General features: G+C 35.2%; 48 protein-coding genes and 1 pseudogene. 31 read left to right on the top strand and 18 right to left on the bottom strand.

The window, feature by feature from the left end:
- The coding region (locus A37Q_RS0105925; protein WP_026196548.1) for a phosphopantetheine-binding protein at positions 1 to 1596 on the top strand (1596 nt) is incomplete at its 5' end.
- Positions 1597 to 1662: 66 nt separating this feature from the next.
- On the top strand, positions 1663 to 2838 hold the full coding sequence (locus tag A37Q_RS0105920) for a PAS domain-containing sensor histidine kinase (RefSeq protein WP_018299364.1): 1176 nt from the start codon (positions 1663 to 1665) through the stop codon (positions 2836 to 2838).
- 152 nt (positions 2839 to 2990) lie between these two features.
- Here the strand turns inward: A37Q_RS0105920 and A37Q_RS0105915 are convergent, their stop codons facing one another.
- The 5 genes from A37Q_RS0105915 to A37Q_RS0105895 all read right to left on the bottom strand — a co-directional run bounded on the left by A37Q_RS0105915 (position 2991) and on the right by A37Q_RS0105895 (position 8873).
- Complete coding sequence (locus tag A37Q_RS0105915) at positions 2991 to 4346, bottom strand: SGNH/GDSL hydrolase family protein (protein ID WP_018299363.1); 1356 nt, start codon at positions 4344 to 4346, stop codon at positions 2991 to 2993.
- A gap of 582 nt (positions 4347 to 4928) precedes the next feature.
- Positions 4929 to 5147: a hypothetical protein gene (locus tag A37Q_RS0105910; RefSeq protein WP_018299362.1), complete on the bottom strand. Its 219-nt coding sequence runs from the start codon at positions 5145 to 5147 to the stop codon at positions 4929 to 4931.
- Between the two features lie 245 nt (positions 5148 to 5392).
- The gene (locus tag A37Q_RS0105905; protein WP_018299361.1) at positions 5393 to 7486 is read right to left on the bottom strand and encodes a peptidase domain-containing ABC transporter; all 2094 of its coding nucleotides are present in this window, start codon (positions 7484 to 7486) and stop codon (positions 5393 to 5395) included.
- Positions 7483 to 8499 (bottom strand): HlyD family secretion protein, encoded by a 1017-nt coding sequence (locus tag A37Q_RS0105900; protein ID WP_018299360.1) that lies wholly within the window; start codon positions 8497 to 8499, stop codon positions 7483 to 7485. Before A37Q_RS0105900 ends, A37Q_RS0105905 begins: the two co-directional genes overlap by 4 nt.
- A 107-nt stretch (positions 8500 to 8606) precedes the next feature.
- On the bottom strand, positions 8607 to 8873 hold the full coding sequence (locus A37Q_RS0105895; RefSeq protein ID WP_018299359.1) for a hypothetical protein: 267 nt from the start codon (positions 8871 to 8873) through the stop codon (positions 8607 to 8609).
- A 453-nt stretch (positions 8874 to 9326) separates the two neighbouring features.
- On the opposite strand from A37Q_RS0105895, the gene A37Q_RS0105890 reads away from it, so the two are divergent.
- From A37Q_RS0105890 to A37Q_RS0105840, 11 genes are all read left to right on the top strand, one after another.
- Positions 9327 to 9875: a hypothetical protein gene (locus A37Q_RS0105890; protein ID WP_018299358.1), complete on the top strand. Its 549-nt coding sequence runs from the start codon at positions 9327 to 9329 to the stop codon at positions 9873 to 9875.
- 39 nt (positions 9876 to 9914) lie between these two features.
- Positions 9915 to 10325, top strand: a complete 411-nt coding sequence (locus A37Q_RS0105885) for a hypothetical protein (RefSeq protein ID WP_018299357.1) — start codon at positions 9915 to 9917, stop codon at positions 10323 to 10325.
- Positions 10326 to 10350: 25 nt separating this feature from the next.
- Positions 10351 to 10854: a DotD/TraH family lipoprotein gene (locus A37Q_RS14750; protein WP_018299356.1), complete on the top strand. Its 504-nt coding sequence runs from the start codon at positions 10351 to 10353 to the stop codon at positions 10852 to 10854.
- Positions 10854 to 11600, top strand: coding sequence for a type IV secretory system conjugative DNA transfer family protein (locus A37Q_RS0105875; protein WP_018299355.1), 747 nt, complete (start codon positions 10854 to 10856; stop codon positions 11598 to 11600). Before A37Q_RS14750 ends, A37Q_RS0105875 begins: the two co-directional genes overlap by 1 nt.
- Complete coding sequence (locus tag A37Q_RS14745) at positions 11597 to 12709, top strand: type IV pilus twitching motility protein PilT (RefSeq protein ID WP_018299354.1); 1113 nt, start codon at positions 11597 to 11599, stop codon at positions 12707 to 12709. The genes A37Q_RS0105875 and A37Q_RS14745 overlap by 4 nt, the downstream gene beginning before the upstream one ends.
- Before the next feature lie 10 nt (positions 12710 to 12719).
- Complete coding sequence (gene icmT, locus A37Q_RS0105865; RefSeq protein WP_018299353.1) at positions 12720 to 12965, top strand: IcmT/TraK family protein; 246 nt, start codon at positions 12720 to 12722, stop codon at positions 12963 to 12965.
- Positions 12962 to 15361, top strand: a complete 2400-nt coding sequence (locus A37Q_RS14740) for a type IV secretory system conjugative DNA transfer family protein (protein WP_018299352.1) — start codon at positions 12962 to 12964, stop codon at positions 15359 to 15361. The genes icmT and A37Q_RS14740 overlap by 4 nt, the downstream gene beginning before the upstream one ends.
- On the top strand, positions 15345 to 15653 hold the full coding sequence (locus A37Q_RS0105855; protein WP_018299351.1) for a hypothetical protein: 309 nt from the start codon (positions 15345 to 15347) through the stop codon (positions 15651 to 15653). Before A37Q_RS14740 ends, A37Q_RS0105855 begins: the two co-directional genes overlap by 17 nt.
- A complete protein-coding gene (locus A37Q_RS0105850; protein WP_018299350.1) occupies positions 15631 to 16692 on the top strand; it encodes a secretion/conjugation apparatus DotM-related subunit in 1062 nt (353 codons plus the stop codon). The genes A37Q_RS0105855 and A37Q_RS0105850 overlap by 23 nt, the downstream gene beginning before the upstream one ends.
- A 63-nt stretch (positions 16693 to 16755) precedes the next feature.
- Entirely contained in the window at positions 16756 to 17313 is a 558-nt protein-coding gene (locus A37Q_RS0105845; protein ID WP_018299349.1) for a tellurite resistance TerB family protein, read from the top strand.
- A 171-nt stretch (positions 17314 to 17484) separates the two neighbouring features.
- Positions 17485 to 20079, top strand: a complete 2595-nt coding sequence (locus tag A37Q_RS0105840; protein ID WP_018299348.1) for a hypothetical protein — start codon at positions 17485 to 17487, stop codon at positions 20077 to 20079.
- 158 nt (positions 20080 to 20237) lie between these two features.
- Here the strand turns inward: A37Q_RS0105840 and A37Q_RS0105835 are convergent, their stop codons facing one another.
- From A37Q_RS0105835 to A37Q_RS0105825, 3 genes are all read right to left on the bottom strand, one after another.
- Complete coding sequence (locus tag A37Q_RS0105835; RefSeq protein WP_018299347.1) at positions 20238 to 20555, bottom strand: helix-turn-helix domain-containing protein; 318 nt, start codon at positions 20553 to 20555, stop codon at positions 20238 to 20240.
- A complete protein-coding gene (locus A37Q_RS0105830) occupies positions 20552 to 20911 on the bottom strand; it encodes a type II toxin-antitoxin system RelE/ParE family toxin (protein WP_234393843.1) in 360 nt (119 codons plus the stop codon). The genes A37Q_RS0105835 and A37Q_RS0105830 overlap by 4 nt, the downstream gene beginning before the upstream one ends.
- A gap of 86 nt (positions 20912 to 20997) precedes the next feature.
- Positions 20998 to 21288 carry a hypothetical protein gene (locus tag A37Q_RS0105825; RefSeq protein ID WP_018299345.1) on the bottom strand — a complete coding sequence of 97 codons (291 nt, stop codon included), beginning with the start codon at positions 21286 to 21288 and terminating at the stop codon, positions 20998 to 21000.
- Between the two features lie 166 nt (positions 21289 to 21454).
- Between A37Q_RS0105825 and A37Q_RS0105820 the strand changes: the two genes are divergently transcribed.
- From A37Q_RS0105820 to A37Q_RS0105785, 8 genes are all read left to right on the top strand, one after another.
- Positions 21455 to 21769, top strand: a complete 315-nt coding sequence (locus A37Q_RS0105820) for a hypothetical protein (protein ID WP_018299344.1) — start codon at positions 21455 to 21457, stop codon at positions 21767 to 21769.
- Positions 21770 to 22117: 348 nt separating this feature from the next.
- Positions 22118 to 23149, top strand: coding sequence for a Fic family protein (locus A37Q_RS0105815; protein WP_018299343.1), 1032 nt, complete (start codon positions 22118 to 22120; stop codon positions 23147 to 23149).
- On the top strand, positions 23142 to 24029 hold the full coding sequence (locus tag A37Q_RS16100; RefSeq protein ID WP_018299342.1) for a recombinase family protein: 888 nt from the start codon (positions 23142 to 23144) through the stop codon (positions 24027 to 24029). The genes A37Q_RS0105815 and A37Q_RS16100 overlap by 8 nt, the downstream gene beginning before the upstream one ends.
- 33 nt (positions 24030 to 24062) lie before the next feature.
- The gene (locus A37Q_RS0105805) at positions 24063 to 24626 is read left to right on the top strand and encodes a GNAT family N-acetyltransferase (protein WP_018299341.1); all 564 of its coding nucleotides are present in this window, start codon (positions 24063 to 24065) and stop codon (positions 24624 to 24626) included.
- Positions 24623 to 24940 (top strand): hypothetical protein, encoded by a 318-nt coding sequence (locus A37Q_RS0105800; protein WP_018299340.1) that lies wholly within the window; start codon positions 24623 to 24625, stop codon positions 24938 to 24940. The genes A37Q_RS0105805 and A37Q_RS0105800 overlap by 4 nt, the downstream gene beginning before the upstream one ends.
- Positions 24941 to 25338: 398 nt before the next feature.
- Positions 25339 to 26580: an MFS transporter gene (locus A37Q_RS0105795; protein ID WP_018299339.1), complete on the top strand. Its 1242-nt coding sequence runs from the start codon at positions 25339 to 25341 to the stop codon at positions 26578 to 26580.
- 17 nt (positions 26581 to 26597) lie between these two features.
- Complete coding sequence (locus A37Q_RS0105790) at positions 26598 to 27416, top strand: response regulator transcription factor (RefSeq protein WP_018299338.1); 819 nt, start codon at positions 26598 to 26600, stop codon at positions 27414 to 27416.
- A 271-nt stretch (positions 27417 to 27687) separates the two neighbouring features.
- Positions 27688 to 28086, top strand: coding sequence for a hypothetical protein (locus A37Q_RS0105785; protein ID WP_018299337.1), 399 nt, complete (start codon positions 27688 to 27690; stop codon positions 28084 to 28086).
- A gap of 393 nt (positions 28087 to 28479) precedes the next feature.
- Here the strand turns inward: A37Q_RS0105785 and A37Q_RS0105780 are convergent, their stop codons facing one another.
- The gene (locus tag A37Q_RS0105780; protein WP_018299336.1) at positions 28480 to 29085 is read right to left on the bottom strand and encodes a recombinase family protein; all 606 of its coding nucleotides are present in this window, start codon (positions 29083 to 29085) and stop codon (positions 28480 to 28482) included.
- Positions 29075 to 29761: a Fic family protein gene (locus tag A37Q_RS0105775; RefSeq protein WP_018299335.1), complete on the bottom strand. Its 687-nt coding sequence runs from the start codon at positions 29759 to 29761 to the stop codon at positions 29075 to 29077. Before A37Q_RS0105775 ends, A37Q_RS0105780 begins: the two co-directional genes overlap by 11 nt.
- 643 nt (positions 29762 to 30404) lie before the next feature.
- Between A37Q_RS0105775 and A37Q_RS0105770 the strand changes: the two genes are divergently transcribed.
- Entirely contained in the window at positions 30405 to 32495 is a 2091-nt protein-coding gene (locus A37Q_RS0105770; RefSeq protein WP_018299334.1) for a glycosyl hydrolase family 18 protein, read from the top strand.
- 177 nt (positions 32496 to 32672) lie between these two features.
- Here A37Q_RS0105770 and A37Q_RS0105765 read toward each other — a convergent pair whose 3' ends face one another.
- On the bottom strand, positions 32673 to 33212 hold the full coding sequence (locus A37Q_RS0105765; RefSeq protein ID WP_018299333.1) for a hypothetical protein: 540 nt from the start codon (positions 33210 to 33212) through the stop codon (positions 32673 to 32675).
- 269 nt (positions 33213 to 33481) lie between these two features.
- Between A37Q_RS0105765 and parS the strand changes: the two genes are divergently transcribed.
- Positions 33482 to 33904, top strand: a complete 423-nt coding sequence (gene parS / locus A37Q_RS0105760; RefSeq protein WP_018299332.1) for a type II RES/Xre toxin-antitoxin system antitoxin — start codon at positions 33482 to 33484, stop codon at positions 33902 to 33904.
- Positions 33901 to 34371 (top strand): RES family NAD+ phosphorylase, encoded by a 471-nt coding sequence (locus A37Q_RS0105755; protein ID WP_018299331.1) that lies wholly within the window; start codon positions 33901 to 33903, stop codon positions 34369 to 34371. The genes parS and A37Q_RS0105755 overlap by 4 nt, the downstream gene beginning before the upstream one ends.
- Before the next feature lie 259 nt (positions 34372 to 34630).
- On the opposite strand, the gene A37Q_RS14730 is transcribed toward A37Q_RS0105755, so the two are convergent.
- Positions 34631 to 36112, bottom strand: a complete 1482-nt coding sequence (locus A37Q_RS14730; protein ID WP_018299330.1) for a YfjI family protein — start codon at positions 36110 to 36112, stop codon at positions 34631 to 34633.
- A gap of 241 nt (positions 36113 to 36353) precedes the next feature.
- Here A37Q_RS14730 and A37Q_RS0105745 point away from each other — a divergent pair, with 241 nt between their 5' ends.
- Positions 36354 to 36860, top strand: coding sequence for a hypothetical protein (locus tag A37Q_RS0105745; RefSeq protein ID WP_018299329.1), 507 nt, complete (start codon positions 36354 to 36356; stop codon positions 36858 to 36860).
- Positions 36861 to 37061: 201 nt separating this feature from the next.
- Here the strand turns inward: A37Q_RS0105745 and A37Q_RS0105735 are convergent, their stop codons facing one another.
- The 6 genes from A37Q_RS0105735 to A37Q_RS0105710 all read right to left on the bottom strand — a co-directional run bounded on the left by A37Q_RS0105735 (position 37062) and on the right by A37Q_RS0105710 (position 41502).
- Complete coding sequence (locus tag A37Q_RS0105735) at positions 37062 to 37790, bottom strand: hypothetical protein (RefSeq protein WP_018299327.1); 729 nt, start codon at positions 37788 to 37790, stop codon at positions 37062 to 37064.
- A gap of 21 nt (positions 37791 to 37811) precedes the next feature.
- A complete protein-coding gene (locus tag A37Q_RS0105730) occupies positions 37812 to 38327 on the bottom strand; it encodes a hypothetical protein (RefSeq protein ID WP_018299326.1) in 516 nt (171 codons plus the stop codon).
- A 71-nt stretch (positions 38328 to 38398) separates the two neighbouring features.
- Positions 38399 to 39289 carry a hypothetical protein gene (locus A37Q_RS0105725; protein ID WP_018299325.1) on the bottom strand — a complete coding sequence of 297 codons (891 nt, stop codon included), beginning with the start codon at positions 39287 to 39289 and terminating at the stop codon, positions 38399 to 38401.
- Positions 39290 to 39326: 37 nt separating this feature from the next.
- Positions 39327 to 40481, bottom strand: a complete 1155-nt coding sequence (locus tag A37Q_RS0105720; protein ID WP_018299324.1) for an N-6 DNA methylase — start codon at positions 40479 to 40481, stop codon at positions 39327 to 39329.
- Positions 40482 to 40607: 126 nt separating this feature from the next.
- The gene (locus A37Q_RS14725; protein WP_018299323.1) at positions 40608 to 41105 is read right to left on the bottom strand and encodes a J domain-containing protein; all 498 of its coding nucleotides are present in this window, start codon (positions 41103 to 41105) and stop codon (positions 40608 to 40610) included.
- 175 nt (positions 41106 to 41280) lie between these two features.
- The gene (locus tag A37Q_RS0105710) at positions 41281 to 41502 is read right to left on the bottom strand and encodes a hypothetical protein (protein ID WP_018299322.1); all 222 of its coding nucleotides are present in this window, start codon (positions 41500 to 41502) and stop codon (positions 41281 to 41283) included.
- Between the two features lie 117 nt (positions 41503 to 41619).
- On the opposite strand from A37Q_RS0105710, the gene A37Q_RS14720 reads away from it, so the two are divergent.
- The 6 genes and pseudogenes from A37Q_RS14720 to A37Q_RS14710 all read left to right on the top strand — a co-directional run.
- Entirely contained in the window at positions 41620 to 41946 is a 327-nt protein-coding gene (locus A37Q_RS14720; RefSeq protein ID WP_018299321.1) for a type II toxin-antitoxin system RelE/ParE family toxin, read from the top strand.
- The gene (locus A37Q_RS0105700) at positions 41943 to 42239 is read left to right on the top strand and encodes a helix-turn-helix domain-containing protein (protein WP_018299320.1); all 297 of its coding nucleotides are present in this window, start codon (positions 41943 to 41945) and stop codon (positions 42237 to 42239) included. Before A37Q_RS14720 ends, A37Q_RS0105700 begins: the two co-directional genes overlap by 4 nt.
- A gap of 865 nt (positions 42240 to 43104) precedes the next feature.
- On the top strand, positions 43105 to 43440 hold the full coding sequence (locus tag A37Q_RS0105695) for a hypothetical protein (RefSeq protein ID WP_018299319.1): 336 nt from the start codon (positions 43105 to 43107) through the stop codon (positions 43438 to 43440).
- A gap of 8 nt (positions 43441 to 43448) precedes the next feature.
- The gene (locus tag A37Q_RS0105690) at positions 43449 to 43808 is read left to right on the top strand and encodes a hypothetical protein (protein ID WP_018299318.1); all 360 of its coding nucleotides are present in this window, start codon (positions 43449 to 43451) and stop codon (positions 43806 to 43808) included.
- Between the two features lie 6 nt (positions 43809 to 43814).
- The gene (locus A37Q_RS14715; RefSeq protein WP_018299317.1) at positions 43815 to 44435 is read left to right on the top strand and encodes a P-loop NTPase fold protein; all 621 of its coding nucleotides are present in this window, start codon (positions 43815 to 43817) and stop codon (positions 44433 to 44435) included.
- Positions 44436 to 44513: 78 nt separating this feature from the next.
- Positions 44514 to 44693: pseudogene (locus tag A37Q_RS14710) on the top strand (hypothetical protein); the annotation flags it as partial.

The raw sequence follows: 44693 nt of genomic DNA, 5'->3' as shown, positions 1-44693 counted from the left end.
GGCGAGCTTTACATAGGAGGCGTCGGTCTTGCTAGAGGCTATTTAAATCTGCCTGAACTCACTAAAAAGGCCTTTATTGACAATCCATTTTCTACAGAGGACGATGTCCTTAAGGGGTATACGCGCCTTTATAAAACGGGAGATTTATGCCGTTATCTTGAGGATGGCAATATTGAATATGTAGGGCGTAGCGATTTTCAAGTTAAAATCAGAGGGTTTAGAGTTGAACTTGGTGAAGTTGAAGATAAGCTATCGAGGATTGAAGGAATCAAGCAAAGTTGTGTGATTATAAAGAAGGGGCAATCTCAAGCATATCTTGTCGGGTATTACGTTCAAGCAAACGATAGTGATCTAACAACAGATAAAATTAGAGTCCAACTAGAGACTTTTTTGCCTGAGTATATGGTTCCCTCGCACCTAGTGAGGATAGAGAGTTTACCGTTGACGGTGAATGGGAAGCTAGATCGTAGTGCTCTACCTGATCACCATCATAGCTCAGTGAGAAGTTATGTTAAGCCTGTGTCAGAGACGCAGAAGCGGCTTTGTAGAATATGGGAAAATGTGTTAGACACTCGACCTATTGGTATAGAAGATAACTTCTTTGAAATCGGTGGAAATTCAATCTTATCAATTACAGTAGCCCATCAGATGTCTCAATTTTTGGGCTGTAGCATTTATGTATCAGATATTTTTAGGCTCAAGACTATCAACTCGATCATAAAAAAGTGTTCAAATGTCACATTTAACCTTATAAAACCTTTATCACCCGAGCAAAATAAAAAGGACATTATCTACTTTATTCATCCCGCCTTTTCTGGTTGTGAAGTTTATCAAGGGTTGGTTGATAAACTATCAGATTTTTACTGCTGTATAGGCGTTGATAACTACAACCTTCACCATGATCAGAAAATTAATGTATTATCAGAACTTGCATTTCATTATCTGTCATATTTAGATTTTGACAATACTGAAGGGAAAAAAATTCTTCTGCTAGGGTGGTCACTGGGAGGCTTAATTGCATTAGAAATGGCCTATATGTTAGAGCAATTTTATCCTGAGAAAGTTGCAACCAGATTGATACTGCTTGATTCACATTTACCTAGAGGAAAGACTTTAACCTATCACCCTCATTTTGATCCTCAAAAAGGAGAACAGACTATTGATGAGTTTGTGGATACGCTTATTAAGGGTTTAGACAAAACTTATGCCGAAAAAGTACTAATGAATAAAGGTACTGAAATACTTTTGGGTCAAACTAAGCCTTCTGGGAAATTAGGCCTAACACGTGTCACACTATTTAAAGCATTAAAAAATTCTGGATACAAATGGAAAGATAATAATCTTAAGCATTATGCAAACAGTTTTGATGTTGTGGAAGTAAACTCCGATCATATGCAAATGATCACAACAATATTGAATGAGTGGGATCGATATTCTCCCATTTTTCTAGGGGAAACAAATTTTAACTCTCAGATATCTCGATCATTTAACTTTTTAAAAAGAATAGTAGAAGTATTAAAAAGTCGAGAGATGGTGACATCAATTATCGCTTTGATTGGTTTTGTGGTTTATTTTATGATATCTAGCGGAGATTAGATACTTGCTTTGATATTTTGTAATACATTATGTAGTTTGTTGGCTGAATTTGTTAGGAGTGACTAAATGAACAAGTTGGAAAAAGAACTGATACAGTTAAAGGAGAAATGTATTTACTATGAAAACAAGTTCTCACAATATGAGTACATTTTGGATCAAATTCCCGCAAATATTTATTGGAAAAATCTCGAAGGAGTCTATGATGGCTGTAATGCTGGTATGGCCAAAGTTTTAGACATAGAAAAAAGTGATATCATTGGATATTCAGACATGGACGTTAACTGGGGGAAAACGGAATATAAAAATTTACTAATGAAACACGACTATGCAATTGTTTCAGGTAATAAAAGTGAAATAGAAGTCGAAGAGATAGTTGAAATAGGAGGAGAATCTCAAACCTATCTATCTGCCAAAAAAGCACTCAATGATATTGATGGTAATGTTGTTGGAGTTGTTGGAGTTTCTATTAACATCAGTGAGCGGAAACAACTTGAGAGTCAGGTTATGAGACAAAAAGAGCAATTAGAGGATAAAGATCGTGTACAAAGAGACTTTGTTGAAAATTTTCATCATGATGTTAGTCTGCCATTGACTGCTATGTCAGAAAATATCAAATTTTTACAACTTTTTCTCACAAATCCAAAAATGAGGGAGGTTGCAGCACTTCTAGAAAAAGAGTGCTGGAGTATATCAAGAATGCTCAGACAATTGAAAGATGCCTTTTTGAGTAATGAATTTAGCAGGAAAATCTATTTGAGTCAGTTTAATTTACGTCACGTAATAGAAAGTGAAATAGCGATCGCAAAATCATCAATACCCACTACAAAAGACCTTCATATCTATCAGCAGATAGATAAGCATCTACCAGAGGATATTGTTAGCGACCGTGCTAAACTAGCTCAGATACTCCGAAATATCCTTGCAAACGCCGTTAAGTTTACCGAAGAGGGAAGTGTTGTTTTTGGTGCTAAAGTATTAGAAGATCTTGATTCTAGTTATAGAATACGATTTTTTATTCAAGATACTGGGATTGGTATTCACAAAATTGACTTTGGAAGAATATTTAAATTAGGTGAGCGTGTTAGACCTTCCTACCGAGGAATACATGGAATGGGGCTTGGGCTCTATATTGTTAAAAATAATTTGGATTGCTTAAACGGAAAAATTGAAGTACAAAGTCAAGTAGAGCAGGGTAGCTGTTTTATTCTTGAGTTTTTCTTTGATAAGCCAAGAATTTTATAGTGTGAGTTGTATAAACTTCCTGAAAAAATTATCAATATGTGCAATAATGATGGAGGTGTAATGAGCATAATGTATTCACTTAACAGTCCCCTTAAGTCAAACTGACATAGTTCAATGAGGACTACCAGAAATGAACATGATCTATCTTTTACCTAGCAAACTTCAATTTTATCTGTGCTTTTTTGTATTTTAATATCAAGTTGATTCAGAATGTAGCGATAGAGCAAATCATGTATAATTTGGGTAGGGTGCATTTCATCCCAGAATAAATAATGATCAGGATGTAAGCAAATTTCACTGGTTAAAACCTCAACCTGTTTATCCTTAGGAGATCGAACTGAATAATCCGTATAACCTCTCTTCCAACATGGGTCACTGAAATTTGAAATTGCTAGTCTATACTGTTTATTAATGCGACTATGCTTTTTAAGCAACTCATGTAACATAGTAAACACGTCAATGTAATGAAAATGATAATCAAGTTGAGTATACTGTAGACGATACCTTTCAACCATCGTATGAAGTTTCCGGTTATGCGCTAGACTTATACTGTTCATATCCTGACTTACCCCTGATTTCTTAGCCTTTGGTGTCAACCCTAAATCTGGCAAGCCTATTATTACAAATCGTCTGACACCTGACCGTAGTAGCCTGTCAACCTCTGTCTGAATTGTAGCAATGGTTTCTGTTGTGATCTCATCAACTTGCGAGCGTGTATATTTCCCCATCAAATAATCATTTGCCCCTAGTAGTATAAAAACAACATGACGACCGTGATCGTGCATTTCCGTATGATTAAGAAGATAGGCATCAATTTGAAAATTCAAGGAATATGGTAAAGTAGGCCACAGTCGCCAGCGTACTGTGGCACCACCAACAGCATAATTTTCAGCATAAATCCGATGTGGATGCAAGGCTTCTGCTAGTCGTACTGTCCATGGACGACCGTTAGAAAAGACACCATTATAATAGGGAGGAGATTTAGGTACACGACCGAATGTATATTTATGTAGTGTTCCCTTATCACTAAGGCTGTCTCCTAAAAAAATTACCCGATCCATTCCGTAGAACAATCTACTCTTCTGAAGCTCAATCCATTCAGGACAGAATAACAGGGTGAAGGATGGAAAGGGGTTCCACCAATGCCAATCAATATAAGTTTTTGGTTGCAGCGTCACACCAAACACTGACATCCAATCGGCTCCTATGTAACGATGATGAGGTTTTAAATGCAGTTGATGCCAATGACCATGAAGATTAACCCATATGTGATAAGGCTGCAACTCAAATAATCCTATGGTTTTTGATGAATTTGATTCAACAACATACATCTTATACTTTGCAACATGATCTGTGTGTGCTTTGATATACAGTCTGGTCAACATTTGACAACGATTTTCCAGCACAATATAAAATGCTTCAGAGGCAGTACTCACTGATAATGAGAATTGACTTAGGATGAATAAAGCAAGGCAACGCCAGTATAGTCTGAGTGATAGAATTTCCACTAATCAATCTCCATAATCACCTAGTTTATGGGTTTATGGCATCGATAACGCAGTTACTTAAGAGAGCATTGCATTACGCGAAGCCGGTACCTTTAACCGCATACACAACTGCATAATTTAGTATGACAAAAGTCGCCACCGGAATGATGATATCAAAACAACCTGATTAAATATGTACATAAAATGTATTAAAAAATATAACAATATATTTCCTTTGTCATCTAATATCAACCATCAAACCATTTGTGTTTGGGTTATCGTATATACATTCATTACGATATATTTTTATATTGATCAGGATCTGTTGATATTTCACATCCTTTGCAGTTTGTCGTACCGATAGTAATAGCCCTACAGTGTTTAGGTCTAGTTTACACAATTACCAAGTCCATGCCTTCATTCTTAATCACCGAGTTACAGTTCCTTGGAGGTAACTCTTTGAGAGGTAGCCTAGAGGTTTGACCAATGAAGTTTTGAAGGATTGGCCTTTATTTTTAAAATATACCTCGAAGAGGGAATTTTGGCTCAGATTTATATGGAGACCCAATAGTACAATATCCAGCCATAATCCATCATAATTCCCTAAATATCGATTATATTATTATTGCCCAAAGTGTTATCTGGATTCAATGTATTATGAAATTCATGACTCTTAAAGTTTAGTGTTGGAGACAGATTCTTAAGTTCATTGCTTGATCTTGTATTTATCTCATTAATAATTGCTATTTTCTGATCGCATGCAAAAAAATCATCCATACAAGCAATAAGCTGTTGTTCTGAGACTATTGTGGTTCTTCTCATAATGCATTTCTCCTATTGGGCAGTATTTTTATTTATCCTAAGACACTGTATATAATTTAACTTTTATATATTTGATTTAATCAAAGATAACGTTAGAGTGGTTGTAGCCAACACAATATATAATTTCATTTTGGCCACCAGTTCTTGAATAAAGCGTAAAGGTTTTAAGCCATTAGAAAAGATTTATTCTTAAAATCAAGCAGATCGCTTATAATCTTTTTCCTCAAAGGAGGCTTAGGCCCTGTTTATACAGACTGTAATTTTCCTAGATCAATAATTCTATCTGCCATATTAATGGTTTCTTGTCTATGTGCAATCATAACAATAGTAATGCCTAGCTTTTTTATATTCTGATTAATATAAGATTCATTTTCTGAATCAAGATGGCTAGAAGCCTCATCTAAGAACAAAATTTTTGGTTTAGCATATAATGCTCTTGCTAGCAGTAATCTTTGTTTTTGCCCACCAGATAAAATGTTTCCCATATCGCCAATAACTGTTTGATACTCCATAGACATTTGTAAAATTTCTTCATGTATACAGGCAGATTGTGCGCATTTTTGCGCAAATTTAAGATCAGGGTTTTTGCTAAAAAAAGTTATATTTTCAAAAATACTTCCACTAAGTAATGCATCGTTTTGCATGACGGCTGCACTTTGTGCTCTAAAATTCTTTAATCCTATCTTATGAATATCTTTGCCATCATATAGTATCTCACCACTAGATGGGCGGACGAGTTGCAACAGCAACTTTATCAATGTAGTCTTACCCATACCAGAAGCACCAATAAGAGCAACGACTTCGCCAGAATAAATTTCAAAAGAAAGATCATTAAATAAATGTCTTTCATAGCTAGAATAAGAGAAGCTAATATTTTTTACAGTGATACCTCCTTGCAACTCTATATTTGAAATACTTGTTTGATTGATATCAATTTCTGCTTTTTCTAATGCTATATCAGACACCCTGTCTAAGTGTAGATATATCATTCGATAGTCAAGTATTTTATCAACTAAGCTCTTCATTCGCGCGACAAACTGTGTTCGATAGGAAATATAGGCAATGAGCATACCAATGGAAAAAGTATTATTCATGACAGAAATAGCGCTCAGATAAATGACAATAATATATTCAATACCACTTATTAATTGATTAAACGAGCCATAATATAGTGATATCTGAGTGATTTTAATACCGGTATTAATGGTATCTACATAACTGGCTTGCCATTGTGATTGTCGCTCAAGCTCTTTTCCAAATAGTTTAACAGGTAGAATTGATCGAATAGACTCCATAAAAATAGAGCTTTGTTTTGCGGATAGGTGCAAAGATCTTTCATTCATTTGTCGAAAATAGGGATACGATATAGATCTTAATGTTGCATACATCAGTAGTCCAATGCAAACAACTGAAGTTAATAATTTGCTATAAATAAACATGATAGTAAATGTGCCAATCACCATGATTGCATCAAGTATTCCTTCGATAATATCTGTACTTATTTTAGATTGAATTGTTTTCATTGACCCAAAACGTGAGATAATATCGCCCAAATGACGTTTTTCAAAAAATTGAATTGGTAGCTTAAGTAAGTGTTGAAATAAATTATTACTTAATTGTAAATTTAAGCGTGTTGACAGATATTGAATTGCAATACTCCTAGCATATCCTGCGAAAACCTGCATAATTAATAATAATGAAAATCCGATACACAGCAGCTCAAGTAACTGATAGTCTCTTGTAACCAATACGTCATCAGTAACAAACTGTAGAAACAATGGAGATAATATCCCAAATATTTCAAGTGCAGTTGATACAATAAAAATTTGGAATATCACCCCTGTTAGTCCGGGAAGAGCATTAAAAAAGTGTCTTAATCTTAATTTACTTTCATCTAAAAGATGAAGTTCTGTTTGAGGTGTTATTTCTAGAGCGACACCTGTAAAATGTTGAGATGCCTCATCAAGATTCATTGTAACGACACCCACGGCAGGATCATGGATAAAGATCTTGTTTTTTCTTACTTTTTTTAACACAACAAAGTGATTTAAATCCCAATGTAATAGTGTGGGTTTACATAATAACTTGAGCTCATTAATTTCGCATTTTAATGGTCGAGTCATAAAACCCATATTGGCACTAATATCGATCAAGTTTTGAAAGTTTAAACCAGTGGATGAGCTATAAAATTTACTTTTTAAACCTCTTAAATTCACTGGCTTTTTATGAAATTGCGCGATCATTGCTATACATGCCAAACCACACTCAGCAGTCTCTGTTTGCAAAATCACAGGCAAAGAGCCTCGCAGGCTAAACTGTATATTGTTTAATAATCTCATGTTGTTAAGCTTCCTCTTAGACTATATATCGGATCCAAAATCCATTGTAAAATAGTACGTTTTTCACCTATTATTTGTGCATCAAGCAACATCCCTGATTGAAGCAAATGTAACTCATTATAAACGGAGACATATTGTGAGCATAATCTGGCAGTGACAATATAAAATGGCTGACTTAATTTAATAGGTGCTGAGATTTGATCTGATGTCATAATTGTCTTACTAACTTGTGTAATAATGGCGTCATATACGCCAAATTGTTGATAAGGGTAGGCTTGATATTTTAACAATACTTTTTGTCCAGTATGCACGAAGCCCGCTGCCTGTGATGTTACAAACAGTTCCGCGGTTAGTTTACTATTTTGAGGGAGGATACTTAACAATGGCTTTTGTAAATTGACACTATCACCAGGCAAGGCATTCAAGGAGGCAATAATTCCACTGCTTGGCGCTGTTATGGTGTATCCTTTGCTTCTTGATGTATCTATTTGTTGGCGTTTCAGTTGATCCAGCTCATTTTTTGCATCTAGTAGCTGAGTATATTTTTTTTGGTAGTCGCTAAAAGAGATATAATTGCTATTCAATAGTGTTTGCATGCGATCGAGTTCTGATTCAAGATTTTTTACAATATTTTGTTGTAAATCAACTTGGTCTTGGATTTCTTTTTCAGAAGCTTGAGTTAAATCGACACCGTCAATACCATTATTGTTTGACTCTATGGTAAGTAATGGTTGATTTTTATTAACACTTTGCCCTTGGTTAACCATAATACTCTTAACTGTGCCAGTCGTATGAGGGTAAAGCAGCAATATACCTTTATTAGGTTTTAAAAAGCCAATAACCTCTTCTTTTTTTGAATATACACCTAAGCAAACAAAAAGAGCCAACCCCACACCAATTAAGGAAAAAAAATACAGCCAAAATGTTAAAGATATAGGAATTATATTTGTTGTTTTTCCAAAGGTTTTTTGTCTTTTGGCATCAAGAGCTTCTTTGCGAAATAGTTTACTCATGGTATATATAATAACCTAAAGATATATCCTCACCATAGCCATAAATTTACACCATGGCTCGTGATGAGTATGAAAGTAACTAACTAACTAACTAACTAACTAACTAACTAAAAGGCACTGCTTGAGTTGTTACCATTGGTGCTAGGTATTTTATCACCACTGCCCCATAGTTTTTGCCATCCATCAGCAAACTCAGATAAGCCATTATGAAATTCTTTTGCATAAGCATTGGCTGCTTTACTATCATGCTTTTTTGAATCTATAAGCCAATTACAGCCTCCCTCTGCAATATCTATAATGCCATCATATAACTCTTTCAACACCCCAGTTCCACCAGCAACAGCTTGCAATTCAACAGTATTTAAATCTCTCATGGTCATTCTCCTTTATTGCTATTGAAATGTATAAACATGATCGCTTTTAAGCTAACATCATATTATGCTAAATATCGTGATATCACGCATGGATATAAAATCATATCTTAATGAACATATAGACGATAAATTAAATATCTTGTCAAAACGCTGCTTTCTATCCATTTTAATGTGGGAACTGCTGTAAGATATGGGTTCAGTCAAAATATCAGAGCTTTCCCTATTTAATGCTCAAAAATTCACCTTTCAGCAAACAATTTTTGGCTTCATATCTATATGCAAAAGTTGTCTTCATGAAAGATAAACATTCGAGTGATTGACATGTATGGTTACCGTGTTCCCCGCGGGAATTAATATCTAGTTTAAACGTTTTCACATGAAGTTAAGTATATACTTGATGCAAGAATTTTTAGTCGTAATCTAGTGCCCATCTAAATCAACGCGAAAATCAAGATGGATTCACAGTTAAAAGGCACTGATATCATTGCAATTAAGTATATTGTAATTGCTATTGCTCAGTCGGTTTATCCTTTTGTGATTTACGTTTCTGGTGGAATTGGTTTTATTGTACTATTGATTGGATGTTTTCGATTAACAAAACATGGTAAAGCGCAACAGATGTTTCGCTATTATGCACCATCAACGACATTTTTCATGATTTTCTCTGGTGTTATTTTGGTGTCGATTACAAATTTCTTTCAAATGTTAACAGCCAGTTTGTTTCCAATCACCTCGCTGAATCCTCAAAATACGCTGTTACGTTATATGAATGATTTTTCAAATATCAGTACCAATCAGCAAACCGTCTATGTGCTTTACAGTGTATTGATGATTGTTGGACTTGTGTCCTTAATTAGGTCAATGATTTTGTTAACAAAAGTATCAGAAGGTCAAGAGGGGCACCTTGGACGAACAATATCACACATGTTAGCAGGCATAATTGCTATGAATGCAGAGTTTGTTGTGAACGCAATTCAGAATATTAAAATCTTTTTATTATAAGTTGTGGTGAATAGGCGATAAAAAAAGAAGGATGAGTAGATGATTAGTAACAGAGGAATAAAAACTGGCCTGAGTGTTGCAGTTTTTGCTATTGCAATAACAGGGGCTTATGCAGCGAGTACTAATGGCTATAGTCAGAATGATTTTAAAGAATGGGCGAAGCATTTAATTGGTTTTATTTCTCAGATTGAATATTTTGTACAAGTCGTTGCAACACTTTCTGGAATGTGGTTTGTTTATAGTGGACTGCAGTTATTTAGAAAGCACCATACCACGCAGGGAGCACAAGGAGAGCATCTTAAAAACGGATCGGGTCATTTGTTGATAGGTGTGCTTTTGATGTGCCTTGTTCCAGGGATACAGATGATTCAAGGATCAATTATGAGTGGAGCTGGTGAAAAAAATGCACAGACAATGTTCACAGTAAATGAAAATGCACTTAATCAATAAATTTGATGATGGATAACAAATAAAAATGTATATCGTAGATAAATTATTTGCCATCATGGCTTTACCAGCTTGTTTATGGTTATCAGGTTGTGCTGGTACGAGCAATTTAAAAACTGCGCAGCAAGATGAGTATTTGAACAAAGTGATTTTAAATCAAATCAAGGTATCAACCTCATCGATACAACATTCATTAGAAAACTTAAATGCAATTGAACTTAGTAAATATGGGCAGCCAAAAATGCCATTTAAGCAAGTAAAATCTGAGGATTTAAGCAAAGATTTATCCATTACTTGGTATGGACCTATTGAGCCGCTATTAAAACAAATTGCCGATTCCGTTGGCTACAAAGTTGAGACCTTTGGTAAACAGCCATTGTTTCCAATTGTGATTTTATTGGGTAATTTAAATACCCCTTTGAATAACTCAGCATTAAATATTTTGACAAATATTGCTGTGCAAGCGAAAGCAAAAGCAGTACTTTCAATCAACACTAAAGTGCGCGTAATCAGTATAAGGTATCTTAACTAATGATAGCAGACTCACTTGTAAATATAGAGAATTTAAATAAATCAAATGGCACGACGGCAATATACGCTAAAGATGATCTAACCATCAGACAGCAAGCACTAAAAGAAGCTGCCTTGGCGTTAAGTTCACAAATGGCACTGTATCGGGTATCTCAAACAGTTAATGCCAGATTACAAACGCTATCTGGTATTTTATATCAGGCATATAACTTCAATGATTTGTTATTGCCTAATCATGTACTGCCACCAGTTATCCAATCTGCTTATAATGTTTCGCAGTTGTCACCAGATAGGTTGTCGATTAAAGCGGGTGCTGAAGTCTATCAAATTGTCAAACAATCAAAGTTTGTGACCGTGGTGCCAACGTGGCGCGATTACTTATGGATGAATTATGCAAAACCTGAGATGCCGGACAAATCAGTTTTACCAGGCAATCAAAAGGAGCAGGATTTTTGGAAAAAGATCATTCAAATTGGTTGGCAAAGAGGGTATGAGCAAGGCATTGATATCTTTAAACAAGATATCAGCAAACTCAATCGTGATTTTAATGGAATGCTGCTTTACCGTCGTTTGGTACTAGAGCACAAGATATCACAACCCTATGTTAAGAAGCATGATTATGGGATTACAGGGAACAATAATAAACTGGTGATTAATAACCAAAGCTACCAGCTAAAATTATTACCTCAATTTCAGATCAATAGCAGTCTATGGCAACCCGTACTCCAAGGGACACATAAATCATGACACTTAGTATATTTCACCAAGAGCCATCTTATCTAATAGAGCAGGATTATTACCACATATTGGAGCAGTGTTATTTGGCAAATTGTTCTGATATTACTTTACAAACAGGTGCGCGTGTTATTGCAAATAAAGATGGTTTGGCGATGTCATTGACCAAACGTACATTAACCTATAACGAAGTTGAGAATGTAGCCAACTTGCTTTATGGCAGTAATGCTGTAGCAAAAGTGTTAAGTGGTAGTGATCTGGATTTTAGCTATACATTACTGATGAAACAAAGGCAAAGGGTAAGATTTCGCGTCAATATTACGGCTTGTCACAGTGCCAATGCTTCGGGCTTGCAATTATCACTACGTATTTTGCCTGCTTGTCCGCCACCCTTAAATAAATTAAGTGTCACAGATGATCTGTATGATTTAAGTTTAGTGCATGATGGTATTGTGATCGTATGTGGTGCAACAGGCTCAGGTAAATCAACCTTATTATCTTCGATGTTGCAACATCGACTATCTAGGAATTTATATGGTGAAAAGTTAATTACCATGGAGTCACCCATTGAATACCTTTACTTTGTTGATGAGGAGATGCCAGTGCCTGCCAGTGTCAGTCAATCGGAATTGCCGCGGCAGTTACCCAATTATGCTTATGCCGTAAGAAATGCCATGCGTAGAACGCCAACGGCGATTATGGTTGGAGAGTCTCGCGATCAAGATACGTTTTCAGCGGTGATCGAGGCAGCTCTAACAGGGCATGCAGTGTATACAACTTTACATAGCAAAAGTGTTGCAGAAGCGTTCCAGCGAGGCTTGATGCTTTTTCCAAAAGAACACCAAAGGACAATCAAATATGATTTATTGTGTACGCTGAAAGCCATTATCTGGCAGAACTTAATACCAAGTCAAAAAGGTGGGCGAGTGGCATTAAGAGAGTATTTGTTATTCTCAGATGACAAAGTAAAAACATTGCTTGAGACGCCAGAGCATCAATTTGCGCAAGTAATAAACGAAATGATGCGGCAAGATAAAACCAATATAGATGAACATCTTAAACAGTTATACCAACAGGACCATTTATTGAGTCCTAATTTATCAAAACATAGTATACATTAGGTAAGTAGTAATGAGCAATTTAGATGCACATTGGCGTGATTCAGCACGAACACCAAAATTTTTTGTGATAGATGCGCAAGTTTTTATTCCAATTGTATTATGTCTATTTCATTTTCGGCTATGGACGGTGTGTCTATGTGCTGTGGTTGCCATGATTTTGATTGTTTTAAATTACTTTAAACTCAACATAAAGGACTTTTTACAGTTGCTTAGAGAGCTTATCGTAGGTAGAGAAAAAATAGTACATAGAAGATGAAAACAATGAGATACAGAGGATTGTCAAGGGAGCAAGAATCAACGCCGAGCATGTCTATTCGTGACACAAGACCCTTTTTGCGCAGAACCTATGATTTTTGTACCTCACTCATGGGGAGTGTGACACTGATCGGCGTATGCAGTATTTTGATCTTATGTTTTCCACTGATTAATGATTTACTGTTCTTGCTGGTTTTGCTCATCTTTTGGAATGCGTTTTGGCAATTACCACGCCTGCCAGTTCGATTGCCGATGGGTGCCAAGCATTTAGATGTCTCTAACAAAGATCCTAAGAATCATAAGCCGCAAAAAGCCAATGGTCTGTATTTTTTTGCTAATGAAAAAGGCACGAAACACGAGGTGTGGTTTTCAAGTCAGGATATGCAGACACACGCATTAATTTTAGGCACAACAGGAAGTGGTAAGACGCAATCGTTATTATCGATTGCATATAATGCTTTGATACAAGGCAGTGGATTTATCTATGTTGATGGCAAGGGGGATAATAGCCTTTTTGCACAGGTTTTTTCAATGGCCAGATCAATGGGGCGTGAAGACGATCTTTTAGTGGTTAACTATATGACCGGCGCTGAAGATATTATCGGTCCACAGCAAGAAGCACTTTCAAATACATTGAACCCCTTTGCCATTGGCTCATCGAGTATGTTGTCACAATTGGTGGTGAGTATGATGGGGTCATCAAAACAAGGGGGGGATGGTGATATGTGGAAAGGGCGTGCGATTTCTTTTGTTGAGGCATTAATGCGTGTTTTAGTCTATTTGCGTGATCAGGCATATTTTAATCTAGATTCAGAATTAATTCGCAAATATTTTAGTTTGGATGTATTGGAAAACCTACTGCAAAATAAGGTTGCGATTGATCAGGATGAGCATGAGATTTACATTCAAGAAACTTTACCAAAAGAGGTATTGTCACCGCTTTATAACTATCTAGGGACATTACCAGGTTACCAGAAAAAAAATGTCGGCAAACAGTCAGACAAGACTTATGAGCAACATGGCTATATTACGATGCAGTTAACGCGAATATTTGGTTCGCTTGCCGATGTTTATGCACATATTATGCGTACCAACTTGGCTGAAGTTAACTTCAAGGATGTAGTGCTCAATCGGCGTATATTGGTTGTGTTATTGCCGGCTTTGGAGAAATCCCCAGATGAATTAGCAAACTTAGGAAAGCTAATTATTGCTTCATTAAAGGCAATGCTTGCTTCAGGCTTAGGCAGTAGAATTCAAGGTGATTACAAGGAGGTCATTGAGTCAAAACCATCTAATGCAGAAACACCATTTTTGTGCATTTTAGACGAGTATGGTTACTATGCGGTTGAAGGTTTTGCGGTGGTTCCAGCACAGGCAAGATCCTTAGGGTTTTCGGTTGTTTTTGCCGGACAAGATATCCCTGCCTTTCAAAAAGCATCCAAAGAAGAAGCGGCATCGATCTTTGCTAATACAAATATCAAAGTATGCATGAAGTTGGAGGACCCAACAGAGACCTGGGAGTTTTTCAATAAAACAGCAGGAGAGGCTTATGTTTCTGTTGCCAAAAGTTACAACATGGGCAGTAATGGACAGGCATATGGTTATCAAGATACCAAGGAAGCAACGATTGAGAAAAGATCAAGATTGGATCTAATGGATTTAAAAGATCAACTGCCGGGTGAGGCACATGTGTTCTTCCAATCGGGTATCTACCGCACTAAAATGTTTTATGCCGCACCGCCTAAAACCAGTGCGATACGCTTAAATAGGTTTTTAAAGTTGGAGTCACTCACTAATGGTTTTCTGCAATGTTATCAATTTGCCAATAAGCATGACCAATATCCGATAATTCAAGACTCAGTACCAATCAGTTCAAGACGCTTATCACAGGCTTTATTGCAAAACAGTAATAGCGATGAAGAAATAGCAGAAATTCGGCATGAAAATCTTGAAAATGTTCAAAGAGAGGATCAGGTGAGCTATACACAGCTTGATGCGATATCGACTAATTTGATAACGTCTACTGTTGACGAAGAGTTAGCCGAAGGGAATACACTAGAAACTAGGACAAAAATGCAGATTGATTCATCCTTTATAAGTACTGAGAAATCAGAGGATAAAAACATCTTAACTTCCTTAGTTTCCTCTGATGATAAGGGTGAGGGATCTCATAGATTGTTAGATATACAAAGGCTATCTAGCTTGATTTATACCCTCAATATTATGCATGGTAGAAATATGCGTTTGGCGAAAGCGAAAGCGCAGGAAAAGGAGCAAAAAGTGTTAAAACTGGGACAGTATTATTTGAAAATAAAAAAAAGCACGGGTCGTAAAAGACTACATGAAAAATTAACCCGTTCGCTTAATGGGGTATTTGGCAATGATACCCTTAAGTAATCTTTTAGATAAAATGCTGATAGAAAAAGGAGTTACTTGCATTGAAAGTGGACACGAGAAAGCATTTGATAAGTTAAATTGTAAGACCACGTTGCTTAATCTACTAATTACGCAGGCGGAAGACCTTTATCACTATATTTTTGAGGAGTCGATAGTTGGAGTCAATGAGGAGAACTATGATCTAATTCAATTACTGTTCATTTTTGATCAGGCTTTAAGTTTATGTGATGGAAACATATTAGCGGTTGATAGTGTGCTTGGGGGAGTTTATGAGTCAGCAGCAAACAAGTGATCATTCTGAAATGGGCGTTTTTTATGTGATTGCACTATGTTTGGGAGTAACCCTAATCGTATATTTTGTATTTCATCAATATATTGTCAATATCGTGTTTGCCATCAAAAAGTTTGAGCTAAGTTTAATTATTTTATTCAATCACAAATATCAATTACTAATGAATTGGTGCAATCACATATCACAGTACAGAGTATCGTTAGAAGATATGAAATATCTGGCATTGATTACTGGAGAAATAAGCAAGAAATTATTGTGTACCTTAAGTGTTGTAATAGGGCTTTTTTTATTACTGTGTCATCCCGTTCGTAGGTATAAAAGCAGTTATTCTATGCGAACACTATCTCAACAGATGCAAAAATCTTTTCCTGATGTCTATTTGCCAGAAACTCAACACAAAGATTTGATGAAGGGTGATTTCAGCATGGCGTTGTCACCCATTGATTTTATTAAAAAACATAATTTGCTAAGTCATGATAAACAGCTAGATATTCATAAAAGTTATGGTGTGTTATGTCGTCAGCTTGGTAAGGTTGGCAGTGGTGAACTCGTCAGTTCAAAAGCTTTATATATCTTATATGCAAGTTTAATCGCTTTTGTCGCAGATAATCGCAAATTGGGACGACGTATTTTGCAGTGTGCGACACAATGGCATATGAGTAATCGTTGGCTAGATAAATATCATGTCAAAAAAAAATTATTGAGTGCAGTAGAATCAAGTATTAGACGGTATGAGCATGTAGAAAAGGTCAGATCAATAGTAACAAAGCACCACTATAATAGCACGTTGTTATGCGGATTACTGGAGTATGCACGTAAAGGTGGTATTGTCCCAAATGCATCTTTTTTGTGGTTAAAAAAGGAGGATAGAACCCTGTGGTATGCTCTAAATAATGTTGGCAGAGAAGCGGTTTTTACTGAAGCTGCAGCAATCACCGCACATTGGCAGGCGGAAAAAATGCTCAATATCAAAATCCCCAACCCGATGGTTAAAACAGCAATAGAGGCATTACAACAAGAGATATATGTATATAAATAGGTTATTCAGAGCATTCCAAAAGTTAAAAATCAGAAAAACAGCAAGAGGAAAATAAATAAAACAATGGAATCACACGTTCTTTTGCCACTAAAATTAAGCGCTAAAAGTGGTAACTTCATTGAATTTTACGCGCGTCAAAATCATGAAAACTATATTACAATCAAAGAGGAATTATGCAGCGAAACGACATATTGTCAATTTTGTGGCTCAACTGAAACAAAGAATTTGCATATTGTGAATAAGGATCTTGATTACAATGTTAACACACTCAAGAACTTAGCATTAGCCTGTCATTTATGCGCGCACATTCAAATGCTAGATGATCCGGCTTGGAGCTTTGATGAGCAAGGGATTATTTATCTACCAAGTATTTCACAGGTAACACTTAATGGTTTGTATCAAGGATGGGCAAATGAGTTAAAGCAAAAAAAAAATGTTTTTGAAATCACTGAGGCAATTTCTGAGTTGATGAGTTTTACCCAGCAGATCAAAGAAGTATTGAATATCGAGCCAAAATTTAGCGATTTACTTGGGCTTTTTGCGGTGTCCTATAATGACGGTGAATTTGTTGATTCATTACGGTGGGTGCCAAGTATTCAATTGTTGAAGTGTTTAGCATAGAAAAATCAAAAATAGTTTATTTGCTGAGAATGGTCGAAAAAATTGGTTAGTTCTTGCATGTGTGCATTATAAATATGTCAATACAATTTGAATTAAGTTAATGAATATTTATTGAACCATGTTTATAGTATCTTTTTTGTAATACATATCAAAATTTTTACAGGAAATACGATGTTAAAAACAGTTGATGAGCTTTTGAAAGATGTTGAAACTTATTATGCACAGCAGACTAAAAACACAATGACTATTCAGTTTAATGCAGCAGATGTATTACCTCAAACCGAAGTGGAAACAGAGTCAATTAATTTCCATTTAGGTAAGTTATATCAAGACTTTAGCACTCTGTTTGAAGATACTACACAATCTCCTTCTATTATCGATAGATTTAAAAATGTCGCACTTGCTACGGGTGCTGGCATAGGTGCTGGTATTGCGACCAATTATGCAATAAATAATATATTACCAATTCCTGACGCTATAGTGTCTGGCAAAAGCATCGTTGCAACTGGTCTAAGTTTAGCAGTTGGTGCTGCTGTGACTAAAGTGTTTTATACTATATGGCCGGGTATTTCAGGGCAACAAAGTAAGCCAGCAATCGATTCAGATGCGTTTCAAAAAGCATTGCAAGAGAGTGGTGTGCTTAACATCAATAAGGAGCTTAGTAATGAATTGGTTAAGTTATTTTATTTTCGTGAAGCATTACTTTATGGCGCACATCATAGAGTTAATGGAAATATGCGAAAAATCTTTAAAAAAAAATTGAAAAACGATGAAATAAACCTTAGCTCTAATTTACTTAATACCAATATTGAAAGCTATTTTTTACAAAATCTTAGTTATTGGTTCAATAATGTATTTCAGTCTATTTATCACCAAAACAATCAAGAGATTGATGCTGCAAAAAAGGCTAACCTATTAATTCGTGGGTTTAAGCAATGGTTTAGACCTGGGGATCAGCAGTCTTTCACACAACAGCTTCAGATAGAGGTTTTGAAAGGTTATAGCCAATTTCTCATTAGTCAGTCAAATAAAACTGGCATATTGGCAACGCACCCTTATCTAACAGCAAGTGTTGCAGGACTACTTGCTGGAGCCATTGCATTAAGTGCGGTTGCGACAATGGGGATTTCAGCTGGCTTTAGTCTATTAGCGATTGCAGTGACATTAGCAGTTTCTACGGTAAGCAGTTATTTTGCAGTCACACGTATTGAACAGCTTAGATATGTACGTAAGGACAAAGCTCGAGAATCATTACAGCGCATTAGTGAGAATATTAACAATGAAGCGGCAAGGCTTAAAGAAAATATAAGTAACGTCATTGATACTCCAAAACAAGATATTGAGAGACTAAATGAACATTATAACCATTGTGACGGTTTTGGTCATGACTGGTTTGATAGACAAAAGGCAAATATTTTGGTGGGCTCATGTAAGTCATGGATTAATGAATATGCTGCGCGATATCGTCACAACCAGCAGATTGAAATAGATCTAGGAGAAAAGCTAATTAAGCCAATTGCTGAAACTGCTCAACGTCAAACAGCAGATATAGTTAAGATGCTAGATAACAAAAATGTATGGAAATTGAAAAAACTCATTGAAAATACTAAAAACTATTTGGAGCAAAACATACATTTAAATAAGCAATTTTATTTGCAAGATAAAATTAAAGATCAATTATTAGAAATTTCGTCATTATCAGCAGTAGGCTATCAGTTTCCCAAGTTACTAACTTCTTTTTACCAAGAGCTGGGAGGAAATGTCAATGATTTATTACAAATTCGGGAATTATCTGCCGATAAGCTACAACAAGAAGCTGAAAAAATAAATGCTGCATATGAACAGCAGAATAAAGAAAGTCAAACCAATTATATTTTAAGGGGTGATGACAGCTATCGTTCTTTATTAAATTTGTCAGCATACAATAAAGATTTATCTCTAAATTCACAGAATATTAATCGCTACCTCAATGACTCCATTGCCTTTTTGTTTTCATTACAAGACCAATCTGATTGGGTTAAAAATAGTGATAATAAAGGTCTTGATCAACCTCTTATTTATTCTCCGCAATTCGTAATTTATCACATGCTACTACTAAAACAGTTAATTGGGCTTATTCAGCCCAATAATAAAGTAATAGACAATCAGACGAAATCAAAAATCCGCATTTTTATCAAAGAGAAATTGTTAATAGACAATAATATTCTTTTAAGAAACTGTATAACAGATGCATTTGTTACTAAAGTCTCTAGTTCACTGGAGAATGTGACAGAATCAATTCGTAGCCATATGGCAAATATGTCAATGCTTTACACTCCAGAAGCACTATTGCTTAAGGCTTTTGGAAAGGAAAATAAAAATAGGGTTTTTGGGCTACATGATCAAACAGTCAATTGTGTGCCAGAAGCGACACAAACCTACCTTGAAGCCTTAAATATGATGATTAAGTCAACGCGACAGTTTATTAGAAAAATAAATGATGATGTAAGTATTCAAAGTACAGGATTATTCAATCGTTATTTGCATAAAGTTAAGAATGAAGTACAAGTCATAAGTGATACGCTTCGTAATCGATCGCATGATCAGAAATTAGTTAATGCTCAATATAAACTTGAGCAATTTAATAACGAGCTCGATAATATGCTGGTGACCCCAAGTCAAAAATCTTCTAATACTTCATATTTAAGCTTTAAAACCTATATGGATAGTGACTTCCATAATTTGAGCTTACATTCTGAATATTCAGACTTTAAAAGTCTTAATTAAGAGAGTATAAAATTCCACAATCCCTTTAATAGGCCAATAAGCTCCATGAACCTCGCAAGTCAGACAGCACTGTTTTGATATAATGTGTAGGTTTCTGATAACTTGCCATTTTACGTTAAACCACTACACTTATTCACTTAATCTGAGTTAGGTAGAGTTTAACTATAATTATAAAGTATGGCTACACCATTTTGTTTAATGATATTGAGAAGCTTCAATGAAATGCCTTTTGGTTTTTTTTCACCCGTTTCCCATTTTTGAATGGTTGAGTTACTAGCATTAAGAAGCTTTGCAAAAACACTTTGGCTTATTTTGTTTTCAATTCGTATGGCTTTTATTTCTTGAGGGCTTAGAGTTTGCACTTCAGGAAGACAGGCCTGATCAAAGTTGCGCATTGTTTTTCCATCAATAATATTTAGATCATGCATACTTTTAGCTGAGTTATGTAAAACTTCTAGTAATGTATGATTGTTCATATGACTACCTCTATTAACTGTCGTTCATTTATTAACCTTTTTATGCTGTCAGCTGATAACTTCATAAGCACCTCTTTAGAGTATAGCTTTAATGCTTTTTGCTCTTTTGGTGAAAGGTTACTTTTTTGATTTTTAGCATAAGCATAGACGTATATCAAAAAATCATTAATGCGATAAGATACTATTGTTCTAGCACCTGAACGCTTTCCCTTACCTTTAATGGCAAGTCGTTTCTTATAGCAGTGAGCTCCCAAGTCTCCATCATGTAGCCCATTAATAACTTCAGATGCGGTGTTTAGTAAAATATCATTTGTGATTTTTTCTTTTTCCACCCACTTTGCGAATTCTGGGAGCATATAAACAGCAACCATTACAACATTACCATTTTAAACCATATCCAAATTATATCACCAAGTGGTATATAAATCAAAAAGCAATGGAATTACTTATACCATTCAACCCAGTTGAGCATTTTTAGGTTTATCGCTTCTGAGGTTATTCCATCATCCTTTGCAAATTCACTTAAGGCATCAATTACATAATCACCAAAAGCATCGTCTTTGCGTATTTCTTTATCCAGATGATCAAAGCGAACTTCAAATAATAATTTATAGTTACTACCATCATGGGTTAAATATTCAATATAACCATAACCTGCCCACCCATGCTGCCTTAAAGGGATGTACTTTTTATTACGATTCGCTTTATTCTTTTTTATTTTCTTCGATCCCATAGGGAAGGGTATTAATAGTGTATGGTTGCATGTTGTACTATCAAGTGATGCGAATGTCAATGACAGATAGCAGACAGTTTGATGAGTCAGCCATAAAATGGTTGCACCATATAGCTATGATCAACTAATATACATCTTAAGAGTTTAACAAGTATATTAGAACAACATGGGCAATCAATACGCCAGTAGCAGCTTTGCAGAGGTATTAGAGAATAAATATAACAAATCTGTTTCGGACAGTCTTATGGATCTGCAACTACAAGGTTATACCTACCAAGATATTTGTAAATTAACAGGCTATAAAGAAACAACCGTACGTAAGTATTGTCGCATATACCAAATTGTTTTAAGTAATACGCCAGGCGTAACGCCAACCCATGCAACTCCATACAGTCAGTTACTAACAAAGATTCGTGTTAACGGGATCACGGTTGACAATGCGCTCTATAAAAACTGGGGAAGCTATGATTTTGGCGCATAGCTAAAGAGAATAGTAACCATCCGTTACTTTTGTAGGAGAATGCTAAAAAGTATTTCAAAATATGTTACCCTGCCTTTCGCAGTACAAGTAAATGAATAATCATAGATTCTCCATGCCCCTCAGCTAATTTCTATGTATTTACATTATCAGCCCCCACTGACACAAACTAGGATGGTTTTTGTACTGCATCCATTTTATAAGCAGAATATCTTGTTACGTTGGTTCTTCATAGGGAGTTTTATAAAGTATACTTTTTTAGACTATGTGCATCGCTTTAATATCATTATCTATAAAAGTAGTATATATTATATAATAATAACCTCTTAGATAAAACTAAACGGATTTTGCATGGGAAAGCTATATCAACCACCCTATACAATTACCTCAAAAATAATCAACCTGATTGCAAAAATCAGTGAGTCGGTAGGACGACTATCTGTTATTACGAATAATGAAAATGCTTTGAAGTTAAGACGGATTAATAGGATTAAAACGATTCAGGGGTCGTTGGCGATTGAAGGCAATACATTAGATGAATCACATATCACTGATATCATCAATGGAAAACGTGTATTGGCACCGCAAAAGGAAATCCAAGAAGTACGTAATGCGATAGAGGTTTATGATCATTTTGGTCAGTGGCAGCCTGACAAAGAGCAACATCTATTGGACGCGCATCATATTTTAATGAAAGGGCTTATCGATGAAATCGGTAGTTATCGCTCTGGTGGTGTAGGTGTTTTATCAGGACAAGATGTCATTCATGTAGCGCCACCTGCCAATCAAGTGCCTCGATTAATGAAAGATTTGTTTAGCTGGTTAAATACAACTGATGATCATCCTATGATTGTCAGTTGTGTATTTCATTATGAATTTGAATTTATTCACCCTTTTTCAGATGGTAATGGGAGAATGGGGCGATTATGGCAATCTTTAATCTTAAGTAAATGGCATGAACTTTTAGCTTATATTCCTGTTGAAAGCCTAGTGTATAAATATCAAAAAGCGTATTATCAGGCGATTCATGATAGTACAGCGCAATCAGACTCATCTGCCTTTATCGAATTCATTTTAAGTATGCTGTTAGAGGCAATACTTGAGCTGAGCCCTCAAGAAGACCCGCAAGTAACCCCTCAAGTTAAAAGCTTAATACAGGCGCTGTCAAATAATGAAATGCGCCGTGATGCGCTTCAACAGCGATTGAATTTAAAGGACAGAAAATCTTTTCGTGAGCGCTATTTACAACCTGCAATCGAGGCCAAGCTGGTTGAGATGACCATCCCAGATAAACCAAATAGCAAATTACAGAAATATCGTCTTACCAGCCAAGGGCTATATATTTTAAATAATCTGGAAGCGAAAGGGGCAGATGATGAGTAAGCACAGCACAGGGCAAAAAATAGGGTACGCCAGAGTGTCATCAAGTGGTCAGTCTTTAGATGTCCAAATTGATAAATTGAAAGAGACAGGCTGTGAGAAAATTTATCAGGAAAAAATAAGTGGTACAGATCAAAATAGACCTAAGCTATTAGAATGCTTAGATTATGTAAGGGCAGGGGATACATTGATCGTCACTAAGCTAGATCGTATTGCTAGGTCTGTCTTACATCTAAAACAAATTGCGGATCAGTTAGAAAAGAAAAAGGTGGATCTGGTTGTGTTGGATCAAAAGATTGATACCACCACATCTCAAGGAAAATTAATGTTTAATATGTTATCTGCCTTTGCTGAATTTGAGAATGATTTACGTAAGGAAAGGCAAGCCGATGGGATTAAAAAAGCTCTGGAAAATGGTATTAAATTTGGACGTCCAGGTAAAGTTGACAGTCACCTTGTGATAGGTGTTAAAAGTTATATTAATAAAGGTGTGAAGGTATCTAAAACACTGCCTCAATTTGGTATTTCAAGAAGTACTTATTATATGATTAAAAAAGGGCAGTACGATCATTTACTACCTGATGATTATAAACAAATGAAATCAATAACGCTGACATTGGATTTAGAAATCGCGGGTCTTAATAAATTTGTTAGGGGTGTTAAAAAAGTCAGGGAAAAAGTAGAGTACATATTAAGAGAGTCTTATATCCTAGTTAAGCTTTACAAAAACGCAACTGATTATAAAATAACGTTAGAATATGCTGACGATGAAGATTTACAACGTAAAATAGCGCATATATATAATGAGTGTTCCGGTGCGGCTGATCTTTATGATTGTTGTGTTGAAATAGATTTATATGATGGCGCTGGAAGTAGTTATTAAACATTTTATTTTGAAAATACATTTTGGAAAAGAATGACTGTCAATTACAAAAAAGATTTATTAACTAACAGATTTATTCTTGAGCCTCTTACCGTTGGACATGCAAGTTTATTATATCAGGGATTATTAGATGATAGGTCATATAGATATATTCCAGACCTTCCTCCAAAGGATCTTGAAAGCCTAATAGAGCGGTATTCTTCTAGACTACAGATGAGGCGATCTCCTGATGGTTTGGATATATGGCTGAATTGGGCGATTAGATCGAAGGGAGATTCAAGATATTTTTGGTATGTTCAAGCAACTGTTGCTAAAGGTGGTGAGACAAGCATTGGATATCTTATATTTCCTAAATATTGGAGGTCTGGTATAGCAAAAGAGTCTGTGGGAGCTGTGATACATGAGTTATTCAAACAGTTGGGCAGCACATCTATATCTGCTTCTATAGAGCGAGAAAATTTGCCTTCAATTAGGCTGGTGGAATCATTAGGTTTTAAGCTTCTAAAGACTAGCTCTGATTTAGGAGATTGCCCTTTAAATAAAGATGTTATCTATATTCTAGATAGAAATATGAGGATAGGAGTCAGCAGTCAATGATTGTAGAACAGGTAAAATTTACAGTATCGCCTAAGTTAACAACAGAAGAGTTGTTACAAGCTAAACGACTATCAGATGTTTTCTTGAAGAATCAATCAGGCTTTCGTTATCGGGAGTTTAATTATTGTGATGATGAGCAGTGTTGGATTGATCGGGTTTACTGGGGTAGTTTGGACGAAGCAAAATCTGCGGCAGATGGGTTCCCCAATGCGCCAGAGTGCACAGCATTTATGGGAGCAATTGGGAATGTAATTAGCTTTGAACACATAGATGAAGTAAAGCTAGAAAAACGGGATGCAACTATTACTCCTTAACTTAAAAACAAGGTTGGTAATTCAACAATCTTATTGAAATGAATGCTCAATTGCATGTTGCGTGAACGACGAAATTAAAAACCATTTTTCTGAAAAGAAGATCCAACATGGAGGTCAAAAATTGAAAGGGGGGTATACGTTGGATAAAATCATTTAATTTGGGTCGGAAAATATTTATAGAGTCAATTAATGTGGTTCCACTTTGAGTGATAAAAGTGGGTCGGGGTGATTATGAATTCGGGTCGCTACAAATAGCATTATAAAATTGCATCGCCACAATCAGCTTAGCTTTGCCATATTGGGTTAATGTCAATACATTTTGATGCATTGTTAGTATGGTTTTACTCTTTCCAGTTGTCACAATATCTAAGACATGATTATGTTTTAGGGTTACTTATATGTTTATGAAAAAGAGAGGCCAAATTAGACGTGTATTGCCTGTACTTGTTGGTAATTGCTTTGAGTTTTACGATTTCGCCCTATATGGGTTGTTGGCACCAGTGTTTGCAACCTATTTTTTTAGTAGTGTATCTTCGCATTCGGTTACGATAGCATTTGGCATATTTGCAATTGCTTATATAGCAAGACCAGTAGGTGTACTGTTCTGGGGAGGTATTGCTGATAGATATGGTAGAAAACCTGTTTTGGTTGCAACGTTGACAATGATGGCAATTCCTGCGATTGGTATGGCTTGTGTTCCATCATATGAATCTATAGGGATATGGGCTTCAATATTTATTGTGACGTTTAGGTTATTTCAAGGGTTTGCGTGTGGTGGTGAATTTCCTACTGTAATGGTGATGCTTTATGAATTAGCGCCCGATGGAAAAAAAGCATTATTTACAAGTCTAACTGATACTGTTGCACAGTGTGGTAAAGTGATTGCAATTCTGTTTTTAGCAATTATTTCATCGGTATTGTCATATGACCATTTTACAAGTTGGGGTTGGAAGATTCTTTTTTTATTTTCGCTAGTATTTATATTCATCGTGAGTTACATCAGATTAAATTTAACAGAGACTCTCAATTTATCATATGCTCGTAAATCCTCAATTATTAATATTTTGATGATCAACTGGAGGGGGATGGTTAAAATAATTTTGTATATGGCGGTGATCAATGTATTGTATTTTTCATTTATTTACCACTCATCTCTTATTGTGAGGGAAGCACAAGATTTCTCACATTCTCAAGTTTTTTTGGTTATGTTAATGAATGCTATTTATGTTATTTTGCTGTACCCGATTATGGGGCGCTTAGCTGATTACATTGGACATAAAAAGTTTGCGGCAATAACTTTAATTTTGCTAGTTTTGATCATATTGCCAGTTTATAAGCTCCTATTGCTGGAGAGTATAGTTTTAATGCTGATAAGTTATTTATTGTTAGGGTTGTTTGTCGGGGCATTAATTGGTTCGTTTGTTCCCATATTGGTGTCTCAAGCCACCCGTGACTCAAGAGTTTTAACCGTGGGTATTGGGCACTCATTAGCCATTATCGTATTTGGCTCGACAGCGCCGCTATTTAACCAAATTTTAATAACATTTTTTCAGAGTAAAATGGCTCCAGCTTTCTATATGGCAGTTGTTGGTATTATATCACTAATGACTCTGTACTTTATGAAGACAGAAGTGAGCTAGCATAATGGGGAATTACTATGAGTATAATCAAATTTAATGAAGATTTTTTCTTTAATATTATTCCAGAGGTTCAGAGGATTTGCGTACCCATTTATGAGCAAACTGGATACATTAAATTTCTCAACCATACGATAATTCATGCAGACTCTACGATATCAAGCTGGGGTACTCACAGAGAATGGAAAGCAAAGTTTAATGAGGCGTATTCTCCCAACTCTAAGTGTATTACGGATAGATTGCCGTGCGGTATTAACTATTGGCGTCATTCTAAAAGTCAGAACATGTCTGTTATACAGGAAGATGCACGTGATAATTATGATATAGATGCAAGGATCGAATTTGTTTACAAGAATGAAGTAGATGGGGCATATCATCTTTTTTCATTTTATGCAGATCGAAACAATGCTGATAGAGCCTACAGGTTTTATGATATCCATAGGGGTAAATTGCTTAAGTTTATATCATATTTTTGTAGAGCTGCTGAATCACTGATATTTGAAGGGAATAAGCCTGAGAATAGGATAAATATCCCAAGCTATACGTACACAGTCGTTGAACAAACTAGACGAAGCTATGCCAAGGAATTAAGCAAAGAAAATGCGAGCATGGAGCTAAGTGATCGTGAATTTGAAATAATGATATTATATGCAAACGGATGTAGCTCAACGCAAATTGCAGATATGCTTAACAAGTCCATCAATACCGTATCGTGTTATCTTAAGATTATTCGAGAAAAAACGAACTGTCGTAATAAGAGGTCTTTGCACAAATACTGTATAGAGCATGGCTGGAGCGGGTTGGAGAAGTTTTTTTTTAATTACATTTATGACTCATAACACTAATCACCTAATTTAGGTGGTTATCTTTTTTATAATTTCTATACACTGAGAAATAACACAAAATATTTATTAAGCAGTGATCCATATACTCAGTATTTGAGTATATGTGAGCTTAATGATATCTGTGTACATTATTTTGGCGATGAGGCTTATTTAGCTAAAATCAAGCTGCTATTTGGTGATTCTGTGCTAGTTCTAGGAAAGGGCTATTTAAGTTTACAGCCAATCGATACATAAGCTGTTTTTTCTGATTTTGAGGAGCGTTTGAATGTGTAACAAAGCCAAGATATTTAGTTTGCTCTCATCACGACTGAAAGAGTACGATGCAATAATTATTGGAGAGGACAAGGAGGTATACATTTCTGGTATGGTTCCGGTAGTGCATGAAGCCAATATTAATCACATGCTACCAATTTATATTGCGAGGACAACATCACAACTGGGTAAGCTAAAGAGTAAATTAGATGGCGCAGGGCTAAGGGTGTTTTATATTTTAGATAATAGATATACCATAGAAGAAGATGAACCAACGGGTCAGGAGCTTATTGATTTATGGCATATTGAGAATGACTGTGTATTAGTCACTTCCAGTTATCTGGAGATATCTACACGCAGCCCTATTTATCCAGTATTTGACAAACTTATGCCAACGCTTAATGTGTATTGATTTTCTGCTGTGGTATGTTTTGAATTTTGGGTTACACTGTAGATTCTGGACAAATCGGCAAAGTATTAAAAAGTTACAGATGTTAAGCTACACCATCACCTGCAATTCAAATCTTTTAGCTTAATGTTAGTTCTACGGGTCATGCCCGGATATATGTTTTTTTAGGACATCTGAGCCAACCGTTTGCTATTCATAGAATATGATACGGGTTTAGATACATTTTTTTGACTCAGAACATATCATTTTTAGACTGTATCACAAACCTCCGTTTATGTTACAAAATACCGATCAAACCCTTATTTCACTTATGTTTTAAATTTGAGATGTCCTATTTTTACATGTATCCGGGCTTAACCCGAGGTTCTATCGCTACAGCTAGATAGGACTTTTCTATTATTTTTTAAGTTTCTCTTTATTTCGGTTGTACCACTTATAATAAGTGCGTGGTGAAACATTATTCTCCTTGAGTGCCTGGCGAATTGATTTGGTTTCACTGTTAATATAATCGTTATAAGTGGATAGGCATTTTTGTTGCGTTTCCTTCGCCTGCCCTTTAGGTCGACCACCCTTGTTGGGTGATGCTCGCAATCCTTCTAATGTACGCTCTCTTAGTTTATTACGTTCAAATTGGGCAATGCCTGATAGGATAGTGAAATACAATTCACCCATGGCAGTAGAGGTATCAACTTCTTCTTTAAGTGACTTAAATACGACTTTGGAATCTTTAAAGTGTTCGATGAGATCAAATAAATCCTTTGTTGACCTGCCTAATCGATCATAGCTATGAACAATGACAGTGTCACCAGCACGTAGACGAGAGAGCATATCCTGAAGGGCAGGGCGTTTTGTGGTTGATCCAGAGATTTTGTCTATAAAGATTTCATCGTAACCATATTCTTTTAAATCAACTTCCTGACGATCTGTTTTTTGTGAGCGTGTGGACACTCGTGCGTAAGCAAACACTTTAGCAGTTGGGTTGTCTGATTTTTTATTGAGCACTGACAAGCTCCATTGTTTCTCCGATAGCCGATTCAATAAATTGAGCATGTTCATCAACATTATTAAGAGATGTCAAATACTCCTCACGATGATCATTTGTGATCAATGGCGGTAAGTAGTTATTTTTAATTGCCTGATAAGCCATCAGCAACCTACCAACACGGCCATTGCCATCAGCAAAAGGGTGGATACGTTCAAAATTAATATGAAAATCAGCAATCGCACGTATATCCATATTAGCTTCTGTGCGATAGAGTAGATTGCCAATATCCTGATCTATATTTTTAGGTGATGATAGCTGAATATCTACCCCTAGTATTTGGCGTTCATCTTTGCGCCAAGCACCAATAGGTCGCTCGATGCGTTCTGGTGCAATTTTAAGTGCTTTATCAAAAAGGATAGCGTGGATATCTTTCATGAACTCATCATCAAAATGGTGTCCCGTGTTTTCTGCTTCCCGTACCACAAAATCAAAGGCATCTGCAAAGCCCAGAATAACTAACTGCTCATGTAGTGGTTTATTGGGTGCAGTCATACCACTTTCTAACAGCCGTTTTGTTTCGCCATAAGTCAGTGTTAATCCTTCAATTGCATTTGAATGATGAGTGATACTGACTCTTAAACTTCGATAGAGGTCATTTTTTTGGATCGTGGTTAGCTCTGATAACTTTATCATGATGATGGCGCCAGTTTGTTATACATAAAGATAGATAATGGTATAATTTTAACTTTTTATTATGTATAACGCAATAGTATAACGTAAACATTGATTTTAAGATCATATGGATGTGATTTTTAGCGGTTAGGTTTTGACTATCGTAAAACGATCGTTTTTATGCCTAACTTAGCCTGTGAGTTGTGGACACTTTTCTTTTTGAGATTCACAGTGTAGGTCAACGATAGGGTGATTGACAAAGATAGAGATAAGCTTCTTGGAATCGCTGAGATAATGAAAAGTATGGTAATAGCAAAGCAAGTTTTTACCGGCTAACCAATGATTTAGATAATAAATAGTTTTGTGTAACCTTAAGGTTTACTGGTGAATGTCTCACCTTGATCGAGCAAATATAGTATATATTTCATAGGGATATATCGATAACTTAATCGTAAATTTTTATTAAGCAACAAATTTAAAGCTTAACAATATGATAATAGTTTTATATTTAGGTTGAAAGCCTAAGGAAAAACACAGTCTAGAGAATTGAAGGCGAAATGGAGGAGAGGTAATATAAAATCGTATTATGAGTATTGGGAGGAAAATATACTTCCCTAATGACTTATTAGAAAAGAAACAAATAAATGAGAATGGGGATACATAAATGAAAAGATCAAATAAATTACTATCTACTGCGATATTATTAGCATCGGCAGGAGTAGGAGCGGCCAACTGTGTTTTAGATAATGCGCAATCTGGATGGACAGGAAAAATAACGTTTTACTGTGATGCACCAACTAATCTTGTAGACAATCCGATTAAATTTGATGTCAGCAATGATGTTAAAGTTACCTCTATTTGGGGATTAAGTGGTAATGCGAAATTAGTACAAAATGGCAGCAATGTTGTTGTAACTGTCAAGAAATGGTGGCCTGATGAACCTTATATTGTCCCAGCTAATCAATCAGTTAGCATGAGCTTCTCCCCTTCAAACAATCAGTTTGAGATTTCAAACTTTAGTGTCGGCCCAGTCGCACCTATCTCAAAAGCAACGATTAATGTTAAGTTGCCACAAAAGCCTGCCTATATTAAAGATGATAAGCTTGCAAATGTTGTAATTACTTCTAATGGAAAAATGGTTGCTGAGGTAAAAAATAAAGCGTGGGGCAAGCCTGTGCATGTCCCTGTAAGCTTCTCAGGTGATGAGGCAAGCTTTAACATCAGTGTTCCTGGCATTGATGGCGGAACAGGGAGTGCCACACCACAGAGTTTTAGTTTAAAAAGTGGAGGTTCTCAATCAGTAACTATTGAGTATCAAGCTCCAAAACCTGTAGAAAAAGGCTCTGTAGTTGTAATGACATCTATTAAAAGTGCCAGTAATGAAGATATTAATGCTCCCTATCAGTTGACTGAGAATGGCAGCGTACTGAAAGAAGGGGTATTACAAGTAGGTCGTAATGATCTTGGAGAATTCCCTATATCTAAATCTGATGTAAACTATACGCTTAAAACACAGAGCTATACCGCTAAGGGTATTAATTATACCCCAAGTGTGGGATCACAAGTTGTAGAGGTACATGCAAATAAAGTTAGTCATGTTAAAGTTGATTATACGAGTAGAGTCATTCCAACTGAGAGTGTTAGCATTAATGTAGCAGGATTACCAGAAGGCGCAACTAGTCAGTTATCTTTAACACCAGAGAAAGGGGAGAAGAAAACTGTTAATTTAACAGCAAATAAAGCTTATCAGTTATCTATTCCTCAAGACAATCAGAAGTGGAGTGCATCTGCATCTTCTTATAATAACTATGTTGCAACGTTATCTCCGTCTAGTTTTACTGCAAATAAAGATAACCAAACTATTGCTGTGAACTATCAAAAGCAAGAGAGTAGTAAGCAACTTTCTATCTTTTGGTGTGGGTTTAGTGGTAATTACTGCGGTCAGTCTGTCGATAATGATGTATATGAAAAGGCAACCATAGTTATCTTGGCTTTTGTTAATACACATACAGATGGCAGTGTAGATGCTGATACAATGCCAACACAATTAATTAATGATTGGCATAGAGCAGGTAAAAAGGTGCTAATTTCAGTTGGTGGCCAAAATGGGCACTGGGAGCCTATTTTTAAAAACCCTGATAACTTTGTAAATAGTATTACCAAAATTGTAAGTGATAATAATTTGGATGGAGTTGATTTAGATATAGAAGGCTACACAACAGCTCCAAAAATAGTTTCTGAAACAATTTCTAAATTAAGAGCTACGCTAGGACAAGATAAACTAATTGTGGTAAGTCCTGAAAATGTGACGGTATATCCACAACAGGGGATTCCTGTTCCTAGGCCAGATCAAGGCGGTAGTCCATGGAATTATTTTGTACCAATTCTTCAGAGCTCGCTCAGTCAAATTAACTATGTGCAGCCCCAAATGTATAATAATGGTTATCTTGGTTCCATCCCAGCCACATCTGATTTCTTGATAACCAATTATCTTGGCTGGATGAATCATTTGCCATATAAAATTGCAAACTTCAATGGTGTGCCAGCGAATAAACTGATCATGGGGGTTTTAGCTTCTCCAGTTGCTGGGATCTCAAGCTTTTATACACCACCAGACCAGTTGAAAGAAGCCATTGCAACTTTAGAGTCTAAGTATAATATTTCTGTTGGAGGTGTTATGATGTGGGATAGTAATTGGGATGCAAAAAACTCTAATGCTATAAGCAAAGCCGCGGCAGAAGCTTTAAAACTATAGTGTAAGCTTTGCTTACTTTAAGAAATACAGTACCTTAAAAATAATCCTTAGGATGATTAGGGTTGAATGTGCGTTAGACACGATTTCTAGTCCACTAGCGACAGCACAATCTGTGGATAGATGCTCCCATAAAAGTATGGTTTAATAGTACAGAAAAATTTATTTGTAGTGCCTTAATTATTTAAATACTTCTAAGATAAGGTAATTTGCATTTGAACTGTCTGGCAAGCAATTTGCATATGAGTCAGAAGTATTGAATATATATCCACCAAAACCTTTTATACTAATTGGGTATTTCTTGGATTCTATTTCTTTTTGGAATAAGGTAATTAATTCTGGGCAGTCTTTATATGGAATATTTTTAATAAATATTTCAAATGCTCCTTTGTCATTATCAGGGCTTCTCAACAAAATGAAAGACGGATTCTCTTTTGTATACCAAGGGGTTGCAATTATCTGATGACCTTTGTAGTTATAAATTATGTCTTTACTAAAATATGGTAGTATTGTTTTATTTGTTGGTAGCATGCCATTCTCCTGATAATACTTATCAGCTAGATGGTATACTCGGTCAATTAGTTTTTCGGTTTTATCAACTTTGTTTTCACCTATTATATGTGAAATTAAAAAGTATAATGCCATGACTATTGCGCAAACAAATGCCATTGTGATCAATGCCCCAAGTACGCTAAAACCATGTTGTTTAGTTTTATTCATATTGGTTAAACTCCTTTTTATAACTGAGCAAACAATAATACACTAAGCTGAGATATTACAATAGGTATAGATTACTACCTTCTCTTGGATACATCACTTTGTAATAAACCTATACTATTTCTTACATATTTGCCCTTTTGATTAAAATTATCGACATGGAATTTAAGAGGTTGCACATAAGGTGTCTACTAGAACAACGAATTAGCCGTGACTTGCATATAAATATTCATGTGATATATTAGTAATATATCAATTGAAAAGGCGTTATCATGCAACCAGCCAATCAAAACAACTTTTGGGATGCTGTTGGCATTCCATCTAGAGGCGAAAGACTTTACCAAGCAATCCATGATGGATTTAGTTGTGAAGTATTTAGTAAATTAGCTGATATTTCAGGGATGGAGAAAAACCAACTTGCTAAGATTACGACCATAGCACCAGCATCATTAAGCAGACGGTATAAATCAGGCTTCTTTACCGAAGCTGAAAGTGATCGATTGTATCGTTATGCAGAAGTTTACAAGTCAGCGCTAAATTTATTTGAGGGGAGCCAGCATAAAGCACACCATTGGCTAACATCACCTGTTATCGGTCTTGGCGGAAAGAAACCAATTGATATGCTTAGAACATCAGCAGAAACTAAGGCTGTTATTGATTTGATTGGTCGCCTTGAACATGGTGTATTTGCATGAGCAAGGTTTTTGCATACAGATTAGTTAAAAAGAAATTTGCCAATGAAGCCTTTACTGGTGATGGCGCTAGAATATATGGTGGCAGGTGGAACAACAAAGGACAACCGTGTGTATATTGTGCAAGTTCAGAATCGCTTGCAATACTTGAGGTTTTTGTTCATATTGAGGATTACTCCATGCTGCAAAGCTACTCACTTTTTCAGGTTGAAATGACTAAATCTGATATTGAGTATATTGAACAAAAAGCATTACCAGACACTTGGAAAGATCAACCTGCGCCACCTGAGACTGCTGACATGGGAGATGCGTGGTTGAAGTCTTGTCAAGCACTCGCTTTAGCTGTTCCTAGCGTTGTTGTACCAAGAGAATATAACTATATTCTAAATACGCTACATAGCGGTTTTGGGTCATTAGTGAAAAAAGCAAAATTGCTAGATTTTGAGTTTGATACAAGGCTAAGCGTTTAATTTTTAGGGGTTAATTCCATACAGCACGGGTTTTTCCCAGATATAATACATAGCTCTTATTCCATATAGATTGCAGCATTTCCACTATTAAGAAGTTGGTAAGTCAAACTAAAATCATGAATCAATTTAAACTGATCTCATAATAACCATTACTTTGATATTGTCAGAGTAATTTAAACTATTGTCATTGCCTATTTTGACAATTATATGATTATAGAACTATATATTTATAAGGTATTTATCCTTATTGTCACAATTGTCAAACTGTCACAGAGGTTTTGAATAGTGTTGGGTGAAAGATGATCTTTGTTCGCTTGGCATCAGGTGTTGAAATAAGATAATGTGACTTTTCAAGTAGCTTAATTGCTTTATCTCGCCTACCTTTGTCACGGACGGATGTGACACGTAAAATCTCGCGTGACGTGGTTTCGACAATATTCTTTGAGATAATAGCGTCAAGTATTAATTTGGCATCATGATCAACCTGTGTCAGCTTGGTTTCTCCAAAGATGCGTTTAGCTTCATTTAAATGCCATTCAATAATTTGATAAGCGGACTCAATGTGTTCAGCAGATATTTCAGTACCTTGCTTGCCTGTAAACAAATGGAATGGGGCAGCTACTCTGGCAATATTTTCACTGGCTTTGGATGCTAAATCATGAATAGATTGCCAGTGGTATTCATTTGCGATAGCAGTTTCAATATAGTTAAAGTATTTCACCCATGCCTCTTTAGCTATTTTGCTAAAAGTAAGCGTAGGGATGTATCCAAAACCATATTTATCAACTGGCTGAGTATTGCTTAGACAGGTTTTAATGCGCCTGTGAAATATATCAAGATGTTCAGTTACATTCGTCAACGGTTCTTTGTAATATCGATTACCCATTGTTGAGGCAGGGTAGGCTAATAAGGTTCGTGCCAGAAATCCACTGTTTCTATTAATGCCATCCCCTTTTTTTAGCATCTGCTCAAGGAGCAAAGGCTGCATCATTAAGTTGAGCGTAAAGCGCCGATCTTTGATAAAAATATCACTTGTGGTTTTGCGATGTATGGCTATGGGCTGCGCGTCCCATAAACGGTTGAGTAGGGCGACAAATTTGGTATTATCTTTTTGCATACTTGGGCTTGATAAGAAAATACCCGCTTCATCTGACCATATACTTGTGCTTGGATATTCTTTTGCTAAATTTTCGCTTAAAGCTTCTGCGGTGATATCCTCATATTTTAGCTTAGGTAACAAAGGTATTTCTGGCTCTTCAAGCATCACCTGATTATAGTAGCCATCATATTGATCTGTTTCATAACCCTGAGTCGCTAAGCGTCTAATCATCATCAGCAATCCTTTGCGCTTGATTGACCAAGTGTTGTACTCATTTTTGATGCGCGTATATTCTGGCATCATGGTTTTAGTTGTCTTATCCTGCCAATCCTCAATACCTTTGCCAAAAACCTTATCAGCCGCCGTTTTGCGTTCACCACTCGATGCGACTGTAATAAAGTACATGGAGACAGGGCTGATAAGTACATCATCACGCGCAATATTAGCGAGTCCTTGACAGCTTAGTGAGACATTAGAAAGGGCGCTATTAGCTAATAAGGGAATGGGTTGTTGCCCATATTCAGCGTAAGACTGGATAGCGTCTTTGATAATATCAGGCAAAGCATCAAGTGGGTAATCAGCTTGCTTTGTTGATATATGTGACAATGGTATTGGTGTTTTCCAGTTGATTTTTCCAGTCATTGAAAATTAGCGGTGTTATTTTGGCTGAAAATATCATAACACAAAGCAGTTTTGACTTCATTTGAAAAGAATTGTGATGGAGGACGGAGCAGAGTTTTTTACATTAAGGGCGCGGTAACTTAAAAACCACTAGGGCATAAAAATTTAATACACCTAACAAATGTAGGATAACTCTTTGATTTTTTATGGCATAGTGTAATTGCCCGCTAATTTAAAAAATTAAACATAAGGAATTAATAAGATGAAGAAGACAATATTAATGCTGACATTGCCATTGCTATTTGAAGTGGCTCAAGCAACAAATATTTTTGATGATGCTGTGACTTCATGTAATGGCGATTATGCAATCTGGCAAAGCATTGATGGGCATTATGAGAGTGGTGATATTAAATGTGGTGACTCGAGGTTCCCAAGCATTGTGAATACTAACGTAACATGCTACTTGCCGACAGTTGTTACCATCAAAGTCAAAAAGGCAAGTGATAGCAGTTTTTATGGCTATACAAATGAAAATGGAATGAATGTGGCAAATAGCTATCTTAATTTCACTGCAACTGCACACGGTAATGACATTACGGTTTTTGTTGGTGGTCAGGAACAATATTATTCAATAGATAACCATGCATTCATTATGCCGATTAAGCAGAAAAAATATAACGTTTTTAAGATAAACTCAGATGGTGAGCCAGTCTTAGTATCACAGATAAATCAGTCTGGTTTTAATTTTGTGGGTTGTGCTAAATTTTAATGCTCAATAATAGATGAGCCAATATCCATGTTTAAATCGAGTATTGACAATTTTCTTACTTAATCATTTTTGCTTGATGACGCTTACTGTTTTTGCTGCCAAAATAACAAATTATCACCATGTCACCCAATAAATCCTGAGCAACCATTATCTCATAGAATTTGGTTGATGTTTCCAAGCGCAGCATGATTTTGCGAAGTTTTACTCTATTAGTAAAAGTTGTTGGTTGAAGTCTAATGTTTCTAAAACGCCAGAAATACAATCCATTATGTCGCTTACTTTTTCATCTTTGTCTAAATCAGCAAAGAAACCAGCAAGCCAAGCTATTTGTCTGGCTAGTTGCTTAGTTAATAACCCATTTACCCTATCATCATCAGAAAAAATCAATTCTGCAACTTCACGCTTTAACTTACTTGATTCATTGCGTGCCATCGTTATAGTTTCAAAAAAAGTAAATAGGTTCTCAGAGCCTTTGGGTGAATATTGACCGCTAAGCTTTAAGCTTCTACCGCTTTCAATGGCATTATCGCAAATGGATTTTTGGATTTGTATGGTTTGATTAACCATTGATGCTGACTTTGACATCGTTCTAAAGATATTTATGCGTTCAGGTCGCTTAATATCATCTTGATGTGGCTTATACTGGTTACAGAGCTTATTAACGTGGCATGCCTCTTTTTTGATTGCTTTAATAATATCATGTTTATGTGATCTAGCGTCATTCTCACCCAGCCATTCGATCATTACAAAGGTGATATAGCTAGTCATAAAGCCAATCATATGAGATGGACAGAAAACCTTATGCGCTTTGATAGCCATTTCAAGGCTGTAATCAGAAAATCTGATTAGTGATTCTTTAACTGCATATTCAAGGTCATGTAATTTGAATTCATCTATTGCTTGTAAATTGTAATTATCTAAAAAGTTCAAAATTATTCCTTGCGTAAATTATTAATGACTTTGTATAAGTCCTATTGTTGTCGAATTATATAATAGATCATCATCCTCTATAATTACTTGCTCGGGGTAGGTTGTAAAATAATTAATAATATCCTTGGAAATATGTTCACATGTTTGAACATAATTTGGTTTTTCAATATCGTCTACTGAAATATCACCACTTTGATCATATTCAGGATAGAACGATAGGTGTTTTTCAAGACTGATTTTCAAAATATATCGACGTCTTAAAATCAAATTTTCAAAATTAAACATTAAAGGTATTAGGCATTCATGCTTGCATAAATCAATATTTAGCTCGCCTGAGCGATATTCTTTGTCAAAAGTGAAACCGCCAGTTTCAGGACATAGTGCAACAACATTTTTTTTGCCCATATATTTGTTTAGTTCTTCAATTAGTGTGTACGAAAAATGCTGATAAAATTCCATTTCCTTACGTTGACGACCAGATTTTTCATTGATCAAATCAATGATTCTCTCATAAATCGTTAATTGATTGCTTTCCATTATAGAACTCCATGTTTCAGCATTTATCAAACGCTTTATTGTAGCATTTTAACAATTTATTAAGCATATATTTATTTGAGTTTTTCCAAGCCGACATATTGCTTAGAAATGTCACGTGTAAGCAGCTCTCTTAGTGAGTCCTGCAAAAGATTTATGCAGTCTTCATCTAACTCAAATACTTTAGTAAAAAGCTTAGTTGCTTTAGGCTCAGTTAAGTGAAGTAATCGCACCTGGTACCAGTAATGAAATACTGTCTGAATATCGCAACTTGTCGTTGGATTAACACCATAGCTATGAATGACATCAATCACTGCTGCCATAAAGTAAGCCTTGGGAAAAAAATCCAATTCAGGGTTAATCATGTTATATACCTGATCGATAGTAAACTGCTTTTTCGTATTAAAACAGTCCAATAGATAATCATTTAAGTTTTGCATTAAACGCTCTTTATCCTCATCAAGGGATAGGAAAATCTCTATGACTTTTTTTCTGTCCTCAAATATCGGTTTAAATACTGTTTTTTGCACTTGATAGTTGTATCCATATTGTTGGCAAAGAGATTTCACTTTGTCATCACTTTGCGCAGCTTTGTCAATCGCATGTTCAATAGATTGCTGGATTAGTAGCGCCAAAGATTTATTTTGCTCTGTAGCAGCTTCTATGGCGTTATAAAGTACCAATAAATCATCATTAATGTGGTAGCTGTATGTGTTAAGTGATTTGTTGTTGAAATGTGCCATTAATCTTCTTTGATTATTGTAGTTAGTGATAAAGCTTTTCACCTCTTTGATTTCATCTGGGGAGAGTTTTTCAAAGATACTATCATTTTTATCAAACTCATTGGAGTTGAGGTATAACGTCCCAATACGCTCTTGCTTACCGTCATGTAGACGCAGCACTGAGCGGGCGCGATCGTTTTGAGGTTGGTGATCACCTAACTTTTTGAAGTTTAGCGTTGTCATTTTGTATCCTTAAAGCCCCCACAAGGGGCTGTTTAACTTAACTGTTTATCATTTCAAGAATGGTGTGTTTTCGTTGTTCAATCGTTAATAGTTCTTGCTCTAGTATTTTTAAGCGTTCAATACTTAAATGATTTAACTTAGTTTCAAGCTCACTCGATGCTGAATTGAGCACATTAATAGATTGAGCTATTTTAATCTTTGCATTTTCTATGTCATTATGTACTGGCTTTTCTATAGCGTTATTAATAACTGTTGGTAGCTTCTGCATTAATTTATCTAGCGTTTGATAGATAATGTCTTTTGGCTGATGATTTCTTACAGTTAGACCTATGCGCTCGTTATACATATTGCACGTTTCAAGATTGCCAATTACGTGTTCAGGGTAATCAATGAAGTATTGATTAATTGCTAGTTGATGGTTGTTGATATTAATGTATCTTACATCTAAGTAATTGCAGTAATAATTATGACTTTTACTAAAAAAAATAATATCAACGGTAACTTTGGCATTATCAAACATATTTTCAGGCAATCTAAAGGCTGCAATTAGGGAGCCATACTTAGCCATAATATTACGTGCATGACCTTTTATATTATCGAGGCAATAACTTGGCACCACAAAGGCTAAAATACCATTATCTTTAAGTAATTTAATTGATTTAGCAACAAAATAATGATGAATAACTAACTGATCTAATTCCGTATCTTGGCAAGTGATTTTTTGTGATGAATAGGGTGGGTTGCCGAGAACAACATCAAAACTGCTATCATTAAATTTTGTATTTTCAAAACTTAAATTAGCCACTTTAGCATATGGGCAAATTAAGCGAGTTAGGCGTGCGCTGATTCGATCTAATTCGATAGCATGAAATACACTTTTTTCTTTTATGCTGTCAGGGCAATTAAAAATAAATGCACCATGACCGCAAGCAGGCTCTAAAATTTTTCCACCAGTGAAGCCGAGTTTTGTTAAACCAGCATAAATTGATTCAATCATTTTAGTAGGGGTATAATAGGCTGTTTTTGAGCTTGCCATTATTTGCTTGTATACAGCATCACCTAACACATTTTTTAAAGCGTCATGCTCTTCTTTGCTCATTATTTTATGGAGACCGCCAAACCCTGAATAATCTTTTAGATCAATTCCGCTTTTAAGTAATTTCAGAATGGCTAAGTTTTTTTGAAATCTCATTTTTATCTTACTCCCGTAAAGGTCAATTGATTAAACAATGTAAGCAATACCGCTTACAAAAATAATCATATCATGCTACAAAATAATAACAATACATTTATGTATTTTATTTTAATTAAAGCTAGCTTATTTTTCTATTAGGTGCTCATAATGATTTGTTTTCACAACAGTTGAGCCGTAATGGTTTTTTATATCATCCATATTCCACTCTTTGCTTTTTCTATAGCTTTTAGCTTTAGCAGGGCGGTAATACCACTGTGCTTTGTTTTTTGACCATTTAAACCCATTTTCCTTTAGTGTTTCTTTGTGTTCTTTTGTATTTCCACTTACCCATACCCATAGACCGCAGATGACAATATCAATACCATGTAATTGAGTAATGGCATTTAATGCTTTACTTAATTCATTTGGATAATCTGCGGTAACTTTATCTTCAAAAACTTCAAGGGATTCAACATCTTGCAAAAGATCATAAGCAGCATTAATTATCTGCATCATTTCAGTGCCATTTGGATTGCGGTCAGGATGAAATTCAGCGGCTTTTTTCCGATAGGCTTTTTTGATGTCTTCCTGACTAACTGTTCCAACTAATCCCAAAATATTAGCAGCTTCAAATTTATTCATTTTTAATTTCTCCGTTTAGGTCATTTTGTATTAAGTAAAAGCAAATCTGCTTCCACAAAACTATTATAACAAAACAGTGAAATTACACAATACATTTATGTGTTTCATATATTTTTATTCTATTTACATGGTAGATAAACTTGATTAATGAAAACAATTCAGACAAGAGGAAAGACTATTTTTTAATATTATCTTTTCTAAACTTTTTAAATTCTCGATCACTATCGAAAACAAGTTGCAAGGCTTGATCAATTAAAAAATCAATATCTTTTTCACCTTCTAGTGACTCATTCCAATCTAAGTACTCTAGGGTTTTTAAATAGGTTTCTTCTGAGATTTTAACTTTCTTGGGTAGTGTGGTATAAGTTGGTAATTTTGGTTTTTCAATAACTGGCATATTTTCTTATCCTTTGTTAAAAATATTACGCTAAATAATATATAAAAATATTGGCATATTGACAATATACCCATTTTAGGGTAAAATATAGAAATATGATCACAAGGTAAATTTAACGTGTACGAATTAGTTTTACTTAAAGACGCTGAGGATTGGCTTTTTAGTTTGCCATTAGATCAACAAAATGAAATGCTTATTTTGATTCGTATGCTTAGAAAGCTAGGTTATGAATTACAGCAGCCATTTACAAAGTCATTGTCAGGAACAAAAGAAAAAATAAAAGAGTTGCGTTGTAGACGCTTTGGCAATCGCCTTTATTATATGCATCACTATAATAAAATATATGTTGGTTTGCTGGGTGGTAATAAAGGAACGCAAAAGCAAGATATTAAGAAAGCAGACAAGCAGGCTAGAAAGATTAAAAAAGGCGAGGTGAACTTATGAGAAGCATAGACCAAATAATGCAAGAGAGACTAACAGAAAAGCAAATAAATAGCATAAATAAAGAAGCAGACAAACGCATTGATGCATATTTGATATTGAAACAGTCAATTGCTAATGAGCTAAATAATTATATCGAAAGTAATCACTTAACTTTTAATGACGTTAAAAAAGGGTTAGAAACAAGCACATCGCAAACCCAAAGAATTTTAAAAGGTGAATCTGGATTCACACTGGAAACATTAATAAAAGTTGGTCGTTTTCTTGGAAAAAGCCCACGCATTATTTTCGAGTAAAATATATTGAAATTTGGCTTTCACATTTAAAGGATGATGATTATATGGGAAGCCGTTAAAGGTTGCGTAGAAGTTTTTAGTATCTCTTAAATGTTAATGCAAAAAATAAATATAAAGAAGTTGCTTAGATTTTAGATTGGCAAAATAAATTTATTCAGTCGCCATAAATTGAAGTGGCTTTTAGTTTTTCTCTCATTTTTAAAAATTTAACCAATAATTTTCACCGTATACGCAAGTGATAAAATCCGTCATATAATATAGTAGCACACCCTACGCTGTTAGCAGGGGCATAATCCAAGTCGTGAAAGCCTTTATTTTAAAGGGTTTGCGAGCGATACGTTTTTTTGAGAAAATGAGTTGTTTTGTTTTCCAATATACCGCCAAATGGCGTTGTATTTTCGGAAAAATATCCGCATCATATGTAAAATAATCATTTATGACGAATGTATGATATTTATAAATATTTTAGTATGACATTCGTCATAAATCCATATGAATAAATAAATATGATTGATTTTATAAGTATTCATATAATATGATTGTATGGCGGTTAAAATAAGCGTATGCTAATTGTATGATATAGATTTTAAGCGGATAAAAGCTTTAAAAACGTAAATTGTATGCCATATATATGCAGTGTTGCATTGACGTGTGACGAGTGTATGTCGCGACATACAAAAAAATACACTGAATTTATGAGTTTAGCTTTTGATAGCATACAATTGTATGATCATATTTGATAGAATATGAAGCAAATCAAGTGGAATTTATCCGTTTGCAATTTATTGTATGACTAAAGACTTACATTAAAATACAATCGTCATACGTTGGTGAATAATTAAATCAAGGATAAAACGAGGGTGAAATGGCTAAAATATTAACAATACGGGTTCCAGATTATTTAAAAGATGAACTGGAAGAAAAAGCAAAAAAGAAAAATATTCAATTGTCTCAGTATGTCAGAGACTTAATTCAAGTGGGATTAAGCGCAGATGATTCTCAAGATAATTGGGATGAATTAGAGCAAATATCTGCGATTAAATCGTTGGAATCTAAGTTGATTTTGGAATCTATTTTAAAAGCCGTTTTTGATGAAAGTAAATCAAAATTTAAATCTGCAAATGAGGAATTAGAATATATCACTACACGAATTCAACAAGTTAAAAATCGTGTAGTCCATGGTAATAATGATGATATTTGAGGATGAATATGTCTGTTAGAATTGATGTAAGAGTCGATGAAAATCTAAAAAAACGGATTGAAAATATTGCAAATGAAACTAATAAAAGCTTTCCTGATTGCGTTAGAGAATTGTTAGATATAGGTATTTATGTTAAGGAAAAACAGCTACAACCAGAAGAAGATAATAAGGAAAACTGGGAGGAGTTCTATCAAAATGCTGCCGTTATGACGCATGAAAATAGATTGATACTCGAGACAGTATTAAAGATTTTATATAAAGACAATAAGCCTTTATTTGAATCATCAAGTGAAGAAATTGAGTTTATAAAAACACGTGTTCAGCAAATAAAGTCACGCGTTGTTGATGGTGAAAAGGATGTAATGTAGGTTGTTATGAATATAGATAATCCAATAAATGAATATACATTCGATGATAGAGATGAATTCAATAGAAAATCAATCGCTGATAATATTTACAGTTTGATTGATAGTAATATTGATATTTCACCTTTAATTATTAATGGTGATTGGGGTGTAGGGAAAACTGAGTTTTGTCATAAAACTATCAATCTTATAAATACCAGTAATGATAATACGGTAAATGCTATCTATATTGATGCGTTCAAATATGATCATATAGAGCAGCCTTTGATTACAGTAATCAGTGAAATATTAAAGGCGATAAGCAGCGAATCACATAAAGAAAACTATAAAAAATTGCTTACTAAAGCCGCCGAAGTTTCAGCATTCTTTTTAAAAACTGGCGGAAAAGCTGTTGTTAGCCATTTACTTAAGCAGAATTTCAATACATTAAATGAAGACCTTAAAGAGGTAATAAGTAAAAGTGAAGATGCTTTCTTTCAATACGCAGCTACAGCCATTGAAAGTCATGTCGAGTCTGAAAAAAACATCGATGAGTTACGCGATATATTGGAGAGTATGGCTAAGAAAAATAAGTTAATTATCTTCATTGATGAATTAGTCGCCCCTGAAAAATTCCTTAAAGCTATATAAGTAGTGTGTTAGCACTTGAAATTTCGCAAGCTAAATTGCAAGATTTATGGTATCAACCATGCAAAACCTTGCAATTTCATGCGTAATAAAGAGCAAAAATTCAAAGAAACCAAAGACCTATTCAAACCAGAATTATCAGAGCAAATTGATCTTTCTCATAAACTTTGCTTATTAGCTGATTTTATTGATTGGGAGAAGCTGGATGATTATCTATCAAACTGCTTTAGTGAACATTCAGGTCGTCAAAGCAAGCCTTCT

The organism is Fangia hongkongensis FSC776 = DSM 21703, from assembly GCF_000379445.1.
Classification (GTDB): domain Bacteria; phylum Pseudomonadota; class Gammaproteobacteria; order Francisellales; family Francisellaceae; genus Fangia; species Fangia hongkongensis.
The sequence above is the reverse complement of the archived record's forward strand: the minus strand, read 5'-3'. Positions and strand labels throughout refer to the sequence as shown.

Excerpts from the sequence above, each read along its gene's own strand:
- A37Q_RS0105920 (WP_018299364.1), top strand. The coding sequence starts at position 1,663 with ATGAACAAGTTGGAAAAAGAACTGATACAGTTAAAGGAGAAATGTATT.
- A37Q_RS0105910 (WP_018299362.1), bottom strand. The coding sequence starts at position 5,147 with ATGAGAAGAACCACAATAGTCTCAGAACAACAGCTTATTGCTTGTATG.
- A37Q_RS0105905 (WP_018299361.1), bottom strand. The coding sequence starts at position 7,486 with ATGAGATTATTAAACAATATACAGTTTAGCCTGCGAGGCTCTTTGCCT.
- A37Q_RS0105900 (WP_018299360.1), bottom strand. The coding sequence starts at position 8,499 with ATGAGTAAACTATTTCGCAAAGAAGCTCTTGATGCCAAAAGACAAAAA.
- A37Q_RS0105895 (WP_018299359.1), bottom strand. The coding sequence starts at position 8,873 with ATGAGAGATTTAAATACTGTTGAATTGCAAGCTGTTGCTGGTGGAACT.
- A37Q_RS0105890 (WP_018299358.1), top strand. The coding sequence starts at position 9,327 with ATGGATTCACAGTTAAAAGGCACTGATATCATTGCAATTAAGTATATT.
- A37Q_RS0105885 (WP_018299357.1), top strand. The coding sequence starts at position 9,915 with ATGATTAGTAACAGAGGAATAAAAACTGGCCTGAGTGTTGCAGTTTTT.
- A37Q_RS14750 (WP_018299356.1), top strand. The coding sequence starts at position 10,351 with ATGTATATCGTAGATAAATTATTTGCCATCATGGCTTTACCAGCTTGT.
- A37Q_RS0105875 (WP_018299355.1), top strand. The coding sequence starts at position 10,854 with ATGATAGCAGACTCACTTGTAAATATAGAGAATTTAAATAAATCAAAT.
- A37Q_RS14745 (WP_018299354.1), top strand. The coding sequence starts at position 11,597 with ATGACACTTAGTATATTTCACCAAGAGCCATCTTATCTAATAGAGCAG.
- icmT (WP_018299353.1), top strand. The coding sequence starts at position 12,720 with ATGAGCAATTTAGATGCACATTGGCGTGATTCAGCACGAACACCAAAA.
- A37Q_RS14740 (WP_018299352.1), top strand. The coding sequence starts at position 12,962 with ATGAAAACAATGAGATACAGAGGATTGTCAAGGGAGCAAGAATCAACG.
- A37Q_RS0105855 (WP_018299351.1), top strand. The coding sequence starts at position 15,345 with ATGATACCCTTAAGTAATCTTTTAGATAAAATGCTGATAGAAAAAGGA.
- A37Q_RS0105850 (WP_018299350.1), top strand. The coding sequence starts at position 15,631 with ATGAGTCAGCAGCAAACAAGTGATCATTCTGAAATGGGCGTTTTTTAT.
- A37Q_RS0105845 (WP_018299349.1), top strand. The coding sequence starts at position 16,756 with ATGGAATCACACGTTCTTTTGCCACTAAAATTAAGCGCTAAAAGTGGT.
- A37Q_RS0105840 (WP_018299348.1), top strand. The coding sequence starts at position 17,485 with ATGTTAAAAACAGTTGATGAGCTTTTGAAAGATGTTGAAACTTATTAT.
- A37Q_RS0105835 (WP_018299347.1), bottom strand. The coding sequence starts at position 20,555 with ATGAACAATCATACATTACTAGAAGTTTTACATAACTCAGCTAAAAGT.
- A37Q_RS0105830 (WP_234393843.1), bottom strand. The coding sequence starts at position 20,911 with ATGCTCCCAGAATTCGCAAAGTGGGTGGAAAAAGAAAAAATCACAAAT.
- A37Q_RS0105825 (WP_018299345.1), bottom strand. The coding sequence starts at position 21,288 with ATGGGATCGAAGAAAATAAAAAAGAATAAAGCGAATCGTAATAAAAAG.
- A37Q_RS0105820 (WP_018299344.1), top strand. The coding sequence starts at position 21,455 with ATGGGCAATCAATACGCCAGTAGCAGCTTTGCAGAGGTATTAGAGAAT.
- A37Q_RS0105815 (WP_018299343.1), top strand. The coding sequence starts at position 22,118 with ATGGGAAAGCTATATCAACCACCCTATACAATTACCTCAAAAATAATC.
- A37Q_RS16100 (WP_018299342.1), top strand. The coding sequence starts at position 23,142 with ATGAGTAAGCACAGCACAGGGCAAAAAATAGGGTACGCCAGAGTGTCA.
- A37Q_RS0105805 (WP_018299341.1), top strand. The coding sequence starts at position 24,063 with ATGACTGTCAATTACAAAAAAGATTTATTAACTAACAGATTTATTCTT.
- A37Q_RS0105800 (WP_018299340.1), top strand. The coding sequence starts at position 24,623 with ATGATTGTAGAACAGGTAAAATTTACAGTATCGCCTAAGTTAACAACA.
- A37Q_RS0105795 (WP_018299339.1), top strand. The coding sequence starts at position 25,339 with ATGTTTATGAAAAAGAGAGGCCAAATTAGACGTGTATTGCCTGTACTT.
- A37Q_RS0105790 (WP_018299338.1), top strand. The coding sequence starts at position 26,598 with ATGAGTATAATCAAATTTAATGAAGATTTTTTCTTTAATATTATTCCA.
- A37Q_RS0105785 (WP_018299337.1), top strand. The coding sequence starts at position 27,688 with ATGTGTAACAAAGCCAAGATATTTAGTTTGCTCTCATCACGACTGAAA.
- A37Q_RS0105775 (WP_018299335.1), bottom strand. The coding sequence starts at position 29,761 with ATGATAAAGTTATCAGAGCTAACCACGATCCAAAAAAATGACCTCTAT.
- A37Q_RS0105770 (WP_018299334.1), top strand. The coding sequence starts at position 30,405 with ATGAAAAGATCAAATAAATTACTATCTACTGCGATATTATTAGCATCG.
- A37Q_RS0105765 (WP_018299333.1), bottom strand. The coding sequence starts at position 33,212 with ATGAATAAAACTAAACAACATGGTTTTAGCGTACTTGGGGCATTGATC.
- parS (WP_018299332.1), top strand. The coding sequence starts at position 33,482 with ATGCAACCAGCCAATCAAAACAACTTTTGGGATGCTGTTGGCATTCCA.
- A37Q_RS0105755 (WP_018299331.1), top strand. The coding sequence starts at position 33,901 with ATGAGCAAGGTTTTTGCATACAGATTAGTTAAAAAGAAATTTGCCAAT.
- A37Q_RS14730 (WP_018299330.1), bottom strand. The coding sequence starts at position 36,112 with ATGACTGGAAAAATCAACTGGAAAACACCAATACCATTGTCACATATA.
- A37Q_RS0105745 (WP_018299329.1), top strand. The coding sequence starts at position 36,354 with ATGAAGAAGACAATATTAATGCTGACATTGCCATTGCTATTTGAAGTG.
- A37Q_RS0105730 (WP_018299326.1), bottom strand. The coding sequence starts at position 38,327 with ATGGAAAGCAATCAATTAACGATTTATGAGAGAATCATTGATTTGATC.
- A37Q_RS0105725 (WP_018299325.1), bottom strand. The coding sequence starts at position 39,289 with ATGACAACGCTAAACTTCAAAAAGTTAGGTGATCACCAACCTCAAAAC.
- A37Q_RS0105720 (WP_018299324.1), bottom strand. The coding sequence starts at position 40,481 with ATGAGATTTCAAAAAAACTTAGCCATTCTGAAATTACTTAAAAGCGGA.
- A37Q_RS14725 (WP_018299323.1), bottom strand. The coding sequence starts at position 41,105 with ATGAATAAATTTGAAGCTGCTAATATTTTGGGATTAGTTGGAACAGTT.
- A37Q_RS0105710 (WP_018299322.1), bottom strand. The coding sequence starts at position 41,502 with ATGCCAGTTATTGAAAAACCAAAATTACCAACTTATACCACACTACCC.
- A37Q_RS0105700 (WP_018299320.1), top strand. The coding sequence starts at position 41,943 with ATGAGAAGCATAGACCAAATAATGCAAGAGAGACTAACAGAAAAGCAA.
- A37Q_RS0105695 (WP_018299319.1), top strand. The coding sequence starts at position 43,105 with ATGGCTAAAATATTAACAATACGGGTTCCAGATTATTTAAAAGATGAA.
- A37Q_RS0105690 (WP_018299318.1), top strand. The coding sequence starts at position 43,449 with ATGTCTGTTAGAATTGATGTAAGAGTCGATGAAAATCTAAAAAAACGG.
- A37Q_RS14715 (WP_018299317.1), top strand. The coding sequence starts at position 43,815 with ATGAATATAGATAATCCAATAAATGAATATACATTCGATGATAGAGAT.